This is a genomic window from Paenibacillus sp. FSL W8-0187 (assembly GCF_037969755.1).
GTDB lineage: Bacteria > Bacillota > Bacilli > Paenibacillales > Paenibacillaceae > Paenibacillus_AQ.
Window position 1 is genome coordinate 4315329 of record NZ_CP150206.1, and the last position, 57671, is coordinate 4372999.

At 50.6% G+C, this 57671-nt stretch carries 50 protein-coding genes, 1 pseudogene and 1 riboswitch (2 of these 52 cut by a window edge); of the genes and pseudogenes, 9 read left to right on the forward strand and 42 right to left on the reverse strand.

What is annotated here, in order from left to right:
* The 4 genes from MKY48_RS19220 to MKY48_RS19235 all read right to left on the reverse strand — a co-directional run.
* On the reverse strand, positions 1-233 hold the 5' end (the start) of the coding sequence (locus tag MKY48_RS19220; protein WP_339290382.1) for a nitroreductase family protein. Its footprint begins 403 nt before the window's first position; the window shows 233 of its 636 coding nt (coding positions 1-233); the start codon lies at positions 231-233; its stop codon lies beyond the left edge, outside the window.
* 124 nt (positions 234-357) lie between these two features.
* Positions 358-807 (reverse strand): Rrf2 family transcriptional regulator, encoded by a 450-nt coding sequence (locus MKY48_RS19225; protein ID WP_098746062.1) that lies wholly within the window; start codon positions 805-807, stop codon positions 358-360.
* 140 nt (positions 808-947) lie between these two features.
* Positions 948-2951 (reverse strand): Na+/H+ antiporter, encoded by a 2004-nt coding sequence (locus tag MKY48_RS19230; RefSeq protein ID WP_339290384.1) that lies wholly within the window; start codon positions 2949-2951, stop codon positions 948-950.
* 195 nt (positions 2952-3146) lie between these two features.
* A complete protein-coding gene (locus tag MKY48_RS19235; RefSeq protein ID WP_076321741.1) occupies positions 3147-3905 on the reverse strand; it encodes an SDR family oxidoreductase in 759 nt (252 codons plus the stop codon).
* 225 nt (positions 3906-4130) lie between these two features.
* Here MKY48_RS19235 and MKY48_RS19240 point away from each other — a divergent pair, with 225 nt between their 5' ends.
* The gene (locus tag MKY48_RS19240) at positions 4131-4739 is read left to right on the forward strand and encodes a TetR/AcrR family transcriptional regulator (RefSeq protein ID WP_339265552.1); all 609 of its coding nucleotides are present in this window, start codon (positions 4131-4133) and stop codon (positions 4737-4739) included.
* 159 nt (positions 4740-4898) lie between these two features.
* Here MKY48_RS19240 and MKY48_RS19245 read toward each other — a convergent pair whose 3' ends face one another.
* Positions 4899-5312 (reverse strand): Lrp/AsnC family transcriptional regulator, encoded by a 414-nt coding sequence (locus tag MKY48_RS19245; RefSeq protein ID WP_076321743.1) that lies wholly within the window; start codon positions 5310-5312, stop codon positions 4899-4901.
* Between the two features lie 170 nt (positions 5313-5482).
* Between MKY48_RS19245 and MKY48_RS19250 the strand changes: the two genes are divergently transcribed.
* Positions 5483-6463 (forward strand): NADH:flavin oxidoreductase, encoded by a 981-nt coding sequence (locus MKY48_RS19250; protein WP_339290387.1) that lies wholly within the window; start codon positions 5483-5485, stop codon positions 6461-6463.
* Positions 6464-6603: 140 nt separating this feature from the next.
* Here MKY48_RS19250 and MKY48_RS19255 read toward each other — a convergent pair whose 3' ends face one another.
* Positions 6604-7194 (reverse strand): TetR/AcrR family transcriptional regulator, encoded by a 591-nt coding sequence (locus tag MKY48_RS19255; protein ID WP_339290388.1) that lies wholly within the window; start codon positions 7192-7194, stop codon positions 6604-6606.
* 71 nt (positions 7195-7265) lie between these two features.
* Positions 7266-7544 (reverse strand): annotated as a pseudogene (locus MKY48_RS19260) (beta-glucuronidase); the annotation flags it as partial.
* Positions 7545-7611: 67 nt separating this feature from the next.
* Here MKY48_RS19260 and MKY48_RS19265 point away from each other — a divergent pair.
* On the forward strand, positions 7612-7881 hold the full coding sequence (locus tag MKY48_RS19265) for a helix-turn-helix transcriptional regulator (protein WP_339290390.1): 270 nt from the start codon (positions 7612-7614) through the stop codon (positions 7879-7881).
* Positions 7882-8090: 209 nt separating this feature from the next.
* Here MKY48_RS19265 and MKY48_RS19270 read toward each other — a convergent pair whose 3' ends face one another.
* The 11 genes from MKY48_RS19270 to MKY48_RS19320 form a co-directional block, all read right to left on the reverse strand.
* Positions 8091-9101: a LacI family DNA-binding transcriptional regulator gene (locus MKY48_RS19270; protein WP_339265559.1), complete on the reverse strand. Its 1011-nt coding sequence runs from the start codon at positions 9099-9101 to the stop codon at positions 8091-8093.
* Between the two features lie 150 nt (positions 9102-9251).
* Positions 9252-10052, reverse strand: coding sequence for a 5-deoxy-glucuronate isomerase (gene iolB, locus MKY48_RS19275; protein WP_339290392.1), 801 nt, complete (start codon positions 10050-10052; stop codon positions 9252-9254).
* A 213-nt stretch (positions 10053-10265) separates the two neighbouring features.
* Complete coding sequence (gene iolG, locus MKY48_RS19280; RefSeq protein WP_339290394.1) at positions 10266-11297, reverse strand: inositol 2-dehydrogenase; 1032 nt, start codon at positions 11295-11297, stop codon at positions 10266-10268.
* A 24-nt stretch (positions 11298-11321) separates the two neighbouring features.
* A complete protein-coding gene (locus MKY48_RS19285; RefSeq protein WP_339290396.1) occupies positions 11322-12767 on the reverse strand; it encodes a CoA-acylating methylmalonate-semialdehyde dehydrogenase in 1446 nt (481 codons plus the stop codon).
* Between the two features lie 251 nt (positions 12768-13018).
* Positions 13019-14032 carry a 5-dehydro-2-deoxygluconokinase gene (iolC, locus tag MKY48_RS19290; RefSeq protein ID WP_339290398.1) on the reverse strand — a complete coding sequence of 338 codons (1014 nt, stop codon included), beginning with the start codon at positions 14030-14032 and terminating at the stop codon, positions 13019-13021.
* 269 nt (positions 14033-14301) lie between these two features.
* Positions 14302-15198, reverse strand: coding sequence for a myo-inosose-2 dehydratase (gene iolE, locus MKY48_RS19295; RefSeq protein ID WP_339290400.1), 897 nt, complete (start codon positions 15196-15198; stop codon positions 14302-14304).
* 184 nt (positions 15199-15382) lie between these two features.
* Complete coding sequence (gene iolD, locus MKY48_RS19300; RefSeq protein WP_339290402.1) at positions 15383-17248, reverse strand: 3D-(3,5/4)-trihydroxycyclohexane-1,2-dione acylhydrolase (decyclizing); 1866 nt, start codon at positions 17246-17248, stop codon at positions 15383-15385.
* 164 nt (positions 17249-17412) lie between these two features.
* Complete coding sequence (locus tag MKY48_RS19305; protein ID WP_339293529.1) at positions 17413-17610, reverse strand: glycoside hydrolase family 88 protein; 198 nt, start codon at positions 17608-17610, stop codon at positions 17413-17415.
* Entirely contained in the window at positions 17558-17887 is a 330-nt protein-coding gene (locus tag MKY48_RS19310; protein ID WP_339290404.1) for a hypothetical protein, read from the reverse strand. Before MKY48_RS19310 ends, MKY48_RS19305 begins: the two co-directional genes overlap by 53 nt.
* Entirely contained in the window at positions 17881-18120 is a 240-nt protein-coding gene (locus tag MKY48_RS19315; RefSeq protein WP_339265575.1) for a hypothetical protein, read from the reverse strand. Before MKY48_RS19315 ends, MKY48_RS19310 begins: the two co-directional genes overlap by 7 nt.
* A 539-nt stretch (positions 18121-18659) precedes the next feature.
* Positions 18660-19700: a Gfo/Idh/MocA family oxidoreductase gene (locus MKY48_RS19320; protein ID WP_339290406.1), complete on the reverse strand. Its 1041-nt coding sequence runs from the start codon at positions 19698-19700 to the stop codon at positions 18660-18662.
* Between the two features lie 187 nt (positions 19701-19887).
* Here MKY48_RS19320 and MKY48_RS19325 point away from each other — a divergent pair, with 187 nt between their 5' ends.
* Positions 19888-20775, forward strand: a complete 888-nt coding sequence (locus MKY48_RS19325; protein WP_339290408.1) for an AraC family transcriptional regulator — start codon at positions 19888-19890, stop codon at positions 20773-20775.
* A gap of 172 nt (positions 20776-20947) precedes the next feature.
* Here the strand turns inward: MKY48_RS19325 and MKY48_RS19330 are convergent, their stop codons facing one another.
* From MKY48_RS19330 to MKY48_RS19370, 9 genes are all read right to left on the reverse strand, one after another.
* Positions 20948-23317 (reverse strand): DUF4962 domain-containing protein, encoded by a 2370-nt coding sequence (locus tag MKY48_RS19330; protein WP_339290410.1) that lies wholly within the window; start codon positions 23315-23317, stop codon positions 20948-20950.
* Complete coding sequence (locus tag MKY48_RS19335) at positions 23301-25544, reverse strand: heparinase II/III family protein (protein WP_339290412.1); 2244 nt, start codon at positions 25542-25544, stop codon at positions 23301-23303. The genes MKY48_RS19330 and MKY48_RS19335 overlap by 17 nt, the downstream gene beginning before the upstream one ends.
* Before the next feature lie 8 nt (positions 25545-25552).
* Positions 25553-26320: a 3-oxoacyl-ACP reductase family protein gene (locus MKY48_RS19340; RefSeq protein ID WP_339290413.1), complete on the reverse strand. Its 768-nt coding sequence runs from the start codon at positions 26318-26320 to the stop codon at positions 25553-25555.
* Between the two features lie 15 nt (positions 26321-26335).
* A complete protein-coding gene (locus tag MKY48_RS19345) occupies positions 26336-28207 on the reverse strand; it encodes a histidine kinase (protein WP_339265584.1) in 1872 nt (623 codons plus the stop codon).
* Positions 28204-29253 carry a response regulator gene (locus tag MKY48_RS19350; RefSeq protein ID WP_339290414.1) on the reverse strand — a complete coding sequence of 350 codons (1050 nt, stop codon included), beginning with the start codon at positions 29251-29253 and terminating at the stop codon, positions 28204-28206. Before MKY48_RS19350 ends, MKY48_RS19345 begins: the two co-directional genes overlap by 4 nt.
* 110 nt (positions 29254-29363) lie before the next feature.
* Entirely contained in the window at positions 29364-30941 is a 1578-nt protein-coding gene (locus MKY48_RS19355) for an extracellular solute-binding protein (RefSeq protein ID WP_339290415.1), read from the reverse strand.
* Between the two features lie 125 nt (positions 30942-31066).
* Entirely contained in the window at positions 31067-31939 is an 873-nt protein-coding gene (locus MKY48_RS19360) for a carbohydrate ABC transporter permease (protein ID WP_215162994.1), read from the reverse strand.
* A gap of 18 nt (positions 31940-31957) precedes the next feature.
* Entirely contained in the window at positions 31958-32920 is a 963-nt protein-coding gene (locus tag MKY48_RS19365) for an ABC transporter permease subunit (RefSeq protein WP_339290416.1), read from the reverse strand.
* 6 nt (positions 32921-32926) lie between these two features.
* Positions 32927-33109 (reverse strand): tautomerase family protein, encoded by a 183-nt coding sequence (locus MKY48_RS19370; RefSeq protein WP_076321763.1) that lies wholly within the window; start codon positions 33107-33109, stop codon positions 32927-32929.
* 261 nt (positions 33110-33370) lie between these two features.
* Here MKY48_RS19370 and MKY48_RS19375 point away from each other — a divergent pair, with 261 nt between their 5' ends.
* A complete protein-coding gene (locus MKY48_RS19375) occupies positions 33371-34564 on the forward strand; it encodes a glycoside hydrolase family 88 protein (RefSeq protein WP_339290418.1) in 1194 nt (397 codons plus the stop codon).
* Between the two features lie 25 nt (positions 34565-34589).
* Here the strand turns inward: MKY48_RS19375 and MKY48_RS19380 are convergent, their stop codons facing one another.
* The 13 genes from MKY48_RS19380 to MKY48_RS19440 form a co-directional block, all read right to left on the reverse strand.
* The gene (locus MKY48_RS19380) at positions 34590-35672 is read right to left on the reverse strand and encodes an ATP-binding protein (RefSeq protein WP_339290420.1); all 1083 of its coding nucleotides are present in this window, start codon (positions 35670-35672) and stop codon (positions 34590-34592) included.
* Positions 35669-36361 carry a response regulator transcription factor gene (locus MKY48_RS19385; protein WP_339290422.1) on the reverse strand — a complete coding sequence of 231 codons (693 nt, stop codon included), beginning with the start codon at positions 36359-36361 and terminating at the stop codon, positions 35669-35671. Before MKY48_RS19385 ends, MKY48_RS19380 begins: the two co-directional genes overlap by 4 nt.
* A 148-nt stretch (positions 36362-36509) precedes the next feature.
* Entirely contained in the window at positions 36510-37349 is an 840-nt protein-coding gene (locus tag MKY48_RS19390) for a sugar phosphate isomerase/epimerase (protein ID WP_339290424.1), read from the reverse strand.
* Positions 37350-37352: 3 nt separating this feature from the next.
* Complete coding sequence (locus MKY48_RS19395) at positions 37353-38426, reverse strand: Gfo/Idh/MocA family oxidoreductase (protein WP_339290426.1); 1074 nt, start codon at positions 38424-38426, stop codon at positions 37353-37355.
* A gap of 739 nt (positions 38427-39165) precedes the next feature.
* On the reverse strand, positions 39166-40185 hold the full coding sequence (mglC, locus tag MKY48_RS19400; protein WP_326094247.1) for a galactose/methyl galactoside ABC transporter permease MglC: 1020 nt from the start codon (positions 40183-40185) through the stop codon (positions 39166-39168).
* Complete coding sequence (locus MKY48_RS19405) at positions 40163-41719, reverse strand: sugar ABC transporter ATP-binding protein (protein ID WP_339290427.1); 1557 nt, start codon at positions 41717-41719, stop codon at positions 40163-40165. The genes mglC and MKY48_RS19405 overlap by 23 nt, the downstream gene beginning before the upstream one ends.
* 96 nt (positions 41720-41815) lie before the next feature.
* The gene (locus MKY48_RS19410) at positions 41816-42868 is read right to left on the reverse strand and encodes a galactose ABC transporter substrate-binding protein (protein ID WP_076321771.1); all 1053 of its coding nucleotides are present in this window, start codon (positions 42866-42868) and stop codon (positions 41816-41818) included.
* Positions 42869-43040: 172 nt separating this feature from the next.
* On the reverse strand, positions 43041-44042 hold the full coding sequence (locus tag MKY48_RS19415) for a substrate-binding domain-containing protein (RefSeq protein ID WP_339290429.1): 1002 nt from the start codon (positions 44040-44042) through the stop codon (positions 43041-43043).
* Positions 44035-45864, reverse strand: a complete 1830-nt coding sequence (locus tag MKY48_RS19420; protein WP_339290430.1) for a sensor histidine kinase — start codon at positions 45862-45864, stop codon at positions 44035-44037. Before MKY48_RS19420 ends, MKY48_RS19415 begins: the two co-directional genes overlap by 8 nt.
* Before the next feature lie 6 nt (positions 45865-45870).
* Positions 45871-47505, reverse strand: coding sequence for a response regulator (locus MKY48_RS19425; protein ID WP_339290431.1), 1635 nt, complete (start codon positions 47503-47505; stop codon positions 45871-45873).
* A gap of 199 nt (positions 47506-47704) precedes the next feature.
* Entirely contained in the window at positions 47705-49063 is a 1359-nt protein-coding gene (locus tag MKY48_RS19430) for an MATE family efflux transporter (protein WP_215163007.1), read from the reverse strand.
* Between the two features lie 320 nt (positions 49064-49383).
* Positions 49384-50544, reverse strand: coding sequence for a phosphoribosylglycinamide formyltransferase 2 (gene purT, locus MKY48_RS19435; RefSeq protein WP_215163008.1), 1161 nt, complete (start codon positions 50542-50544; stop codon positions 49384-49386).
* Positions 50545-50625: 81 nt separating this feature from the next.
* A riboswitch (ZMP/ZTP riboswitch) is annotated at positions 50626-50706 on the reverse strand.
* 63 nt (positions 50707-50769) lie between these two features.
* Complete coding sequence (locus MKY48_RS19440; protein WP_339265607.1) at positions 50770-51645, reverse strand: LysR family transcriptional regulator; 876 nt, start codon at positions 51643-51645, stop codon at positions 50770-50772.
* 111 nt (positions 51646-51756) lie between these two features.
* Here MKY48_RS19440 and dapA point away from each other — a divergent pair, with 111 nt between their 5' ends.
* The 3 genes from dapA (at position 51757) to MKY48_RS19455 (ending at position 54842) form a co-directional block, all read left to right on the forward strand.
* Positions 51757-52632 (forward strand): 4-hydroxy-tetrahydrodipicolinate synthase, encoded by an 876-nt coding sequence (dapA, locus tag MKY48_RS19445; RefSeq protein ID WP_339265609.1) that lies wholly within the window; start codon positions 51757-51759, stop codon positions 52630-52632.
* Positions 52633-52919: 287 nt separating this feature from the next.
* Positions 52920-54362 (forward strand): ATP-binding protein, encoded by a 1443-nt coding sequence (locus MKY48_RS19450; protein WP_339265610.1) that lies wholly within the window; start codon positions 52920-52922, stop codon positions 54360-54362.
* Positions 54363-54389: 27 nt separating this feature from the next.
* Entirely contained in the window at positions 54390-54842 is a 453-nt protein-coding gene (locus tag MKY48_RS19455) for a hypothetical protein (RefSeq protein WP_076321779.1), read from the forward strand.
* A 30-nt stretch (positions 54843-54872) separates the two neighbouring features.
* On the opposite strand, the gene MKY48_RS19460 is transcribed toward MKY48_RS19455, so the two are convergent.
* Together MKY48_RS19460 and MKY48_RS19465 are read right to left on the reverse strand one after the other, a co-directional pair.
* The gene (locus MKY48_RS19460) at positions 54873-55505 is read right to left on the reverse strand and encodes a YdcF family protein (RefSeq protein ID WP_339265612.1); all 633 of its coding nucleotides are present in this window, start codon (positions 55503-55505) and stop codon (positions 54873-54875) included.
* Between the two features lie 144 nt (positions 55506-55649).
* Positions 55650-56171 (reverse strand): GNAT family protein, encoded by a 522-nt coding sequence (locus MKY48_RS19465; protein WP_339265614.1) that lies wholly within the window; start codon positions 56169-56171, stop codon positions 55650-55652.
* 735 nt (positions 56172-56906) lie between these two features.
* Here MKY48_RS19465 and MKY48_RS19470 point away from each other — a divergent pair.
* On the forward strand, positions 56907-57671 hold the 5' portion of the coding sequence (locus MKY48_RS19470) for an ROK family transcriptional regulator (protein ID WP_215163014.1). 408 nt of this gene lie beyond the right edge of the window; only the first 765 of its 1173 coding nucleotides appear in the window; the start codon lies at positions 56907-56909; its stop codon lies beyond the right edge, outside the window.

Here is a 57671-nt window from a genome sequence, read left to right on the forward strand (position 1 = left end):
TGAAGAACATGCTCCTGATTGTTGGCAATCGGATGCAGCTTCTTCAAGAGCTCAGCATCATCGATCACCAGAAAGCGCCATGGCTGGAGGTTGCTTGAGGAAGGTGCCAGTGTAGCGTCCCTAAGGATGGCTTCCATCTCTTCTCTTGGAATCTTTACCGACGGGTCATATTGACGAACCGAGTGGCGTTCCCGAATCACGGTTTGAAAATCGGATTTTGTTATTGTTGACATGGTTTTTCCCCTCCAAAATTATATTGTGCATTTTTTTGCACAGTTTAAATCGCGAGTTAACTGTGTTGATTTATGCACAGTATATAGCAGAGTGAATTTCTTTGTCAACAACATTTTGAAAGGTTCACTGAGCGATGTCCGCAATCGTGCGCGATTCCAGTATTTTTAAGGTACTGTCCTCAATCTCGGATAAAATACCAACAAAGGATTCCTTGATTTCCTCAGCAAAACAATGACCGGAAGCTGCGTCCAGCATACTGTCGCTGATTGAGCTGTGGACCTGGAGAATCGAGTACACTTCAGCCAAAGTAATATCGCAGGCGTTCTTCTTCAGCCGGTATCCACCATCTCTTCCTTCACGCGATTCAATCATATCGGCTTGCGCGAGTGTTTTCAGTACGCGTCGAATCAAAGTCGATTCCGAATGCAGATACGATGCGATATCGCCGCTTGAGCATTTGCCGGAGTGACGTTCAAGCGTAACCAGCGCCTGTACGGCCAAACTGAAGGTTTTATAAGTGGACGGGCAGGCCATTGTCGATTTCTTGGAGGCCACTTCTTTATTTACGCTCATGTTCCTACCCCCTTTTTAAGAATGAGATTGCCTTTAAACCTTTAATAGGTGGTCTGCAGCAGAAGCAGATGTTCCCATCTTAGCTTTTCATTATTGTATCGTAAACCTGACACTCCATCAAGCACAACAAGGACCATCATCTAATGGCCCTCGTCTTCAACCAGTGCTTGGGACTCATACAAATTCGCCTCTCGGTAATTCACATCCATTCTCAGATGGCTCGCAAGTGCCCGGTCAATATCGCCATGTTCAAACATGCTTTGAATCTCGTTACGCTCTGACTGAATGGCTTTAAGTTCCAGTTCCCTGCGTTCACTGCTAAGCTTCTGCTTTCTTCGGCTCCATACACGATCATTCTGAAGAAAATGCTCCATTGCACGATAGTCTGCAATAACCGCTTGCAGGACTTCCTGCCTCTGCGCCGGCTTCACCGTTTGGATCTCATGGATTGCTGTACGAATGGCCTCCAGCTTCAATGCCTTATACATCTCCCAATCCGGGTGATCCGGAGACATGGGCATTTCTTTGGACTCGTTTTTTTTCAACAAGCGCTTTAAATTCCGCCATAAATTCTTCGTGAGCAGCCTGAACTTATATCGGCTGGTCAGCAGCATCTCAACTTTGTTAAGCGAGGACAGGAATTGCTCCGCGACCCTTGCAGAAGCTTTATGTTCCTTAAGCCATGTTTCTGTAACGTTCCGTTCCGCAGTAAGTCCGATTTTTCTAACGGTGATCGTGGCTTCCCAGAACTCTCGCATGTCGCTCTTATCCGTTATTTGAGATTGCTGAAGCCGTTTGGTATACGCATAAATAAGCTGAACCGCCTCCTCCCTGTTTTCATCCGTCATTTCTTCCCGCACGGTACGTATTCCCGCTTGCAGCATATGAAGCCGTGCTTCTTTCTCACGATCAATCACCGCGGCCGTATTCACAGGTTTCTCACGTGTCAGCAGCGGAAGCAGCACGCTCGCGATGACCAGAGTTAACAGGATGACACCCGCGCAGATGAATAACATTAAGCTTCGCTCTGGAAATGGACGATGGTCCGCAAGGGTGAGCGGGATGGAGAAAGCCGCAGCCAGCGTTAATGCCCCCCGTACGCCCGACAGTGCAGTCAGCAGGGAAGACTTGAACTGGCGGTTCGTTGAAGCCCACACCCATATGAACCGCAGCAATATCAGAACAGCCGTTATTAGGAATATATAACCGAGGACTTGTCCATTGTTATAGGCAGGATCACTCCATATTTGATTGACGACCCCCGGTATTTCATGCCCGAGCAGAATGAACACCAGCCCGTTTAACGTGAACAGGATTACAGACCAGGTGCTGTCCGATACAACTCTAAGTTTAATGGATGCTGATCGCATACGATCCCTCTCCACGGCGTGGGTGACACCCGCCGCAACGACAGCCAGAATCCCGGACAGATGAAATTCCTCGGCTATAAGGTAGATGATAAATGGCGTCAGAATGATGATCAGCATATGAAGCGTGACGTCCTCCATACCGAGCCGGCGCAGCAGCATTCTGAACCAAATCACAAGAAACCCTAGAAGCGCCCCGACAACGATGCCTCCAATTGCAATGACAAAAAAACTGCCGATGGCTTTCGTTAAAGAAAAATAACCCGTCACTGTAGCTGCAATCGCAAAATTAAACGCAACGAGACCGGACGCATCATTCATAAGCGCTTCGCCTTCAAGTAAATGCATGATTTTCCCCGGCAGCTTCACTCTGCCTGACAGGGAGCCCACCGCAACCGCATCGGTAGGCGAGAGTATCGCAGCCAACGCAAAGGCAGCTGATAACGGTATGGTCGGAATAAGCCAATGAATGAAAGGTCCCGCGATCAGAACGGTTGCAAATACGAGACCTAGCGCCAGCAGCAGAATATTGGACCTGAGCTTCCACAACTCGCTCCGTGGGGTCAGCTTCCCATCATTAAACAAGAGCGGTGCGATAAACAGGACCATGAACAATTCCGGATTCAGTGGCACGTGATGGAACCCGCGGATATAGGCGGCCCCGATCCCAAGCGCAATTTGAATCAACGGGACAGGAATGAATGGCAGAAATCGATTGATGATGTTGGAAATACCGATAAGAACCAGAAAAATAAGTACCATAAGAAATATTTCCACAGTGCATCTGCTCCTTCCTCGAGAAGAATAACTTATGTAACATGGGCATGTCTGTCAATAGACTGATTTAGGTTGTGTAGAATAGTAAAGGTTTATTTACGAGTTAGAAAAGTTTCAACCCTCATGTCGCAGCAAAAAAACAAGGCTTCCTAAAGGAGGTATCCTTTAGAAAGCCCTAGCGCTTGCAAATGCTTATTAATAGGCAGTCCATCCTGCATCAGCTGTAACAACAGTACCATTTACAAAGCTGGCTTCATCTGAAGCCAGGAACAATACCACTTTTGCGATCTCTTCCGGTTCCCCTGCCCGTGGGTTCAGGTTGATACCAGCCATAGCTCTTTCCATACCAAACGAATTCGGCGCGTTTAGAGTGGTTCCGATATTCGTGCTGACGCCGCCTGGAGCAACCGCATTGCACCGGATTCCCTGCGTTGCATATTGAAAACCGACATTTTTGGTTAATCCGACAACAGCATGCTTAGCGGCCGTATACGCTGCACCTGCTCTGGACCCCATAAGCCCTCCAGCAGAAGCAATGTTGACAATGACCCCGCTCTTTTTCTCCAGGAAGATTGGCAATGATTTACGAATAGTTCTCATCGGTCCTGTTGTATTGATGGCAAATACGCGATCCCACAACTCATCCGTTAGATCCGCAGCCGGTACGAAGTTGTCCATAATGCCGGCATTGTTGATCAAAATATCAAGCGTTCCATATGCATTAACAGTAGCATCAACCAACTGCTGCACATCTTCTTCCTTGGCCACATTCGCTACCAGTGCCAGGGCCGTGCCGCCTTTTGCTGTAATTTCGTCAACAACGGCTTGCGCCGCCTCAAGACGCAGGTCAGACACGACAACTTTTGCGCCTTCGGCAGCAAACAGTTCCGCTGTCGCTTTTCCCATACCGGAAGCAGCACCTGTAACAATCGCAACTTTACCAGATAATCTCAAGTTCCATACCCCCATAATTGGTTGTGATATCATTTTGGAAACCAGGGACAACAAATCAACAACTGTACAATACACGACATATGTCAACTCTAGTATAATCGTAGTATGATTTAGGTCACAATCATTAAAAAGCGTGGAAATGTACGATACCGAACAAAAATCATAAAATTGTATATATTTTAACTATTAAATTCGTTATATTTTTAACCGAAAGGAATCGAATCTATGCAAACAAGCAATAAAATGACCGATCGTCGCATCGTCCGCAGCAAAGAAGCTTTAAAGCAAGCGCTTCTATCACTCCTCTCGCAGAAGAGCTTTTCCAGCATTTCCATTACGGAAATCGTAGAGTTAGCCAATTACAATCGAGGAACCTTCTATACCCACTACGACAACAAAGAGGCTCTTCTCGATGATATCCTGACTCCTTTAATGGAGGAGCTGATCGCATCCTTCAGGGCTCCTTACGGGGAAGTCGACGTGTTTCATATCGATGAGCTGCCTGCCAATGCGGTAAAAATATTTGATTATATTCACCAAAATGCAGACGTATATACGGCCTTATTCAAAAGCGATGTTCTACCCCTTGTCCGGGATAAAATGTTCTCGGCATTAAAACAAATCGCCATGGAGGATTTGGACTACCCCAGGGGAGAACTCAACCATGAACTACTCATCATCTACAACATGCACGCCTTACTAGGCCTGGTATTCCACTGGATCGAGAACAATTTCCAATACCCCGTCCCTTATATGAGAGATCAACTGGTTCTCATGATCAACTGGAGGCCGAGAAGCGTAAGAACACAGATTAAGCGCACGGACCTTACTTGAAATCAATGAGCGGATAACGTAGAAAAACCATCAACCCGTTCAAAACGCAAATTGAACGGGTTGATGGTTTTGGTTGCTGAATTAACGGTTTTTCTTACAAAGCCCTCTGTCGCCGATCCGGTCCAGATCGTGAACCAGTCTTATCTCCCGCGGATATTCTTATTCTTGTTCCAGAGGAGTGGAGAGAACCGTCATGGTCGTTGTATGTCCATACTCGCTGCAATCATAGATGAAGGCTTCGAGAGACTTCATGGAAGCAGTTTCGATTTTCATAAGAAAATTGTATTGTCCGCTGACTTGATAAATCTGGGTGACCTCCTGCGACTGTTTGGCGAATGCCGTCAGCCGGTCACAATGACTGGCTTGAATCAGGATGAAGGCCGTTACGCCTTTCCCCATTTTGTCAGGAGATAGAACCGCACGATACCCCGTAATTACGCCCTTCTCCTCCAGACGCTTCACACGTTCGGATACCGCAGGCTGCGTCATATTGACCTTTCTCCCCAATTCGGAGAAGGAGATTCTTGCATTGTTTTTTAACAGCTCCAAGATTTGAAGATCAATCTGATCCATGATTACACTCCTCTGTCTTACCCAAATTCAATTTCAAAGTTGGATGTGCGAAACGCTTATAAATTCAAAGTAATACGGTAGGGATTCATTGGGTTTCATCTGTAACTATAGGGCTATGATTTATACAATAGAGCTAGGTTAACAAGCATTCATTCAAGGAGGAATATACAATGACAATCAACCTGCACGATCCTATACAAATCGGAACGGTACAATTGAAGAACCGAATGATCATGGCTCCTATGCAGCAAAATCAGGGAACGCCGGATTCTTATGCAACCGATCATCATGTGAAATTTTACAGTGAACGGGCAGAACATGTCAGTTTAATCATTATCGAATCTACCGTGGTGTCCGCAAATGGCCGTCTGTTCCCGGATGATATCGGGATATATACCGAACAGCATACGGCTCCATTACGTAGGATTGTCGATGAGGTCCATTCAAAAGGAACGCCCATCTTCATCCAATTGACCCACGCCGGCAGAAAAGCATGGCCCAGCGTCACCGAAAAAAGATTAGCCCCTAGTTCGATTGCCTACGACGATGAATATGGACTGCCACAAACGATGTCCCAAGCCGACATTAACGCAGTCATCGAACAGTTCCGGATGGCTGCTCATCGAAGCCTGCAGGCTGGCTTTGATGGAATCGAGCTTCATGCCGCCCACGGTCATCTTCTCCACCAGTTTCTCTCTCCGCTGTCAAATCAGCGAACAGACACATATGGAGGAAGCCTGGAGAACAGAGTCCGATTGATCCAAGAAGTTCTGGGGGCCATCCGAACCGAAGTAGGGATCAATTACCCGGTGCAATTGCGGGTTTCTGCATCCGACTTTGCCGATGGCGGCCTGACACCAGCAGAGGTTGCACTCGCCTTGACGTACCTGGAATCCGAACTGGATGCCGTGCACGTATCTTCGGGCGGGCTCATTCCTGCTGCACCTTTAGCCACACCGGAGGGCTACCAAACACCTTATGCTGCAGTGATCAAACAATATGTAAAAATACCGGTGATCGCGGTCGGCAATATCCGCACCCAAGCGTTCGCCAATTTCATTCTAGCAGATGAGATAGCAGATATGATAGCCATCGGCCGCCCATTGCTGGAGGATGCCAATTTCGGTGAAAAAATGCTGTCCTTAGCCTAATACTCCATCTCAAGTGACATATATTCGTTTATTTGCGCACTTCAATAAGAAAGCCAAAGGCCGCATCCACAAAGGTAGGTAGGTTTGAACCACCCTTGGATACGGCCTTTTCTTTAATACCGATCAATTTCATCTATAATCTAGAAAATAACGTCGAGTGTACTTTCGACGATTCGATCGGCCAGCTCGCGATTCATCGTAGCGGAGTTCATCACCCGCAGTCCATAGTAGCTGCTTAAGAATAAGCTAGCCAGCTGCTTCGCAGAGCGTTCAGCCGGAATTTCCCCCGATTGTATCGCCTCTTCCATCACGCTGATCAAGTCTTCCTCAAGATCATAAATATATTGCCCGAATATCTGTTCAACCATCGGGTCCCGCCCAGCCCGTTCCATACTGATATTAACCGCCATGCAGCCGCGGTGGTTCGGGTCCGAAAAATCCATGCCGATTGCCCATTCAAACAAGGCGCGCAGCCTATCCTTAACCGGGATGGACCGGCCCAGAATCTCTCTGGATATCTCCAGGCCTTCATCATTGTAACGTTGAAGCACCTGCTCGAATAACTCATTTTTGCTGCCGAACGCATTGTACAGGCTCCCTTTACCCAGCCCTGTCTTCTCGCACAGCTCTTGCGTGGAACTCGCTTCATAACCCTTGGACCAGAATACGTCCGTGGCAGCATCAATGACAGCTTCCTTCTTGAACTCACGCGGTCTTCCGTTCGTGGTCATTCCCCTCATCCCTTTTGAACATGATCTTTGTTACCTAAAAGTATAGGGTTTATGTACCACTCAGTCAAATATTACCCGGGTTCCCCCGAAAAGATTCGTCGAACGGTTTCATACGCCTGCTTCGGACGACGATATTCATCTACAATACCTTTGCTGTTCCGCGTGCATGAACGATTCAGCAGCCATCCAAGCCCTTCCGTCACTCGGCAATCGCTAAATTGCCATATAAACATCCCGGATATGTATTCGCGCTCCATGTATGCCTTCAGATTGCTCGCGATAATATCGGCCTGCCGTTCCTCAGAGCCTTTCTCCCGATTCGGACTGCGGAATCCGTAGAACCCGTCCCCTGAGGTTTATCAGCGGATTAAAACCGACATCGAGGACCATTACGCCGATCCGCTTCATATTGGAGCGTTGGCTAAGAAACATGCCATTTCGGAGTCGTATTTGCGAAAGCTGTTCATGAAGCATCTGCATGTTTCTCCCAAGGACTACCTGACCGACATCCGTATGCGCCATGCAGAGCGTTACTTGGCATACACGTCGTATACCCTGAGGTTTATCGCTAACGCATGCGGATTTCATGATGAATTTCATTTCAGTAAAGCATTTCACAAGTACAAAGGTATAGCACCCGCGGAGTTCCGCAAAACCTCAAAAGATGCGGATCATTCAGCCCTGTAACGGTTGCTAATTGGTGTCTCGGCGTGTACTTTCGAATCTAAGAAAACCTTATGTAATCGAAATAAAATTCTAAACCAAAAACGGACTTTAGAGACGTTATTTAGCAGATAGCAGCAAATCGACTGCCAATGCCCATTGATAACGACTCTGTTGTCCGTTTTAACTAGAAAATGATTCTTTTTTGTAACCTATTGTCTCCAGAAGATTTTTTATCCCGGTGGCGGGGCCGTGGATCGGCGAATGATCAACTCCGGGGGGAGCACAATGCGCTGTACAGGTTCTCCCTGGCTGGCCAGATTCCTGACCACAAGGTCCACCGCCAGGCGGCCCATCTGTTCCATCGGCTGGGCAATAACAGTGAGCGGCGGATCTGTTACTCGGGCCAGAATCGTATCGTCAAAGCTGACGACCGAACAGTCCTCAGGAACGCGCAGCCCGAGCTCGCGAATCGCCTGTAGGGCGCCGATCGCCAGCATGTCGTTGCAGCAAAACAGCGCAGTAGGCGGTTCCTCCAGCTCCAACATAACTTTGGCTCGTCTGAATCCGTCCTCGATCTTATGGTCACAGGCCGCAATATAGTCGGGGGAAAGCCCTAAACCGAACGAGGCGGCAGCTTCGACAAAACCCCTTACCCGCTCATTGCTGCTCGTCACCCGTTCATGCTCGGCAAGTACGGCCAGCCTGCGGTGACCGAGGCGAAGCAGATGCTCAGCAGCGAGACGGCCCCCTTCCAAGTCATGAACCCGAACGCTGCTGGCTCCAAGTGCCGGATTGTCCCGGGCGATAAGCGCTATAGCCAGCGAATGCTCCTGAAACGGCTTGAGCAGCTCACCATGGGATACGCCCGTACCGATAATAACGCCATCCACTTGCTTTTGCCTCAGCAGGCTGACATAGCGTTTTACCTTCTCTTCCTGGTTGTCCGTGCTGCAGATGATCACGCTGTATCCAAGCTGATGCCCGTGATCCTCGACCGAGCGTGCAATCTCGGCAAAAAAGGGGTTGGAGATGTCGGGGACGAGCAATCCCAGGGTATAGGTTTTTTTGCCGGCGAGGGCTGAGGCAATCGCGTTCGGCCGATAATTCAGGCGCTGCATGATATCCAGAATCTCCTCACGACGTTCGCGACTGATCTTGCCCTTGCCGTTCATGACATGAGAGACGGTAGCAATGGAAACGCCGGCTTCGCGCGCAACGTCATAAATAGTCGCTCTTATCATCCCTTGTGCTCCATTTGTTTAATTTTGGCTATTTCAATTTATTATGGGCTTTCATCTCGTTTAACGCAAGGCCGTTTTGTCGTTAATACTGCCTGCAGACATGCACACCTAGGATCCTGGTCCATAGCACGTTCCCTGACTTAGCTTGCTTTATCTCATAAGCCAATCATGATCCGGATCATTCCGGAATTTCCATATTCGCTTCGGCCCCGCCATGACGTTCAGATAGTACACATCATACCCGGGAGGCGCGGATACCGGATGGTAGCCCTCGGGCACCATTACGGCCTCGCCGTCTTTGACCGCCATCGTTTCGTCCAGCGAACGGTCATCGGTATAGACCCGCTGAACGGCAAAACCGCACTCCGGCTGAACCCGGTAGTAGTAGGTTTCCTCCAGCAGCGATTCCTCCGGCAGCTCATCGCGATCATGCTTGTGCGGTGGGTAGCTGGACCAGTTGCCCCCATCCGTAAACACCTCGACCACCAATAGGCTATCCGCCGGCTTTTGCTCCGGCAAAATATTATGCACTAGACGCGACATGCTCCCGCTCCCGCGGTTCTCCACGCCGACATCTTCCGGCGCGATGAGACGGGCCTGGTGAGTACCTTTCCCCGGGGCAAGACACACGGCCAGCTCCATTTCGGTTAATGCCGTGACCTCGAACTGTTTCTGTGATGGCACATAAACCGTATAGGGAGGCGTCTTCTCAAACACGCTCATGCGCTTGCCAATGTTGTCGCAGCTCTCTCCCCCTGCCTTCACGTCGGCTCGCCCGGTTAACAGAACAAGAGCCGCTTCTTGATCTCCCGTGGCTCGGCTCAGCGTCTGTCCTTCCCTTAAACGAAATACTTCAAAGCCCACATATGCCCAGCCTGCGCTTTCCGGCGTAATGGACAGCACGCGCCCGTCCAGGTCCGGCGTCGTTATGGGTACAATTAAGTTCGGCATGGTGTTCCTCCTCTTTTATGGATTTGGTCTGTTAATGATGTAGTTTCAATAGATACGCTCTCCCGTTTGAGCAAGATATTCCAGCGCTTTGGCAACAGCTTCTCATATACCGATTTCAAGCAGATACTTAGCGAATACAAACGGTTATATCTTCTTGTTCAGCCAGCTTAGGCATCTCCCTACATCATGCTGCCAATTACAGCCTCTCCAGATTTAGCCTGCCGAAATGCCGGTGGTGAGCTCGGCCAGCTTTACCGGGCGGCCCTGCTGCAGCGAACGCTTGGCCGCCAGGGCGATCAGCTCTGCTTGAAGGGCGTCATGGCCGCTGACCGGCACCGGGGTGCCGTTCTGCAAGCTTTCGATAAATTGCCGCGTCTCGTTCATGTACGCTTCCTTGTACCGCTCCAGAAAGAAATACAGCGGTTTGTCGCGGGTGACGCCGTCCGGACCGCTGATAACAGCGGTGCTTGGATAGTCGTTATCGGCGGATACGCTGCCTCCGGAGCCAAACACCTCGATCCGCTGATCATAACCGTAGACGGCCTTGCGGCTGTTGTCGATGACGCCAAGCGCTCCGCTTTCAAACCGCAGCGTTGTGAGGGCGGTGTCGATGTCGCCCAGCTCTCCGATGGCAGGGTCCACCAGTACCGCTCCCTGGGCGTACACTTCGATCACCTCGCTGCCCGATAGAAAACGGGCGATGTCGAAATCATGAATGGCCATATCCATAAACAGCCCGCCGGACACTTTAATGTAATCCGGATGGGGCGGGCTAGGATCGCGCGAAGTAATCTTAATCAGATGCGTTTCCCCGATTCTTCCCTCTGACACAATCTCCTGAACCCTGCTGAAGTTATGGTCAAACCGGCGGTTGAAGCCGATCTGCAGACTTACGCCGGCCGCTTCCACGGCCGCCAGCGCCTCGCGGGTCTGATCCACGCTCATGCTGACCGGTTTCTCACAGAAAATATGCTTGCCGTTCGCCGCAGCCTGCTTGATCAGCGGGACATGCGTATCCGTCGAGGAGCAGATCAACACGGCATCGATATCCGAATGTTCCATGATATCGTTACTATTAGTCGTAACCATAGGAATGCCGCGATCCGCGGCCCAGGCCCTCAGCTCGTCGTCGGCGAACAAATCGCTGATGGCCGCAATTTTCGCACCAGGCGTGCGCAGCAGATGATCCGCATGGATTTTGCCGATTCGTCCAACACCGATAATGCCGATATTAATAGTTTTCATATGAACGTCTCCTCTGCTTAAGGGCTACCAGCGCGCTGTTACCATTTTCTTGCGAGTATAGAACTCCACGCCGTCCGTTCCATTCGCATGCAGATCCCCATAGAAAGAATTTTTCCAACCGGAGAACGGAAAGAACGCCATCGGCGCTGGAACGCCGAGGTTGACTCCAAGCATGCCGGCATCGATATGCTCACGGAACTGGCGCACGTCGCTGCCATCCTGCGTGAACAGGCAGGCCCCGTTCGCGAAGTCCGAGCGGTTGGAGATTTCAATCGCTTCCTCCAGCGATTCCGCCCGCATGACGGACAGCACCGGGGCGAAAATTTCGTCTTTCCAAATCTTCATCTCGCTGGTCACTTCATCAAAAATCGTCGGTCCGACAAAATATCCGTCACCGCTCACGGCCTCGTCGCTTCGTCCATCGCGCACCAGCTTGGCACCTTCTTGCTCGCCCGCCTCGATATAACGGATCGTGCGCTCCTTGTGAGCTTGCCTGATAACCGGCCCAAGGAAAACGCCTTCGTTCGCTCCGTTGCCGATGGTAATCTCATCGGCCGTCTGCTTCAGCTTCTCCATCAGCGGTTCCGCCACGTCGCCCACGGCCACGACGACGGAGCAGGCCATACAGCGCTCTCCGGCAGAACCGAAGGCCGCGCTGACGATCTGGGTCACGGCCCCATCCAAATCGGCAGTCGGCATCACGATGCTGTGATTCTTCGCCCCCGCCAAAGCCTGCACGCGCTTGCCGTGGGAGGAAGCGGTTTTGTACACATATTCCGCCACCGGCTGGGAGCCCACGAAGGATACGGCGGCGATGCCGGGATGTTCCAGAATGCCGTTGACCACATCATGCGCGCCGTGAACGACGTTCAGGACGCCGTCCGGCAGACCGGCTTCGGCGAACAGCTCCGCCAGACGCTGTGCCAAGAGCGGCGTGCGCTCCGACGGCTTCAGCACGAACGCATTGCCGCAAGCGATGGCGAGCGGGAACATCCAGCACGGTACCATCATCGGGAAGTTGAACGGCGTGATTCCCGCCACTACGCCGATCGGATACCGGTACATGCCGGACTCCAGGTTGGTGGCGATGTCAGGAAGCTGCTTGCCCATCATCAGCGTAGGCGCACCGGCGGCAAACTCCACGCACTCGATGCCGCGCTGTACCTCGCCGTAGGCTTCGGCATAGCTTTTGCCGTTCTCCGCCGTAATCAGGCGCGCCAGCTCCTCCCAGTGCTCCACGAGCAGCTGTTGATACTTAAACAGAATGCGCGCGCGGCGAGGCACGGCCGTCTTTGCCCAGGTACGTCCCGCTTTGGCGGCCGCCTGTACGGCCTGATCCACTTCCTCTTTCGTGGATAGCGGGACGTAAGCAAGAATCTCTTCCGTTGCCGGATTGTATACGGGATCAGTTGTTTCGGATCGGGATGGAACGAATTGTCCGTCGATATAATTGCTCAGGGTTTGCGTCATGGCTGGTTTGCCCCTTTCGATTGGATCAGTAAAGATAGAAAAAATGAATGCTCTGCTCTACAAGAAATGAAGATTAGCAAAATCACAAGAAGGGGTGAGATTCCTAGAAAGAATACACTCTCAAGAACAGGAGTAATCTCACGAACAAGGGTAATCACAAAACAGGCCTTATCTCAAAAACACGAAATCTTATGAACGGGCGAAATCTCAGTATTGATAGATCTCAATAAAATCCTAACCATGGACTAAACTCAGGTATTGGCAGTAATCTCGCCTCGCTTGCAGCACTCGATATAATCGTGAACCGCCGTGCTCGTCGGCATCGCATCGGAGCAGCTGTGGCTAGAGATGACGATGCTAGCCGCCGCGCTGCCGAATTCCATGCAGCGCTCGATGGTCCAGCCCTGCATCAGGCCGTACAGAAAGCCGGCAGCGTATGAATCCCCCGCCCCGAACGTCTTGATGACTTTCGCCGGAAAGCTCCGAGCCGTATGGCTGGCACCGCCTGGGGTATATGCGATGGAGCCTTCCTTGCCGTGCTTGATAATCACGATCTTGGCGTTATAATCAAACCATTTGGCCGCCGTGATGCGATCGCTGCGCTCCGGATTGCCCCCGAACTGCTCCATCATGTCAAACTCTTCGCGCGTGCCGAGGATAATGTCGCATGATTCCGCCGCTAAATTGTAATAGGTTGCCGTCTCCTGCGGGGATTTCCATGTGTACGGACGGTAATCGAGGTCAAACGCGATCACGGCGCCGTGGCGCTTGGCATAGTCCAGAGCCAGAAACACGGCTTCCCGGGAAGGACTAGCCGCGAGCGCGGTTCCGGAGATCAGTACCATTTTGGCGGAGGCGATCAGCTCCTCGCTCACGTCCCCTGTTTCCAGCAGCAAATCCGCAGCGTTGTCGCGATACATTAGAATGCTGCAGTCGGTCGGGCTCTTGATCTCGGTAAAGGCCAGACCCGTTACGGCTCCCGTACGATCGATTGTCACGCCCTTCGTCGTAATCCGGTTATCTTCGAGGTACTTTGTAATAAAACGCCCCATCTGATCGTCCGCCACCTTGCCGATGAAGCCTGTATTCAGGCCCAGGCGGGCCATCCCGATACAGATATTGGCGGGTGATCCTCCGACATATTTGGTAAACGTGGTCGTTTCCTCCATCGGCCGGTTAATCTCATTGGCATTCAGGTCGATGCACAGCCTCCCTACAGCCACAAAATCCATCGGTTTTGCGTTATTGAACGTGATTTCACTCATGGATAAACCTCCTTGATCAGATCGGCCGCGGCTGAGCATTCATATGACTGCATGACTCCGTTCGCTAATGGCCGTAATCATTTGCAGCTCTCGTAATACTTACAGTTCAAAAATACTTCCAACCGGTAGACACTCCCAGATCGCTCCGCCCGCACTTGAATGAGTTTACTTTTGTCCGATAAGTATGTTACGATTCCACCCTCAAACTCAGTCGCATCGCCTTGAGCCTGGCTCGACCCTCGAGCCGTGGCTTCAGCCGTGCATCTTCGTCAGGTCTCCAGGCCGTCCAGGTATTCAATCGCCCGTTGAGCATACTCCTTGGCCGGATGAAGCACAGGATCCTGCTCACCCTCCAGCATCGCCCAGCCGTCATAGCCGCGTTCAACAAGCTCTCCGATAATCGGCGCAAAATCGATGCATCCGTCGCCAGGAACCGTAAACACGCCTCTGCGGATACAGCTTACGAAATCGCAGTTGTCCAGGCGCGCCTGTTCCAGCACATCAAGCTGGATATCCTTCAGATGGATATACGCGATCCGGTCATAATGCTTGCGGAGCAGCTCCAACGGGTCGTTTCCCCCGTAATAGGCATGACCGGTGTCGTACAGGAGAGACACCAGCGAAGGGTCAGTCATGGACATCAGCCGGTCGATCTCGTACGGCTGTTCCACAACCGTGCCGCCATGATGATGATAAGCCAGCTTCATGCCGTAGCTTGCCGCAATCTCTCCAGCCTGGTTCAGTCCTTCCGCCAGGCTTTCCCATCCGGTGTCATCCAGACGGAGAACGATGCTCTCATTCGGCGTCCGGCGGGGATCGAAGTGAAGTGATCCCCCTACCTCCGCCGTGCTGATCACCTTGCTGCCGAACCCGGCCAGAAACTCCGCGTGCCGTCGGTAATCCTCCAGCTCCTGCCTGCGATTGTCGGGATCGGAGAACAGCACCGACTTCCACTGGGAGACCAACTGAATGCCGCGCGCATCCAGCTCCCGTTTCAGCACTGCCCGATCCTTGGGGAATTTCCTTCCCATCTCCGTGCCTGTCAGACCCAAAGCCGCAATATCATCCACAATCATCTCAAACGTCGTGTCGTCTCCATGCTCCCTAACGTCCTCGCCGACCCAGTTAATGGGATGAATCCCTAGCTTGAACAGCCTGTCACTCATTACCATCGCTCCTTTGCTTTGTTTAGCAGGGGTTTGCTTCCTTGTCCAGATCCCTCAATCGAACCAGCTTCCTTGCTCGAGGCACTTGTATAGCCATTCCTTGCCCGCCTTGCCTCGAGCCGGCTTCATATTGCCCCCTACTCCGGTCGTTAGCAAGATCTTACTTGCTTTGCTGCTGCAGTCGTTAGTAGGGCCTTGCTTCCTTGCTTCGGACCGCCATCTGGCGCTGCGCTTCGGCCACCTTGCTTGAGGCCGACACCTCCGGCACCTCTACGCGCCACCAGGACTCATAACCGTCGGTGTTCGTTCCCGGAACGACCGGAATCTCGATCAGCGTTGTCACGTTTTCCTTCAGCGCCAGGAGCAGCGCTTCATGCAGCGCCTCCGGCGTGTTGGCCTTGTAGGCTTTAGCGCCGAGCGCACGCGCGTGCGCGGCAAAATCAATCGGGATGTACTCTCCGGTCAAGCGACCAGTCCCCTCTTCGCGGCGTCGGAACTCATTGCCGAACCCGTCGCTGCCGTTGCTCCGCTGCAGATTATGAATGCATTGGAAACCGTGGTTGTCGAACAGCAAAATCGTTATCTTCCGCCCTTCCTGCAAGCTGGTGACCAGCTCCGAATGCATCATCAGGTAACTGCCATCGCCGACCAGCGCATAGACTTCACGGTCCGGCTCCGCGAGGGCCGCACCCAAGGCGCCGCTCACCTCGTACCCCATGCAGGAGAAGCCATACTCCATGTGGTACGTCTTCGGTTCGGAAGGTCTCCATAACCGGTGCAAGTCTCCCGGCAGACTGCCTGCCGCACAGACGATGACGGAAGATGGGGAGATGACCTCATTGATGACGCCAAGGGCTCTCGTCTGCGGCAAGCCGTCCGGATGCTCGGCAGCGTACAGCCGGTCCACCTCGCTGTCCCACTCTGCTTTCAAACTGGCAAGCTCGTTTTCTTCGTAACCCGCTTGATAGCCGTCCCTAGACAGCATCTGATGCAGCGCTTTCAACCCTTCCTTCGCATCGGCAATCAGCGCTTCGCCGCCGAGCTTGGCGCCGTCCGCACTGTTGACATTCAGGTTCAGGAACGATACGTCCTCCCTTTGAAACGCCCATTTGGAGGACGTTGTAAAGTCAGAATACCGGGTGCCAATGCCGATAATCAGATCAGCCTTCGCGGCGATGCGATTCGCCGCCAGCGAGCCCGTTACGCCCATGGCGCCGAGGTTCAGGGGGTGTTTCCAGGAAAGCGCACTTTTGCCGGCCTGCGTTTCAGCGACCGGGATGCCGAAAGCTTCCGCAAATACAGCCAGGTCCTTGGCAGCATCGCTGTAGTGCACGCCTCCTCCTGCAATGATGAGCGGACGCTTGCTGGCTGCAATCCGTGCCGCCGCACGCTTCAGTCCTTCCGCCGACGGCGGGCGGCGGTCGATGACGTGTACCGTTTTCTCAAACAGCGAATCCGGATATTCGTACGCCTCTGCCTGCACGTCCTGAGGCAGCGCCAGCGTAACCGCCCCTGTCTCCGCCGGATCGGTCAGCACGCGGATCGCCTGCCGGGCGGCCGCGATAAGCTGCTCCGGCCGGGAAATCCGGTCCCAATACCGGCTCACTGGCTTGAATGCATCTGCGGCCGACACGGTGTAATCCGACGGGGCCTCAATCTGCTGCAGCACCGGATCAGGCTGGCGGCAGGCAAAGTTGTCACCAGGCAGCAGGAGTACCGGGATGCGGTTCACCGTTGCCGTAGCTGCGGCGGTGACCATATTGAGCGCACCGGGTCCGATGGACGAGGTGCAGGCCCATATCTGCCGCCGGTTTTTTTGCTTTGCGTATGCCGTGGCGGTATGCACCATGCCCTGTTCGTTTTTGCCCTGAACATAAACCAGTTCTCCCGAGCTTCGTTCCAAGGCCTCGCCAAGACCGGTTACATTCCCGTGTCCGAATATCCCCATCACCCCGTGCACGAATTTCGTCTCCACTCCATCAACAGAAATATACTGTGCATCCAAAAACTTCAGCAGTGCTTGTGCCGTCGTTAATCGTGTCGTCGTCAACCGGTTCATCTCCTTTTCAGCTTTTCATCGTCGTTGCATCCTATGGATAAAACTTAATGTGAATTAAGCGCTTAACCTGTTGGATCGAGGCGCTTAACCATCTAAGAGTTAAGCGCTTTACAGAAAGTGTATGCCTTACTGGCCGCCCAGCATGCCTTTCAATTTTATGATACCCCCGCCAGCATCATGATGCCGGTCCCGTAATTGTCATTCGCCACCATGAGCAGATCCTGCTTGTAATAATCCCCGGTAAAGGAATAACGGGACCCGCTGCATACCCCGTGCACGCTCCCGCGGCGATCGTTAGCTTTACCGGTCAGCCCCTGCCATGCCCGAATGGCGATATCGGCGAACGCTGGAATCCAGAATTTTCAAAAAGGAAACGCTGTCATTTATTATCAGATTAATCATCTGCTCCAACTGATACAATCTGACGTTTATCACCAGCAGACCCTGGCTTCCAAAGGGGAGCGGCAAATTTTTGTACATGGAGACGACCTGCTTCGGTTCGTTCTCCCCCAGACCCGTCATGGAGCGTACGGCCGACGAACCCCGATAATCGTGCTCCTTCGCGGCGTGCTCGATAAAAGAACGGTCCGGAAACGATGAGAGGGAACTCTGTCCGCTGGTGGTCAGCACTGATTGATCCGAATGACAGTACAAATAGACTGATCAATCAAGTCGCTGTCCGTTTGCAGCACGCGAAGTCGTTTCACCAGGGAGTACATCAGATTCTGGTCGGATGACGGGGTACTGAACAGATAGCTTGAATATAGGGAACTTGCCTCCACTTCGTTCAGCACGTTCATCTCAATCGCATGGATGGAGCGGTCAAGGTCTTCCATAATAAATCTGGTGGATATACCGTTCACCTTGGCCGCCTCTTCGCGTGAGGCCTTGTTAAACATAATAAAAGAAAGAAACACGATAAGCGTAATGGTGATAAGGAAAATGGGGAAATAGGAAAGCAGCTTGCGATACCAGTTTTTCCAGGTTAAGCGTTTTACTTATGCTTGTGCTATATTGTAGCACGGCTTTGTCCCTCAATGGAAGAGCGGTGACTCCAAAGGAAGGACTCCTGAAAGGCATCTTTTACCTTACACCATGGTCATTCTGATTCGAGAAACCAACTCAGACGATGTTATTAGAGCAAGATTTTACGAATACTGTCCTCTCCATCTCTAACACTTGAATGCAATCGGTTTCTTCCTGCTTCATGCATCATTCGCACCGAAAAAGCAGGTACAGTCTATCATCTTCTCAACACGGTACTTAAAACAAAAAAGCCGCGAATCCGCGGCTTCATTTACCCAATATGTTTTCGTCCCCAACAACACCTGCATGAGCAGGCTACCGTCCAGCCAAGGCCAAAGTTGTATCAAAATGTCCTAAGGCTACTCACTCGTTCCCTTCAACCCTTCATGAACTCCGATATCAAGACTTTCCGTCCCGTCTTGGCACTCTCCAAGGCAGCCAGCACCATCGCCATGCTGTAGACGTTATCGCTGCAATCCGTCTCCGGCTTGATGCCTGCTTCGAGAGCATGAAACATATTTTCCAGGCAGCCGTGATGTCCGGTCCTCTCCATTTCGGGCAGCGTCCCTTCAATCCGTTCATACTTCCGGATAAAGTTTCCTGATTGATCCCCTTCCGCCACGATCTCCGCATAAATATCATCATGGCCGTCCCAGATCGCCGTTCCTTTCTCTCCCGTTACGCGCCATGCGGCTTCCCAGGAGGTTTGGGCTCCTTCGGCGCACCAGGAACCGCGGTAATTGAACACGGAGCCGTCCGACATTTCATAGATGCATATCGCCATCGCGTTACCGGCATACCAGGAACCCGGCGGGTTAAACTCCTGACAGTACACGGATACCGGATCGGCTCCGCTGATCATTCGGGCCTGATCGAAGGTGTGAATGGCCATGTCAAGCAGCAGGGGACTGTCCATCAGGTCCCGAAACCCGCCAAAATGGGCGCCAAGGAAAAAATCCGCCCCTATGAACCCGGGCTTTCCAATCACTCCACCTTCAATCAAATCCTTGTATGCCCGAATTCGCGGATCAAATCGGCGGTTTTGCATGACGGCATGGGTTCTGCCTGCCGACTCTGCGAGCCTCACGATATCCAGGCATTCCGTCATCGATTCCGCTAACGGTTTTTCGCTGAATACATGACACCCGTGCTTAAGCGCTGCTGTGCTAATCCCATAGTGGCTGGCGGGAATGGTCACATCAAATACGATATTCGCTTCGCTTGAAGTAAGGGCCTCCGTAATATTGGTGTATAGGGGACAAGAAAGTCCATGCCGATCGGCAAATGCCTTTGCAAATTTCTCCTGGATATCCACGAGGCCCACGATTTCAACGTCCTCTCGCCCTTTCGCATATTCCGCCCATGTATTCGCCATACTGCCGCATCCTGCTATCACAACTTTAAATGTCGTGGTCATGCTAACTCCCCCTGAATACGTCATAATGTTGTAAACCGCTTACAATTTCACATCCTAACCCGTTGTCATCATTCCAATATTGGCTTAATGTAAATGAAGCAACTTCATTATAATGGCGAAACTCAACAATTTCTCTATACAACCTTGTGCATTACCACTCTTATCTTGCGGTCCGAGGTGAATTCACATGTCCAATCCAAAAGAGCTTCATGAAAATACGAGACTAGACTATAAAGCCTATCCTGTGCAGGTATTTAATAACTTCTGCTCCCATGCCAAAACGAAAGACTGTATCCTGTATCTCCACTGGCATGAACACTTTGAGATTATTAGCATGCGCCAAGGGCACGCGGTATTCCATATTGATACAACTCCGTATGACGTAAAGGCTGGAGAAATAATCATCATTCCCGGCGGCAGCCTGCACGTGGGATATGCCCTTGAAGATGGCCACGTGCGATTTGATTGTGTCGTGGTGAATGCATCCCTCTTTAACGATTTCCTCCATGATCCGATTCATGTGCGTTATGTCGCTCCCTATATGGAAGGCCAGCTCCGTTTCCCAGTCAAGCCTGCCGAGAACCACCCTGCTGGCGCAGACTGCTATCCGCTGCTGGATGAAATCATTGAAGAGCTTGTTGCCCGCCGTCCGGCCTATGAGCTCATTGCCAAATCCAAGCTGTACACACTGTTCGTTCTGCTGGCACGTACATTCATGCCCTTACAGTTCACGGAGAAGTCGGCCGAGCCGTATTTTGCGAATCGGGATCGTTATAAAAAACTCATTCAGCACATCGAGAGCAACATCGGTGAGAAATTGTCGGTAGAGACCGCTGCTGCAGAGGTCGGTTTGAATCCGTTTCATTTTTGCAAAATGTTCAAGCGTTTAACAGGGCGCACATTCGTCGATTACGTCAACCTGACCCGGATGAATGAAGCGGAGAAGCTGCTTCGTGAACGGACGTTAACCATCACGGAGATTGCCGGCATCGTCGGCTGCAGCAACCCGAATTATTTTACTAAGCTGTACAAACAGTACAAGAGCATGACGCCTTCTCAGGCTAGGCAGTTATAGATCCGGGTTCCAGAACACTCCTTAACGAACGATCTGCGGCCATGACCTGTACGAAACGCCAGCTGAATCATAAGTATGGTGACGAATATGCAAAAAAAGACTCCACATGCAGCAGCTTTCGCTGAAGCAGAGTCTTTTTGTGAATTTTGGATCAAATCAGCGCCTCTAAGACCTAATATGCCTTAGGCACTTCCACCTTTCTGGTGTTCCCATCCTCATTCGTGAAATAGATATGAACCCCATGGTCCTGATCGTCCAGAAAATACGAGACGTATTTACTCTCTTGTGCCCTCATGGGAACCAGGAGGGTCGCGATGCGATGGCTTGCGGCTGATTTCGTTTCAGCATGCAGATGCCACTGATTATCCAGTCCATCGATTTCTTCGGGGTCGACATCGGTGAACTGATTATGCTGATTCAGCGACAAGTCGCCGGATGAGCAGTACACGAATCGCCCTTCCATTTCCGCTTTGCTGCCCATCACCCGAAACGTCTGCCCGGACAGCTTCATCCGGTTCAGGGTATGAAACAGCCACTCGATGCTGGCTGGCTTGGCAAGATCCACCGTATCCACGATGACAAAATAAGATTCGTCAAAAAAATAGATCTCGCGCACATACCGCTCCAGATAAGGGACATTCTCCCGATAGGCCTGCGTAGCGTTCATACGGGCGTACCCATAACCCGATGACGCATCAACTTGCTCGACCTTTCCGCTGGCTTCGATGCAAAGCACCTTATCTTTTCCCGCATACTGACCATGGCCATCAATGAGAATATTGTTCGTGGAACGCGTCTGCCTCCGCCAGTTCATATGCATCGTGCTTCCAAAAGCGATGTAATATCCACTTTCAATTGCGAGAGGTTCGCCATACGCGTGCAGCAAGAATCCGTTCTGGTCACCGTGACTGTGGCTCATGGAACCGTAACGGCTGCTCTTTGCAAGCAGCATAATATGCTCATCCGGATCATCCATGCGGTGATGCATCGCCACCCAGTCAATATCGCGGAACCATTTGACGGCTTGGATGGTTCCATCCTTCGCTTCCGAGACGTTATCTATAGAAAACGGAACGGTAACAGAAGGAGAAACAGCTTCCACCTGAGGGTAATCATGCCGATACAGCATATCGTCAAAGCGGAAATCCCACCAGCCGTAATTGTAAAACTTGGAGTCGGCGTCCGTATCCGCCTTAACTACTTGTTCATAATACCACTGATATAATCCATTCCCTGTAATGCCTGCAAACTGGCGAATATTGAAAGCCGTCTTCAGACTGACGGGTTCGCCGAGATAGGACTGGTCCCCGAAGCTGGCCCGGATCGTATCCGGACTGCTGCAGTAGAGTGGGAAATCGCCCGTGCGCCCAAAGAACGGCCGTTGATAGAAATCGATGGATACGTAGTTGCGAATGAGATTGAGCGCATCGATCACAAATGCCATGCCCGTTGTCCAATAGAGCGGCCCCTCGGCCCAGCCTCCATCTTCTCCGCCCCAAGGCGAATAGAGGCAGGCGTAGTATTCCAGCGTGTAATCCAGCCATGTCTGTGCCTCAGCCTCTTCATGAAGCATGGCAATACAGGCCGGGACAAGCACGGAGGACAACGAACGAACAGCATGGCTGTCATAAGGGACATGATGGATTTTCGAGCGCTCCATCACATGGAAGGCCACCTGCTTCGTACGTCGCAGAAGAGCTCCCCTGACGAGATCAATCTCCTCTGCGCTGAGGTAATCGTGGAGCCAGTCGTATCCCCATGCAAGTGCACCAACCATCCGAAACGCGGCTTCATCGTTATAATCTCTGGATGTTGTTCCCTCCGTATCCCACCGGGCCGCGTGGAGCAGCCAAGTCTTCGCTTTGGCTATTAAAACATCATCCTGCAAAATGACCCCTGCCACGCTTAAGTGCCGGATAACATACAACGTTTCTTGGCAATCCATGTACATTTTTCTCCACAGCTTGGCGACACGCTTATTGCCGGGATAACGTTCCGGTTCCGGAATTAACGGCTTATCCAGCCACGGAAGGACCGATTTCTCGTAAAAAGCGCGCCAGCCGCAGTAATTTTCATCCTTTCGGAGACCTTCCCGGAACGCCTCAATCCCCTGTTCGTCCAGCCACAACCGCGGATGACCGGTATGCGTGCGTTCGTACCTTTCCTCTCTGCCAGGCAGGGGAGTCTCGGGCAGCCCCTCCGGGACATGAAACATTCGGGATTGGCTCCAAGAAGAACGGTCATGGTCCAAGTCTGCCGTATCCTCCACTTGCTCCCCGGTCAGCAAGGCATATCGCCAATAATAAGTACCCGGCTCCAGAGGTTGCTCCGGCGTGTATAAGTTATAGGGAATCGGCGATATCGTTGTTGTCGCTTCAGTTTCATACGAGGGCGAGGTCGAAATTTGCAGCATATAACGGTCGTTATCCAGCTGTCCCGGCATCCAGGTGAAACGAGGAGGATTCTCAAGCAGCTTACTCTCTTCATCCGGTTGATATGGCACGGACAACAATCCGCTTTTCGGTTCAAACAAGGTTTTCATCGAGTACCCTCTCCTTCAACCCGTTGTTGGTCATCGTGAAGCTTCTCGCGGTCCTTCCATCGGACAGGCTGAGCCAATCCCCATCTCCCGACCGGTTCCATTCCAATGTGAGCGGCTCGGTGCCGGTACGGTAAACGGCAATGAAGCGGGCTTTCGAATCTAATCGGTGAAGCCGGATTCCTTCCATGAGGCGGCCGGGATCGTCAGCAAGCCCAGGTGACTCCACCTGTGAGCATTCCATACCCTCGAAGGCGATAAATGAGATTACCGCCAGTGGCCCTGATGCATTGGCAATGTGGAGATTGAATTGCAAGCCATCCTGGGACAAGACGCGGGTGCACCTCTCTTTTACATATGCGTATCCATCTTCGTTTCCAAGATCCGTTTTAACGCGGCCCTGATCAGCATTTTGAAGTCCGCTCAGCTGTCCCATGCCAACGTAATGGAACCACCAATCCACGACTGCCGGTTCATCCAATTCCACTTCAAACCAATCCAGCAGCCACTCTTCCGTCAATATCAAATGTCGGTCCAGAATGGCTTGATCGTAGGCCTCATCGGCCCGCACCCAAATATAGGAACGGTTTGAAGCGGATTCATACCGTATGCATTTGCCTTCTGCCGGATTCTGGGAACGGCCTCCTACCGAGACGGTATTGTGGCAGGCTGTATGGGGATACCAATCCTTCTTCAGGATCGAACCGTACGGTACGGTTCCACGGTCTGGTGAAAGAGGCTGGTTCCCGACATGAATCATCAGATTCAGTTTATCGAAGTGACCATGTGATCCTCCATGAGGGCCAAAATCGACTAACGCCTGAAGCCCATTCGAATGGTACGACTTCAACAGGGCGAGTCCACTGTGAGGAAGAAAGACGGTAGGAGTACACAGATCGGACAAGTCATTCTCGTTTCTGCCTTCGATGTCCCATGCTTCATTACCTTCAAGTTCATTACCTGCTTGGTTTGGATGTTCTGCATCGCCTGCTTCTTGGACTTCTCGTGTAACTCGTACTTCGATGATGTCCCCTACTTCCCATACTCCTCCCGCTGTCTCCCTATGAGAACCCTTCGTCTCAGAAGAAGCCACTCCGGATCTTCCATCCCAATGGCCCGTTCCGTATAACAGAGCTTCCAGCATGCCAACCCGGCCGGCTTCTCCATTCAGTTCACGATACACATTGTCTAGCAGTCGTTGATAGCTCTTGTCTCCAAATACGGATAAACCGATTTCCGCAATCTCGGCAATTTCTCGCGCATAAGGAGCCCTGCAATAAGGACCGTCGTGAAGTGCTGGCAGGAAGCCGTTTGGGTCTGCCAATCGAACCAGTACCGTCAGCATGCCCTGCATGGATTGGCCTTGCTCTCCTCTCAGGGAAAATAGCTCTTCACCAACCCGGCTCCCCATTTCCGCAGCAATCAGATAAGCACGGAGTACGAATACGTGGTAATAAATGCTGCCTTCGAATTCAAGCTGATCCGGCCTGACGGCAATGCTTAGATGATGCCGCAGGCCGCCTTCCTTCACGACCAGCTGCCGCAGCTTCTCCGTTTCGCCTTGTACCGCATAGATACTGAACAGCGCGGCAATCAGCCAGGCGGTATAGTTGTTCTCGGGATTTCCGCGCTCCCGGGTCAAAATATGATGATACTCTGTCATGCTGCTGTCGAGCATGTGCAAGAACCGGTTAATCTTCCGGCGATCAGCCTCGTCGAACGACACTTGCGCATCCTCCAGCAGCAGGTAGCCGCGAAGCAATGTCGTGGCCCAGATGGCCTCGGTCAAAGCCTGATGGAATGCCCGCCCTTTCAGCATCCAGGGCTGGGCATCAGGATGTACCGGGTATAGCGGAAATTGCTCCGCATAGCGGACAATCAACTTTTTTCCAAGATCGGCGTAAGCTTTCTCTCCGGTACCGGCATAGACGGCGGCAGATTGCAGGACGTATCGGGCCATGGCCTGATGCTTGAATACCAGCCACGCCCCCCTGTACGGTTCTCCTTCCACTTCGCAGCCATACGGACAACGAAAGGTGCTGCAGTCCGCCTCCAGCGGATCAAACACCAGTTCCGTGTGATGTTCGGGACACACGTATTGGTGCCACCAGCCGCCTGGATCAACGGGAACATCCAGCCTCCGGTCGATGACTTGATCGAGCTCGGCCTTCAGGATATCGATCGTTTGCACGCTCCAAGGATAGAATTTCGACTTCGCGTTGACCTTCATCCAATCCCTCATCGCATGAACATACCGCCGTTAATTTCGATCGTCTCCCCCGTTATATAAGAAGACAGCTCCGAGACGAGGAACAGCACAGAGCCGGCGACATCGTCCGGGATGCCCTCTCGGCCTAGCGGGATACCCTTGATCGTTGCTTTTCGCGCATCATCCGGGGTAAACGTCGCATGAAACGCCGTTTGCCCGATAAAGCCGGGGGATACGGCATTCACATTAATTCCGCTTGAAGCGAGCTCCTTCGCCAAGCCTTTGGTAAAGCTCAGGACGGCAGCCTTGCTCGCTGCATAAATGCTTGCGCCCGGTCCACCGCCATTGTGCGCCGCAACGGAAGTCATGTTCACGATACGGCCTTGACCGGCCGCTTTCATCCCCGAAATGACGGCTTTGCTCACGAATACCGTGCTTTTCATATTTACATCCATGACCTTGTCGTAGAGCTCCTCGGTCATTTCCGCATTCGCCAGACGCTCAACCAAATGCCCTGCATTATTAACCAGAATCGTAACCGGGCCGCCGAATGCCTTCTCTACTTCAGCTACGAGCGCCTCTGCCTGCTCCACATGCGTAACGTCTGCTTGAAATGCATGAGCCTCACCGCCAAAACCTCGAATCTCCGCTACGGCTTCTTCAGCGGCATCCTTGCTGCTCAGATAGTTTAGGGCTACCTTAGCCCCACTTCTTGCCAGCTTCAACGCAACTGCACGACCAATCCCTCCACTCGAACCTGTGACTAATGCGATGTTACCCGATAAGTTAATATGCATATTGATCCCTCCTGATTAGGTTTGCAGCTGTTTCAGTCTGCTTTCTTGTTCACGCACTCTTTCCATTCGCGGCATCGTCATGACGATGCTTGTGCCTTGATCCGGCGAACTATGAACCGTTATCCCGTACTCTTCGCCGTAAACCATCTGAATTCGCCGATGGACATTCACGATACCGATGCCACCCCTGCGCCGGGCATGCATCCCCTCTTCATCATCGACCAAGCGGTTTTCCTCGAGCCTTTTGCGCAGTTTATGAAGCTTATGGTCAGCTATGCCTGCCCCATTGTCCTCGACGATAACCAGCAAGTTGTCCTGTTCGATTCTCGTGTCGATCCGAATGTAATGCCATGCTTCGATCCCTTCCGGAAAAGCATGCTGAAAAATATTCTCGACAATCGGTTGTAAGGAGAGCCTGACCATCTTCTCCAATAGGAGCTCGGGCGGCGTCGCCACCTCGATCTCGAAATCGCGCCCGATCCGATGCTGTAAGATCATCATGTAATGCCGCACATGATTCAGCTCGTTGGCAATGGTGATTTCCTCTAGGTTGGTCTGAATGGAGTATCGAAGCATGAAAGCCATGGCCTCTACCATGTCTGAGATCTCGTCGGAATCCTGAACGATCGCGTAACAATTGATCGTTTCCAGCGTGTTGTACAGAAAATGCGGATTGATCTGTAATTGGAGCGCCTGGAACTCTGCCCGCTGGCGCTCCAGTTGGATGTCCTGCAGCTCCAGCTGCGTTTTCTGATTGTGGAGCTCCGTGTCGTATACCTGCTCGATCATATCTGACAAGCGGCTAACCATGAGATTGTAGCTATGGATCAATCCGCCGATCTCGTCCTCCCGCGGCTTCACATCGGTGATATGCGTCCAGTTTCCCTTCTCCGTCTGCCTCATCCCGTTCTTCAGATTGCGGATCGGGTTCACGATCGATTTGCCGAATCTGTAAGCCAGAACGAGCGCAATGATCAAAGTGACAACGCCTACGATAATGGTGGTGGAGCGAATGCCCGAAATCGGCGCCCGAAGCTCATCCAGCGGCATCATAATGACGAGGCTCCAGCCTGAATACTCGGATTGGCGCGAGATGATCATCGCTTTCTCGCCTAGCACCGGTTCAATGAAGCGATGATCACCCTTAGCGATAATGCGCTTCGGCAGGTCCGTGGTCGTGATTCCCTCCATATCCACGTGATCTGGGGCATAGACGACCTCGCCTTCGCGATCCAGGATGAAGAAGAAACCCTGCTCTCCGAGATCGACGCCATTCCATAAACCCGACAACTGATCTTCATTGAACTCCACCGCGAGCACGCCTTTAACGTCGTAGGAATCCATTCCCCGGATTTTGCGGGCAACCGTAATGACGTTGTCGCGATCCTGTTCCAGCAGGCTGGTCTTCAAGATGACGATCTCCCCGTTCCCCGGCGTCTTCTCCGTCAATTCACGAAGTCGGTCCGACGGATCGATCGACATGGCGGAGAAATTCTGATTCTGATCGAAAATCGACCGGCCATGGAACCCCAGTATGTACATCATATGGGTCTGGGTGGGGTATTGAATGAAGATCTTCTGAAAGACATCCTTTCGAATAAGATGGGTGAACCGGTAATGCTCGTAGCTGTCGCTGGGGTCCATATCCAAAAATCGCTTCACCGAATCCTGCAGCAAAATCGTATTGCTGATCCGCTCGAACATCTTCAGCTGATTATCCGTTTGCCTTGCGGCGTTCGTGATGACGGTGGTCATATACTTCTCGACCTGCTCGTCAATCGCTTCGGATGATTTCATATAGAAGAAAACGCCCACCGTCGTAAGCGAGAACATCACGACGATGAAAAAGTACAGGAAGATTTGACGGGATAGGCTCCTCCGCATCATTGTATCCCCAGCATCTCCCGGTATTCGGAAGGGGTGTATCCGGTGACCTTCTTAAAGGTTTTCGTAAAATGGGGATGATCCGCATACCCCACTTCGAACGAAATGTCCGTAATTTTATAATGCGGAATGGCAAGGAGTTTCTTCGCCTTCTCCATTCGTTTCTTGATCCGGTAATGGACAAAGGTCTCGTCCGTCATCTGTTTGAACAGCTGGCTGAAATACGACGGATTGAGTCCGAGCATATCGGCAACCTCATCCAGCGAGAGATCGCGGGACAAATTGCGCTCAATGTAGGCTTTTGCTTCCTCGACAGGCTCCTTGGCATTTCCTTTTCGCTTCTCGCGTATGAGCTTTACCGTCTGATCCACGGCTTGACGAAATCTCTCGAAATAATGATGGTTTCCTCCGGGTTCCGGCCCCGAAATGCCTGTCATACGCTCAAATGAATACACATCCCGACCGTTTAACTGCTTGATCAGTTTCGCATACAATTCATCCAGCAATTCCTGAAGCTGAATCGATTCGAGCCTGCGCTCGTTGCAGTAATCCTCGATTTCTTGCAGCTTGTTCTGGATATCGTTCATTTGTAAATGCCATACGGCCAGTTCCAGCTGCTCGAGCCAATCCTCCAGCTTGGAGAGCGGAAAATAAAACCGCTGCTTCTCCTGCATGGACTTTCGATCCGCCATCAATTTATTCATGGTGTTATGTACCACCGATTTGGTCACGGGCTTGAGCAGATATTCTTTAACCCCATACGACATGCATTTCTGGGCGTATTCGAAATCGCCGTAACCGGAAATGACGACCACCGTGATATCGCCGTATTTTTCATAAAGCTGCTTGCTTAGCTCCAAGCCGTCCATCTTTGGCATTTTAATATCTGTAAAGATGAAATCCGGTCGTGTCGTCTGGATCGCTTCCAATGCTTCCATGCCGTTTCCGGCCGTTGCCGCTTGAATCATGGCCGGATCCGTCTGCGTGATCAGTTTCGCCAAGCCCATCCTTATCATAGGTTCATCATCAACGACCAGAATGCGGTACATCACCCATTCCCCTTTCAAAACAGCGAGAGTAGTTTAGCTTTAGCAAGATACTCCTCTGCTTAGACAAGCAGAGGAGTCATTCTTCAACACTATACTAAAACATGCTCTGCTTATTCGAAAGCGTTTTCTTTTTCGTTATATCGTTTCGTGGCTTCCTCAATAATCTCGCTGCCGCCTTTGGACAGATATTCCTCGAGCACCTTGCCATAGTTATCGATAGGCTCCCTGCCGTATACCATGCGGAGCACATGCTCTAGAATCAGCGGCGGCAGTTCATCCGATTTCGGATTCAGCTCCGGATATTTCACCATCGCCTCCAGACGCGGATCGAATTCAATGCCGCGGCGGCCCTCTTTCGTAAGCATATTATCAAAAGCATTAATCAGCTCTTTGCCGGAATCTGACAACTCGGATACGCGTTTGTTGTAGGTCGTGTCCTGCACCAGCCACAGCCAGTAGTTCAAATAACGCATTTTATCCGCTCCTGCCGTGTCCGTTGGAACCTCGAAGACCGGCTTGCCGTCGGTTACCTTATAATCCTCGCCTTCAAGGCCGAAGCTGAAGAACAATTCCGCATCTTCACTGACCATCCAGTTGAAGAACTTCACGATATCCTCCGCTTTATCCTTTGCCTTCGCGTTGATGAAGAAGGAACGCGTTACCGGATTGTAATGGGCATATCCCCCTTTACCGTCAGGTCCTACAGGCGAAGGAATCAGCGCCACTTTCGCGTCCGGCACATTCTCCTTCAACTGGGTGCCCCAGATCGGGAGCTCATTGGCATTCATGGACCACATGCCCGCTTTGCCGCTCGTGACGATGGATTTGAAATCCGCGCTTTCAATGGTCGCGAATTCCTTGCTGATCAATCCTTCCTCGTGCATCGTCTTATATATCTGAATCGCCTGCTTCATATTTTCTTCGTCAAAGAAGGTTGGCTTTACCTTCCCGTCCGGGAACACCTTGAATTGGTTCAGGTAACCCAGCACGTCATACGCACCGAAGAAGGTGTCCGCATATTTGAAATTCTGACGTCCGGCATAAGGCTGCTCCACCCCGGCTTCCTTGAACGCGCGCAGCACATCCATCGTCTCTTCCACCGTTGTCGGGATCTCCTTGCCTACCTTCTCCAGCAGGTCGGTCCGAATCCATGTGGCCCGTCTCGACGGATTGGACAAGATTTCGGGAATTCCGTAAATATTGCCCGTCTTGGAATCCGTCATCCGCTTCCAGGCTTCCTCCGGGATAAACTTGAGCAGGTCCTGCCCATGCTCCTGCAGGAGATCGTTCAGCGGGAGAAAGACTCCGTTCTCCACGGCACCCGCCAGCTCGGGACCGCTGATTCCGCCAGTGCCCTGCACCACATCCGGAATGTCATTCGTTGCGAACATCTGCACCATTTTATCCTGATATTCGTTATGCGGAATCAGACGGATATCCAGGTCCGTATTTGTCATTTTCTCTAGCTCCAGCACGTACTTATCCTTGTTGATATCCGGATTCTTCTCAACGTAGGATACGTTAAGCGTCCGCATCGAAATGGAAAATTTCGTGGCTCCCGCTTCATTCCCGCCTTGGTCGTCTCCGCCGGCATTGGCTCCCCCGCCTCCGCCATTGTTGCCCGAACAGCCAACGAGCATGGCCAGTACGAGACCTGACGTAAGCGCACGTGTCCAGCTTTTTCTCATGAATACCCCTCTTTTCAAGCTAATATAGTCGCTTATAATAGCGCTTTCAAACTTAATATCAGTATAGAGAGCCGTCTGGGCGGGAACAAGGAATGTCTTTGGCTCGGTTTGTCGTTTTTTTAGGGTTATTCTTTGATCGACCCGATCATCATCCCGTGAATGAAGAAGCGCTGCAGAAACGGATACAACAGAATGATGGGCAAGGTGGCTACCAGAATTACCGCCATCTGAATGCCCTGCACGGACTGGGAGCTTGCTTCGAATGCCATATTGCCCGTATCGGTCAGGCCCTCGTTCACCAGAAGCTCCCTCAATTTTACCTGGAGCGGATACTTGGCGCGATCATTGATGTAGTAGAGGGCGTCCATGTATTTGTTCCAATTGGTTACGGAGTAGAATATCCCTACCGTCGCCAGCGCCGGTTTCGATAACGGAAGCACGATGCTCCACAGGGTACGGACCTCGCTGCATCCGTCGATTCGGGACGAATCGATCAGTTCGCTTGGAATTTGGGTGAAGAAGGTTCGAAGCACAAACAGATTGAATGCGCTGATCGCCGATGGCAGCATCAAAGACCACAGCGTGTTGACGAGATTCAGCTCGCGCATCAGAATGAATTGCGGAATCAGCGGTGCCGTGAATATCATGGTCATCAGGATGATAATCATGATTGTTTTTCTGCCGACGTATTCGGGCCTGGAGAGCGGATACGCCAGCGAAGCGGTTGCTGCCAGATTGATGAAGGTTCCGAATAGCGTAATATAGACGCTGATCCCGAATGCCCTCCAGATGGAAATATCGTTGAATACATGCTTATAGTAGGCAAAGGTAAATTCCACCGGCCAGAACATCACTTCTCCGCGATCGATAGCGCCTGGGCTGCTGAACGACTGGGCAATGACGTTGAGAAAAGGGAGCAGCATGGTGAGTGCAAGAAAGGTAAGGATGATATAGTTCAATACAAGAAACAGTTTTCTGCCCGCACTGTCATATTTCACGTTGGTGGTCACTCCCCTCTAATACAGCGACTCGCCGGTCGCTTTCTTGCTGATGGTGTTTGCAATGGAAATCAGGAACAAGCCAACAACGGATTTGAACACCCCGATGGCGGTGGCATAGCTGTACTGCAGCTGCTGCAAGCCCGCTTTGTAAATGTACGTGTCCAAAATTTCGCTGGACTGGATGTTGAGCGGGTTCTGAAACACGAATACGCGTTCAAACCCGTAATCCATGAAGTCCCCGATCTTGAGCAGGAACAGGATCGTGATCACGGGAAGCAGCGCTGGCAGGGTAATGCTGAGGGTCTGGCGCCATCTTCCCGCTCCATCAATTTCGGAGGCTTCGTAGAGATCCGGATTTATGCCTGCGAGCGCCGCCAGATAAATGATGGTCCCCCATCCGACATCTCTCCATAATCCGGAGCCCACCAATACCGTTCGAATGTAGGAATCTTCACCAAGGAAATAAATCGGCTCTATGCCGAACCAGCCGAGTATCACGTTCACGATCCCCGATGATGGGGACAGGATACCCACAAAGATACCGCTTACAATAACCCATGACAGAAAATGTGGCGCATAGAATATTGTCTGGACAATTTTCTTGTACACGACCTGACGAACCTCATTGAGCAATAAAGCCAGAACAATGGGGGCGGTAAAAGCAAACAGAATGTCATATGTACCCAGCAGAAGCGTATTACGCAGAATTTTCAAAAAATCATAGTGCTGGAACATGCGCCCAAAGTGCTCAAGACCCACCCAGGGACTTCCCGTTACGCCCGCAAACAAATTGTAGTTCTGGAATGCGATCACGGAGCCCATTAACGGAACATATTTGAATAATCCGAAGAACAGCAGTCCCGGCAGCGATATGAAGTACAGCGCCCTGTATTTCCACATGAAGCCAAGTAATCTTCTCCCTTTATCGAGCTTTCCCACCAGATTCGGGCTTACCGCTGCTTTGCTTGGCTCGGCCATCTGTCATCACCTCTTGTTTCTCAAATTGGCCGGTGCGTTGTCATCTATCGGAATTTCGTCAAACCGGATGCTGATAAATTCAGGCTCCCGGTCAATGATCCGCGACAGCTCCTTTGTAAAAACATCAACGATTTCGTTTTTCTGCTCATCCGTGCGTCCTTCGTACATTTTAATCGTAATTTGCGGCATCGGCTTATCGCCTCCTTAGGTAATGGATATGATGAATATCCTTATCCTATAAGTTTTCATGACCGGGCAGCAATGGAGGAAGATCGGTTCCTTTGTGTTTTTTTTAGGTGGTTCGAAAGGCTTGTGTTTTTTTAAGATCGGCTTGTTATTTCAATAGTTCTTAAGCGGTTGGTATAGAATTCCGAAGCGTTCTGTGGAACAATGGTTCAAAGCAGATGCCAACTCGGGCCGCTCGATGCCATCAGTTATGGGAGGTTAGCGATGAACGGACAAGTTAAGGAAGAGGTAACAACCTATGGGTCGTTATGGGGGAAACTGGAAAAGAAAGTAATGCGTATGACGGGACAGCTACAAGACAAAGTTCCCCATGCGACAAAGAACGGGATCTATGATTCCACCCGGATCGATTGGTGGACCTCCGGTTTTTGGCCGGGAATGCTCTGGATCATGTATGATATGACCAAGGAGCCGCAGTATAAGGAATGGGCTTGGGAATGGGATGTTCGACTTGAACAAGCGCTGATCGGGGACAGTAATTTTCATCACGATGTCGGCTTTCAATTTCTGCCGACAGCCGTCATCAAATATAAACTGACCGGCGATCCGGATGCCCGGCGGAGAGGATTGTTGGCCGCTACATTGCTGGCTGGGAGGTATAACCCGGTCGGGAAATTCATACGTGCTTGGAATCAGGTGAAACCAACCTCATGGAATCATGGGAATGAAGGCTGGTCCATTATCGACTCCACCATGAACCTCTCCCTTCTATTCTGGGCTTCCGAGGAGAGTGGCGACCCGAGATTCGCTCATATCGCCAGAGAGCAAGCCAATACGGTTGCCGAGTTTTTCATAAGACCGGACGGCTCCGTTCGGCACATCTGCCGATTTGATCCGTTGACGGGAGAATATCTGGAGTCGCTGGGAGGACAAGGCTATGGACCGGAATCTGCATGGAGCCGTGGAGCGGCATGGGCATTGCATGGCATGGCTAATACCTATCGTTATACCCGCGATATACGGTATCTTGAAGCCGCCAAGCGGGTTGCCCATTTCTTCATAGCTTCCCTTGAGGAGGATTCCATACCCCGCTGGGATTTCCGTGCGGAGCGCAAGGAGATGGGACCATCCGATCGTGAAGAGACGGAATCGACCCCGATGACTTCCGAACCACGGGATACGTCAGCAGCATCCTGCGCTGCTTCCGGTCTACTTGAAATCGCGGACTTGGTGCCTTTAACCGAAAGCGCTCTGTACCGCCAAAGTGCCCTGCGTATCATCGACTCCTTGACGGCCCATTACGCCGAATGGGATGACCCCGCGTATGAAGGCATCCTGAAGGAAGCCACGGGACATCTGCCTGCAGGACAAAATATAAATGTCTCGCTTATCTATGGCGATTACTATTATGTTGAGAGCGCAGCCAAGTTAATGGGATGGAAAAACCGGATCTTCTGATCCGGTTTTTTGCATGTCCATTCATCTATTCTTCTTTCGGAATCCGGATATAGAAGCAGCTCCCGCCGGCAATCTCATCTCCGCTTTCGGCCCACACTTGACCGCCATGAGCGGAAACCAGCTGCTTGACGATAGCCAGCCCCATCCCGCTTCCGCCGCTTAACCGATTCCTTGACTTATCGCCCCGATACAGCCTTTCGAAAATATACGGCAGATCGGAGGAAGAAATCCCCTGACCTGAATCTCTGATTCGAATCAGGGCATTTGCCCCTTCGTCCACGAGCTCGGCTTGTACCGTTCCGCCAGCTGGCGTGTAGTGTAAGGCATTACTTAACATATTGATTAGAACCTGGAGCATCCGGTCGGCATCCACCTCGGCTAGGATCGGCGAACCGCTGACATATTGCAGGTCCACCTTTTTTTCTTGATACATTGCTGCCGCCAAGGTGATGGCCCTCTCCATAATTTGACCAAGCTCCTGCTTGGATCGGGATAGTTGAAACTCCGGCGATTCCATATCGTGCAAATCCTCGAGCTCCGTGACAAGCTGAATCAATCGATCAATCTCTTTCAGGCACGTTTGAAACCGATCTGCGGTCGGCTCCCATATGCCATCCTCAAGTGCACGGGTGTGACTCTTTAATGTGGTTAACGGCGTTCGCAGTTCATGTGCGATATCTTGGGTCATATTCCTGCGAAGCAACTCCTGCTTCTGTAACTGCACAGCCAGCTCGTTCAGCGAAGAGCCAAGTCCCGCGATTTCATCGTACCCTTTGGTTGTCACACGGATGTCCCACTTCCCCCGCGTCATCATTTCAGCCGCTCGCTTCATCTGGACGAGGGGGGCCGATATTCTCCTTGCAACATATATGCCTATTACGGAAGCAATCGCAATGGATAAGAGACATGTCAAAATGATGGATTGCATCTGCGCCTGCTCCAAATGATAATTCAGCTCAGCCATTCCATCATGCACGGATGATTGCTGCTGGAACATGGCTATATGATAATGGTTGGTCACAATATTGATCACGGTAAACATGATCAGAATCCCTGCCGTGATACTGATGATGATGGCGGCAAGCCTCAGGTCCAGCCGATGCTTCAAGCCCCATCACCTCCAAAGCGGTATCCGAATCCGTAAACGGTAATGATATACTTGGGCTGCTTAGGATCGGATTCAATCTTTTGCCTCAGATTCTTGATATGCTGATCAATAATGCGGATGTCGCCGATAAAGTCATAGCCTAACACGCGATCAACCAATTCTTCGCGCGAGAAATTGCGCTGGGGGTACTTGGCCAACAGAAGCAGCAGTTTGTATTCGCTTGGCGTCAAGTTTACGACCTGTCCATGGCAGGTAACTTCGTGTTTCATCGAATGAATGGCCAGCGCGCCTTGGTGATATACAATAACGTCCGCCAGCAGCTTGCTGTCATCTCCCCGTCTCAAGACGGCCTTGACTCTTGCCACAACTTCCCGAGGATCGAACGGCTTCACGATATAATCATCGGCCCCGATGGCAAACCCGCCAATCCGGCTGCTCTGGGCCACCTTAGCCGTTAACATGATAATGGGTACCGAGCTGAACGTACGAATTTCCTGACATATCCGCTCACCATCCATATCCGGAAGCATGAGGTCCAGTATGACAAGATCGACGGATTGCTCTCGCAGGAAATCGAACGCTTCGGCACCGTTGGCCGCTTCCAGCGTCAGATAATGTTCTTTGTTCAGGTAAGATACAAGAACTTCTCGAATATTCGGTTCATCATCCACGATTAATATGGTCTTCATCTGGTTTCTCCTTATTGAATCCTTCGTCAGTACAAATCAACTTTAACATAAGACCTCATTGTAACTGAAACTTGTGAAGATTCAATGAGGATGAACCAAGAAGCCCATAACATTCATGGGTGTTGCTGTTATTGCGTTGAAGTTCGTGTCATAACATGGCCGCTGTGATTTGGGTCTTCAGATAAGAGACGCTTTGCGGCACCTGACGTTCATGCAGGCCATGAAGAATAAGCGGACCCCTGACATGATAAGCGTGCAGCAATTTCATGTAAGCTTTATAATCCAGTTCACCGGTTCCTGCAGCCGTATAATGGAGTCCGTTTACGGTCGAATAATCCTTGGCATGTGCAATAATGACATGTTCGCTGAGCAGTGACAGCGCTTGATCGATAACTTCTGCCAGGGGTCTCCTCTCCGTCGGACTGAACAAGTTCGCTGCATCCAGAACGACCTTTAACCGGGGAGAATCCATCGTATCCAGCAGCCGTCTGGCTTTGACCGCATCGCTGATCACATTGGCCGGCTCAGGTTCAATAGCCAGTTCCAGCTCGAACTCCTCTGCCATATTCACTAATTCACGCAGGGTCGTTAGCAGGTCATCCCATGCTTCCGATGATTCGTTGTCCGGATGTGCCCTCCACATATTGTCCTTATCCCTTGTGCCTGTGCACAGGGTAATGACGGACGTCCCCATTGAATGGCACATCGCTGCCAAATGGCGAAACCGGCGAATGTCATGCTGGCGTAACCCCTGATCCGGGTGAATCATATTGAAAGTTCCGGATACTGCGGCTATATGTAGATGCCGTTTCTCACATTCTTCTCTTATATGCACCGCGGTTTCCAGATCGATCTCGTCCGGCAGTGATGGGAGACCCGCGCAGGTAAGATTGAATTGAATCACACTCAGTCCGTTTGCTTTCACTGCGTCCAAATTCCCCTCCAATGTAGGTCGTTCAAACGTCTTGGAGAAGATGCCCAGCCTCATGCCTCATACACCTCCCGTTACATCAGCCAGCTTCACCGTATTCCCGCTCTCCACCGATCGTGCAATTGCCGCCATGGCACGCATGGCTGCCACTCCATCCTCTAGATTGGCCCCTCGCATGGGTGCCTGCTCCATAATCGTATCCGCAAAGGCTTCAACCTGCAGCTTGAAGAAATGCGCATCTTCCCCGAGCGGACGATGATAACAACCGTCGCGTGAGGAGAATACCTCGACGTCGCTGGACTTAAAAAGCCAAGGATTATAGGTCTTGCCAATAACGCTTCCGTGTTCGCCGTAGATCTGAAAGCCCTCATGCCAGTCCATCCGCACGGCAACCGTTAGATCCAGATGTCCTACAGCGCCCGAGGCATACTGCACCGTGACAAACCAGTTATACGCTCCGAACTTTTGCGTGTTCCAGGCTGTAACGCTATTCATCTCTCCACCTAAAAATCGAGCCGTATCCACCAGATGGCTGCCATGTGTTAGCATGAAGTAACGCAGCTTATCCAGCTTGGGATTGCCTTCCGGCCTTAAGGCATTCGGACTAAGCTGCACCATGGGCTTCACGTTCTCGGTGACCGTATACCGGTAGGTTGAGTCGCAGTACCATGCTTTCAACGCCAGCATCTCACCCATTTCTTGATCAATAAACTGCTTGGCATAAGCAATGCCCGGGTCAAAGCGCTTCATATTGCCGATTTGGACAATACATCCAGAATGCCGCGCCTTCCGCTGCAATTCCTCACACTCTTCTACGGTGACGCCAAGAGGCTTCTCCACTAGAACATGTTTTCCTGCTTCGATGGCTTTAAGAGCGGCTTGCACGTGAAATTGATCCGCGATGCCAATGATGACAGCCTCCACCCCAGGATCGGCGAGCATTTTATCATAATCATTGTAGATCTTGGTTGGCTGGTGGATTTCGGCCATGCGGTTGAGCAGATCCTCAGCGACATCGCATATCACGTATAGCCTGGCATTGCGCGCTCTCCGGCAAGCCTCGAAATGTCCGTACTGCGATATGGGGCCGCAGCCCAGCACGCCGATATTTAAAACCTTCTTATCCATGATCATAACAGCACCTCCTGTAATGGATGATTATAAGAAAAACGTCTATCGACGTACTTTCTCGGAAGACAGACCGCGGTTAGAGGAAGTTTTTCTTGCGATATCGGAAGGCCCAAGCCTCGAAGTTTATACTTCCTGATATCTAAAGAAAAACGTCTATCGACGTACTTTCTCGGAAGACAGACCGCAGTTAGAGGAAGTTTTTCTTGCGATATCAGGAAGGCCCAAGCCTCGAAGTTTATACTTCCTGATATCTAAAGAAAAACGTCTATCGACGTACTTTCTCGGAAGACAGACCGCGGTTAGAGGAAGTTTTTCTTGCGATATCAGGAAAGCCCAAGCCTCGAAGTTTATACTTCCTGATATCTAAAGAAAAACGTCTATCGACGTACTTTCTCGGAAGACAGACCGCGGTTAGAGGAAGTTTTTCTTGCGATATCAGGAAGGCCCGTGCTTCGGAGTTTATACTTTTGATATCTAAAGAAAAACGTCTATCGACGTACTTTCTCGGAAGACAGACCGCGGTTAGAGGAAGTTTTTCTTGCGATATCAGGAAGGCCCGTGCTTCGAAGTTTATACTTCCTGATATCTAAAGAAAAACGTCTATCGACGTACTTTCTCAGAAGACAGACCGCGGGTATAGGATGTTTTTCTTGCGATATCAGGAAGGCCCAAGCCTCGAAGTTTATACTTCCTGATATCTGTACAAAAGCCGCGGGATATATTCCAGCGGCTTCTTTTCCTTTTATTTTTTGGCCATATATTTGCGAATATCAAATGCGACCGCTGCCACAATAATAAGCCCTTTAATGATCAATTGCCAGTATGGGCTGACACCGATAAAGGTTAATCCGTAATTGATGACGCCGAAGATAAGAACCCCGGCCATCACACCTGGCACCGTACCGATGCCTCCCGCAGTGGATACCCCGCCAACCACGCATGCGGCAATCGCATCCAGTTCATACATGTTGCCGTAGTTATTCGTCGCACCGCCGGTTCTCGCAGCCTCCAGCACACCGGCGATGCCGTACAACGCACCTGAAATAGCGTAGATCGCTATGAGATTACGAGCTACATTAATCCCCGATACATGCGCCGCTTGCACGTTGCCGCCGATCGCATACATATTTTTGCCGAGCCGGGTTTTGTTGAATATCACCCAGCAGACGAATGCAACAAAGACGGCGATAATGACGATGTAGGGGAGAGAATATCCGCCGCCGAAATCGATGTAGCCGCTGCCCCACACGGTAAAGTCCGGTCTCAAGCCGCCAATCGGCTGGGATTGGTTCGGCTCCATATCAAAATAGATGGAATTGACGCCGTAAATGCCGACCATCGTACCGAGCGTCGCTATGAATGGCGGCACATGCAGTTTAGCCACAATGAAACCATTGATTAAACCAACGATAAGCCCCGCCAATATACCGATAAGGATCGGCAATACAACCGATACTTGGGGCAGGTCCGGGAAGAAGCGGTTTGCGTATACATCCGTTTGCAGCATGGAAGCCGATACGACCGCCGTTAAACCGACAACGCGTCCTGCGGAGAGATCAACCCCGCCGGTGATCAGAATAAATGCCGCGCCAAGCGCGATAATTAATCGGGTGGAGGATTGCTGCAAAATATCCCGCAGCGTGGAGAAGGCCAGAAAGTTTGGATCTGCGACGGCAATCCCGATAACAAGCAATATCAATACAACGAATATGGCGCGCTGCGCCAAATAATCTTTCACCTTACCGATGGTTTGCGTATTCATCGACTTCCCCTCCCGAATCAGCTGACCGCTGCTGTGCGGCAAGCCGCATGATTTCCTCTTCGCTTGCTTCCTGCCCTGCGAGTATTCCCGTCAGCCGCCCTTCGCTCATCACCATGATTCGGTCGGACATTCCGAGCAGCTCGGGCATTTCGGAGGAAATCATAATAATGCTCTTTCCTTGCTTGGCTAACTCTGTAATGATCGAATAAATCTCGAACTTGGCGCCGACATCGATTCCACGGGTCGGTTCATCCAGCAGAAGGATTTCAGGCTCGGTCAGAAGCCATCTCGCCAGCAGCACCTTCTGCTGGTTGCCGCCCGACAGGTTCCGAATCTGGGTATGGACTGAGGGAGTTTTGGTTCTCAGCTGCTCCACGTTCGTTCGCGCATCCTCGATTCCTCTGCGTTCATTTAACAGGAACGCCCAATTCTGATACCTTTGAAGATTGGCAATGACGGTATTCTCATAGACCGAGAGAACCGGAAATATGCCGGTAACTCTGCGCTCTTCCGTCAGCAGCGCCATATTATTTTTCTTGGCATCCGAGGGTGATTTGATCTTTACTGGCTTCCCGTTTATCGATATGGTTCCGGAAGCTACTGGACGAAGCCCGAATATAGCTTCAACCAATTCCGTTCGCTGTGCGCCGACAAGGCCGCCAACGCCCAGAATCTCTCCCCGTCTTAGCTCGAAGGACACATTCTGAAACGATTTCGGATTCGTGGAGCTTAATTGGTGGACCTGCATTCGGGTTTCGCCGGGAACGTTGGTCCGTTCCGGATAGCGCTCCGTCAGGTCCCGCCCCACCATGCGGGTGATAATCAAATCGGTTGTCAGCTCGCCGGCTTGCCAGGTGCCCACATACTTCCCATCGCGCATGATCGTCACGTCATCGGATATGCGCAAAATCTCTTCCATTTTGTGCGAGATGTAGACGATGGACACGCCTTGAGAACGCAGCCTGTTCATCATGCTGAACAGATGCTCCACTTCATTGCCTGTCAGCGAGGAGGTCGGTTCGTCCATGACAATGACCTTGGAGCGATAGGATACCGCTTTGACGATTTCCAGCGATTGGATTTTGGATACGGAGAGCGCACCTGTTCTTGCCCTGGGATCCATATCGATATCGAGCTCGCGGAACAGACGGAGCGTATCTTCTGCCATCTGTTTCTCATTCACGAATTTCAAAGGCCAGAAGCCCGTCACCGGAAATCTTCCCAGCCATATATTCTCCATCACGTTGCGGTGCGGCACGGGATGAAGTTCCTGATGGATCATGGAAATTCCGTGATTCAGTGCATCCTTGGAGCTGTTGATGGTTACCTTGCTGCCGTTCAAATAAATATCGCCTTCATCAGGCTTGTATATGCCGAACAAACATTTCATCAACGTTGATTTACCTGCCCCGTTCTCGCCCATAAGAGCATGCACGGTGCCTGGTCTCACCTTGAATGTTACGTCGTTTAGCGCCTGAACGCCGGGAAACGCCTTCGATATATTCCGCATCTCCAGCACATACGGTTCCGTCACCTTCGGGATACCTCCTTCGCTAGCCGGGATCGAAAAAAGCCGAATATAAAGGGACAACGCTTCGATTAGCCGCTGCCCCTTCCTATAACCCTGCTATTATTTCGCGTCGGCGATATTGTCCTTCGTTATTTTTTTGTAAGCGATCCATACGTATTTGCCGTCGGTAATATCAAATCCGGTGTTGTCCTTGTTCGGCGTTTCCCCTTTGGATAGTGCTGCGGCAATCGCAACAGATGCTTTGCCCTGGCTCTTGGCATCATTAAGCACGGTGCCGAGAAGCGTGCCATCTTCCAGCGCCTGAATAGCCGGAGCTGTCGCATCTACGCCTACGACCGGCATATATTTGTCGCCGCTGAAGTAACCTGCTGCTTTCAATGCCTCAATAGCGCCGAGCGCCATATCGTCATTGTTGGCCAGAACCGCTTCAATCTTGTCGCCATGGGATGCAAGGAAGGCTTGCATCTTTTCCTGTCCTTTCACGCGGTCCCACATGGCGGTATCCACCGCTAGCGCTTCGACTTCTATCCCCGCATCTTGAATCGCCTGTACGGAGAATTTGGTCCTCAGCTCGGCATCCTGATGACCCGGCTCACCCTGCAGCAAGACATACTGCAGCTTACCATCCCCGTTCTTGTCCGCCTTCGGATTGGCCTTCCAATAATCGACAATAAGCTGACCCGAAATCGTTCCGGATTCCTCCGCTTTTGCCCCTACGTAATACACCTTATCCCATTTGTTCATGTCTTCCGCGATCGGCTCCCGATTCAAGAAGACCACTGGTGTATTCGCAGTTTTAGCCTTATCGATAATGACACCGGCCGCCGTCCGATCCACCGGGTTGATAATCATGGAGCTGTATTTCTTTGAAATAAACAGATCGATTTTCTCATTTTGAGTTGGCTGCGCATTTTGGCTATCCACGATATCCAGTTTGGCTACGCCATTCGCTGCATCGGACATCGCATTCCGAACGCCTGTCATGAACGTGTCGTCAAACTTATAAATCGCCACCCCGACTTGAGGGGTGCTGCCACCCGCCGCTTCACTTCCCTTGCTATCGCTGCCGGTTGAACTGCTCCCGCCGTTATTGCATGCCGCCGTGGTCAGCATCATGCCAGCCATAAGGATTATCAGCCATTTCTTCTTCACCTGGGTTGACCTCCCTTTTTTCATTCGAATTTTCAGTGACGGGTACGGCATTTATATGCCATATCTCACTGTCTACCGCCATTATGCCGCAATGCTCCTGACATTCGAATTCAAAATCCTCCTGCTTTCTAGCAAAATTCTCATCACTTTACTTCTAAGCATCGCATCTTCTTTACTTCACAAATGGAAATAGCACCTTCTGATTATCCATCCAGAACATGTTGTCGGCATCAATTACCTTGGTCTCAAGCACAATCGGCTTGTCATATTTCGAACCATCTAAGACCTTCACGGCCTGTTCTACTCCCAGATAACCCGTGCTGAACCCGTTCTGCACAACGAGCTTATGAAGGATGCCATCCTGCAGAAGCTGAAGCTGCTCCAGATCACTTCCGAAGGTGACAATCTTGATCTTCCCCTGAACTTTCCTTCTCGCGACTTCTTTGGCCGCTCCCAAGGAAGCCTGAATATCAAGTGCCAGAATCCCGTCGACCGATTCCCGGTCCAGCAGCTGCTTGGCTGCCTGCCAGCATGCATCTTCACGTTTGCCGCACGCAGCTCCGTCCGCGATTTGAATCCCGCTCATTTCCGACAGTACACTTTTGGCGCCCTCTTCGCGGGCCATTAGGTCGGGATCCTCCCTGTCGGATCGAAGTATGGCGATAACACCCCGACCTTCAAGTAAGTCAGCCAACTGCTCACCCGCCTTGCGTCCGGCGACCTCATTATTGATTGCAATGGCGGACAGGACACCTGTGGTCATTCGCTCATCATTCAAAGCAATGACGGGGACATCAGCCGCTGATGCCTGATCCCCTAATTTCTGCAGTACGGCTTCGGATGCCGGATCAATCAAAATCGCGGAGGAGCCTTTCTCCAGCACCTTCAATGCAGCTTGCAGTTGCTCCGCTTCATCGTCACTTGGCTCCAGCGGGATATAATCGAGCACCAATCCGTTTTCCTTGGCAGCCGCCTCGGCGCCTAATCGGATGGCATCCCCCTGCTCTTCGGCGTGTATGGGAGCCACGAGGGCAATATGCCGGAGTTCGGTTTCATTCTCATCCATGGTTGCGCCTGATGCACACGATGTTAATAGGAACGAGGTTAGGATAAGCACTACGAGACAGCCCTTAGGTACAACCGGTATCCGTACCACATGATGAATTCTAATCATTCTCCCGCCCCTCCCCCTTGTCGTGAATGACCGGAATCCGTATGCGAACGGTAGTGCCCACTTCGAGCTCGCTCTCAAATTCCAGACCGTAACGATGCCCATAATACAATTGGATGCGGTCATGAACATTTCGAACGGCCACACCAGAGCCTGCCGTATTGATAAATGGAGCCGGATTTTGACGTAGCGCTTCAACCTCTAATATCCTTTCAACCATCTCGGGAGACATCCCGACTCCATTGTCCTTCACCGTCATCTCCAATAGGTCGCCTTTGATAGCTGCCGTTATGTGAATATGTCCATGATCCACCATATACTCGATGCCATGTACGATGGCATTCTCAATTAAGGGCTGAAGCACCAGCTTTAGCGTGTAATAAGACTGCGCTGCTTCATCCGCTTCGATCTTAAAATCGAATTTCTGTTTATATCTCATCTGCTGGATGGTCAAATAATGCCTTGCATGTTCCAGTTCCTCACGGACGCTTATCGATGTCTTCCCTTTACTCAAGCTCAAACGAAACAGCCTCGACAAGGAAGTAATCATCGTAATGACCTCCTCCTTCTTGCTCATGCCGACCATGCGGACCACCGAATTCAAGGTGTTATATAAAAAATGCGGGTTGATCTGAGCCTGCAAAGCTTCCAGCTCGTATCTACGCTTCGATTCCTGCTCCTTCACAATCTGCTTCATGAGCTGCCTGATCTTATCCAGCATTAGATTGAAGCGGCTGGACAACTGTACCACTTCCAGCGGCCCCTGCAGCGGGAGCTCCACGTTGAAATCGCCCCGTTCCACTGCCTTCATCGTTCTGCCCATCCGGCGGATCGGGCGGGTCAGCATAGCCGAGAGAATTAGGGAGACCACGATGGCAAGCACCAGAACAATCGCCACAACCTGAACCAGATAGCGATTGACCTCTTCCCTTGTTGTCATGATTTCATCCAAATAGGAAACCCCAACGATTTTCCATCCGATATTAACGACCGACTTCACCGTATTCAGCCGCTTGACTCCATCCGATTCATCAATGTAACTGTCCGAAGAAGTAAGTGCCCGTTCTACGCTCTCATTCCGAAGCCCCATGTAAATTAACTGCTGCTGGGGATGATACACAATGTTTCCCGCTCCTTCATCGATGATGTACGCATACCCCCGCTTACCCAGGCTAATGCGGCTGCTCAGCTCATCGATTTTCTTGAAGTTGATATCCACCAGCAGAATGACATACGTCGGCTCTCCGTTATGAACAACCGTAATTCCTTTGCTCATCGTGACCACCCATTTAAATGTATGGTCGTACAAATTCTGCACATGCGGCAGCGAGAAGCTCAGATGGTCGGAGACTCTCATGGCCGAGTGAAACCAGCTCTGCTCCGTCACCCGGGCGCTGGGCTTAACCGGCATGGCCGGGTGGTTCCTCAGCATATCGCCCTGTTCATTAAATAAAGCGATGGAGACAATGTCATCCCGACTTCGCATGATGGTGTTCAGCTGTTGAGTCACCTGCTCATCATCCCATTGCCCGTCCGCGAGCATATTTTCCTCAATGGCCCGATACAGCTGTGCCATCCCGTCCACATAATCCTCGAGATTATAGCTGACCTGATCCACGATTTGCTGGGCATTCAAAAACACGCTTTGCTCCGCCGAACGTGAGAATTTATTGAACAACAGAACGGCTACCACGATCACGATAAGCAGAATAAATGCCGAGAAGGACCACATGATGATCGATTGAATGCTGTGTGCGCGAAATCGCCTAACCCATCGCTGAATGGTTGGTTTAAACGAGTCCCGCTTAGCATACGTGATTTTCACCGAGTTCTACCCCCTCGCTTGTGTCCGGTATTCCTTGGGTGAGATGCCGACCTGCTTCTTGAAGCAGAAGCTGAAATAATTCGGATCTGCAAATCCGACACGCTCCGCGATTTCGAACGCTTTAAGTTCCGATGATCGAAGAAGCTCTTTGGCCGTTTCCATCCGAAGCTGCATCAAATACTGCACGTAGGTCATTTTGACTTCTCTTTTGAACACAGCGCTAAAATAGCCTGTACTGATATGAAGCTGCACGCACAGCTTCTGCAGCGATAGCTCCGAGTCACCGTAATGCTCCCGGGTATATTGGAGTGCCTTCTCCACGATGTCTTTGTACGCATGCTGCCTGGAGCTGGCGATATGCTTGCGTATAGTCAAACAGACGTCCTGAAGCCAGGCTTTAGCCTCCTGCAATCCGGAAAACTTGAAGATCTCCGCATGCAGTTGAGACCCTGCGCCGAACAACGCCTCGATCTCAATCCCGGATTCTTGAGCCGATCTCAATATAGCCGTTACAACCTCCAAAAGGTATACCTGAACGTCCTGAATGGTACAGGAGGCACCCATGAGTTCATCAAATATGTGCGAGATTGCTTCAGTTAATTCCTCTTCCGTTCCGAGTTTTAGACTGCGGATCAGCGCTTGCTCCTTTAATTCATCCAGACGAACTCCCTCCGGTCTCGGGCGCTCAACATCATCAATGAAGATGACTTTCTCGGCACCAAGAATCAACCGGTAGTCGAGCGCCAGCAGCGCATCCTGATAGGAATACTTAAGGTCGGACAGATTCCGCACCATAGAGCCCACTCCAATCGTAACCGGGAGCTTCAAATAATGAAGAATGCTTTTTAACAAGCGGTCAAGTGTCACCTGCAGCTCGCTAAACCACACTTCGTCTTCGCTCTCGTCATTCATAATCAACAGCACAATGCTGTCCTGATATATGAATACGCTTCCAAAAAATTCGGGATCCAGAAGCTCCTTAGCAATGTTCAGCATGGCATGCAGCATTAAATCCAAGTCTCCCGAATGGCGAAGGGAAGTTGAGGACGTATGCTCCTTATCTACAGAAGCGGGATATAATGCCATAACGGCAGCCAGGTAACTCCCCCCATTCAAAGACAAACCGTAATTTCGAGTCTTCTCCTCAATGATCGAGCGGGGCAATTTCCGGGTGAGCAGAGACGCAAGAAACGATTCCCGAAGCAAAGGCAGGCTCGTGCGGTAATGCTCCTTCAACTGGCGCACATCCTCACGCTCCGTAACCTCCATATCGATCTTGTCTTTGATCTTCCCCAATAGCTCCGTGAAGCTTTCGGCAGAGAATGGCTTCAGCAAATACTCGTCCACGCTGAGCGTAATCGCTTGACGGGCATAATCAAATTCATCGTATCCGGTTAAGATCACGATTTTGCACAGCGGCTGAAACTCTCTGAGCCACGAGGCCAGCTGGAGCCCATCCTGAAACGGCATACTGATATCGGTAATGACGACATCCGGCTCCAATCGCTCCGCAAGCTCCATGGCCTCTCTCCCGTTCTCCGCCGTTCCCTCGATCGTAAATCCACAGGCTCCCCACTGGATTTCCTGCACGAGTCCCTCCCTAACATCGGCTTCATCGTCCACTAACAGCACTTTATACAAGGCAACCTCTCCTGTTCTAATCTGTCAAATTAGTTAAAAGAATCTAATGTGATCTTACCCCGGCGCATCCAAATTTGGAATGCATCTTTTTTCAAGCTTGATGAAGCAAAAAAAAGAACGAATGCATGGCTCTTGAACAACAGAATGATTTCTGTTCATTAAGTCATGATTCGTTCTGATTTCAATTGTGTAAAAATCCTTACGCCTGAACAGGTACGGAGACGGGTTTAGCAGGCGCGCTTAATCTTTTAATGCTCAGGTAATAGGCAATGCCGAGCGGGATGACGGCTCCGAGCCAAGCCAGCGGATTTGCCAGACTTGCGCCGAGGAACCCGATCTGCGCGGTCAGGAAGATGGCTGCCAATACCCGCATAATCAGTTCCATAATGCCGGCTACGGTTGGGATAAAGCTCTGCCCCAGTCCCTGCAGCGTGAAGCGGTAGATGAACAACAGCGACAGCAGCAAATAGGTGCTGCCGTTCGATAAGAAGTACAGCCTGCTAAGGGACAGCAATTCTTCCTCTCCTTGACCGACAAAGAGGCTGACGGCTGCAGGACCCGCAAATATAACCAGCAAGCCCACGGCGAGGCTGAAGGATCCCGAGACCCATATGCATTGTTTAACTCCAAGCTTGATTCGGTCTATGCGATTCGCTCCGAAGTTCTGGGCAGCAAAAGTCGCCATCGTAATGCCAAAGGAACTCATGGGTTGCGTAGCAAGCATGTCAATCTTCTGAGCTGCCGTATATGCGGCTACGGCCGTTGCCCCAAGACCGTTAAGCGTAATCTGTAGAATGATGGCTCCGATCGCAATGATGGAGGCTTGGAAGCCCATCGGGAAACCGACCCACATATGCTTGCGTATAAATGTCCAATCGATGGACCAATCGGCATTCTTGAACTGCAGAAGCGGAACCTTTTTGTGAATGTATAATAAGCAGAGCAGGCAGGAGAACAGCTGCGATACCACCGTGGCAAGACCTGCTCCGGCTACTCCCATCTTGAATACAAGAATAAACAACAGATCGAGTACGATGTTCAGAATGCTTGCGACCACCAAGAAGAGAAGCGGCGTCCGGCTGTCCCCAAGTGCTCTGAGCAGGTTAGCCAGCAAGTTGAACAGAACGGCTGCGCCAACACCCCAGTTAATAACGATTAAATACGAATAAGCATCATCCAAAATTTCTGCCGGCGTGTTCATCATGACGAGGACGGGCCTCGTGAATATGACACTCACAATGGTGAGGAAAACCGTGAATACAAGACTAATCCATATACTTGTTCCCACGCTTTTGCGGACGCCCGCGATATCCTTGGCGCCAAAGCGCTGCGCCGTTATGATGGACAAACCGGCCGTCAAGCCTTGGGCAAAGCCAATAACAAAAAACAATATACTGCCTGTCGAGCCCACAGCCGCAAGTGCGTTCACACCAATGGTACGACCCACGATCAGGGTATCCGCCATATTATAAAATTGTTGAAAAATATTTCCGATCAAAAGCGGGATCGTAAACATGATAATCAGCTTGATCGGACTTCCTTGCGTCATGTCTCTCATGTAGATTCTCCTATGCCGTCTTAAACGTTCCTCTTTATATTTATTTATATTATGACGTTACAAGCCTTGCCTATATAGCATCGCCTTGAAAACATTATAATGGGTGAGGGTCGTTTGTATTCTTGTGTATCTTATCATGAAAGAACATAAATTTCTGCATATTTATCATCAAAACCAAAACAAGAACAGGTTATCAGCATTTGAACCGTGCGTAGCCGATTTTGATCCATGATCTTTCCATAACAGAAGAGGCCAACCGGTTATTCCAGTTGACCTTTTCAACATAATATAATGAGCTATATCAATGGAATCCCGATGATTTATGCTTCTTCAACAGCAAGCTTATCCAAAGCCAGCTTCGCACGCGAACGGGCTTCCTCCACTGTGCCGGCGGTTGACAACGCAACTGCGATCCGTCTTCCGATCTTGGTCACCGGTTTCCCAAAAATGCGCAGCTGCGTATTCGGAACAGCCAGTGCTTGCTCGGCGCCGGTAACTGTATAATTCTCCAGCTCTCTCGCCGCTTTTAGCGGACGGCTGGCTCCCGGCGTTATCAATTCGATCTCCGGGATCGGAAAGCCAAGAATGGCACGGACGTGAAGCGCGAATTCAGATAAATTTTGCGTGACCAGTGTAACCAACCCGGTATCATGCGGTCGCGGAGACACCTCGCTAAAATACACTTTATCCTCAGTCAGGAACAATTCAACCCCGAACAATCCATAACCGCCAAGCTCATCGGTAATCTTCCTTGCAATATATTTAGCTTCCTCGATTTGCTCTTCCGACATATTGTGTGGCTGCCAGGATTCGATATAGTCCCCGCTCTCCTGAATATGTCCGATTGGCGCACAGAAGCTTGTTCCATTGACGGAACGAACGGTCAGAAGCGTGATCTCCGACTGGAATATAATGAATTCCTCAATGATCACTCTTCCGTTCTGCACACGGCCGCCCTCCATGGCGATGTTCCAGCAGGACTCGATATCTCCTTCGCAGCGGCATACGCTCTGGCCTTTACCTGAGGAGCTCATCAGAGGTTTAATTACACATGGAAACCCCATGTCCAGAACAGCCTGTTTAAACTCCTCATAAGTATCGGCAAATCGATAGCCCGCAGTAGGCAGCCCTAACTCCTCTGAAGCTAACCGGCGAATCCCTTCTCGGTCCATCGTAAGCTTCGCAGCTCTGGCAGTAGGAATAACCCGGTACCCCTCTTCCTCCAGCTTAACCAGTTCCGAGGTAGCCAGCGCCTCGATCTCAGGTACGATCAGGTCCGGCTTCTCCTGCTCAATGATTGCGCGCAGTTTCTCCCCATCCAGCATATCGATGACATGGCTATGATCGGCAACATGCATGGCAGGAGCGTCGGCATAACGATCGACGGCTATGGTTTCCACACCCAGTCTCTGTGCTTCAATCACGACTTCTTTTCCCAGTTCTCCCGAACCTAGCAGCAGTATTTTCTTCGTTTTTAACATCGTTGTTTTATCCCCTTTTCGTAGTTTCAGAGACTTATAGAATCAGAAAATAATAAAGAGGTAAGGGAAATAAGCTTCCCCTACCTCTGCCCAGGCGTACGGCCGTCGTCATCTATGTGCTCCCTCATGGTCCCCCATGCTGCGCCAGTCACACATAAACCTATACATTGTTATTTAAATCATACTGAATCTTCCCGTTAATTGCAATATCACCATAAGGCGACATTAGGATTTAGACTTCAGCATATCGATCGCATCCTTCAGCGATTGAGAAAACCACTTCTTGGGGTGAATAACCAACTGAATGTCCAGTCGAATGTCGGAATGCGCAAAGGGAAGAATCGCAAGCTCACCACGTTTGATTTCCTCCTCTGCTACCATCTTCGGCAATAATGAGATGCCCGTACCGGACATCACATATCTCTTGATTGCCTCCGGATTGCCCAATTCCAGGCCTATTCGCATTGGAACTCCGCTAGCACGCAGCACCTTTTCCAACATCATGCGGTAATTACAACTATCCTCGGGCATAATCCATTCGGCATCAGCCAGGTGTTCTAGCTCTATAACAGGTTTAACAAGAAGCGGATGATTCGGATGGGCAATCAGCAGAAGGGGCTCTTCCCGAATGGCGATCCAATTCAAGGAGGAGTCCTCTGGTTTTCTATCCAAAATAAGACCGAGATCATACTCGCCCTCTCTCACCTTACTGATAATGCTATCTTCACGATCCGGTTGTAAGCGGATGACAAGATCTTCATGCCTTTGTTTCAGCTGGTGAATGACGGACGGAAGAAAATAAGCGGCCAGCGAGTCTATCGTTCCGATCGATAAGGTGCCTCCGCCTTGCTTGGTCAGCTTTTCCTTCGACTGCTGGAACAGATCCAGCATTTGAACGGCATACTCAAACAGCTCCTCGCCGGACTTCGTCAGGCGCAAGCCTCTGCCATAACGTTCAAACAGCTTGACGCCATATTCCTTCTCCAGCTTCTGAATCTGGGTGGTTACGCTGGATTGAGCATAACCCAACTCATTCGCGGCTTTCGTAAAACTCTGGCGAATCGCAACCTCCCTGAAGGTTTGCAGGTAGATGAGTTCCATCGCTATCTCCTTATCAATAATACTGATAGTAATTATCTATTATTATAGTTAACTCCGATCTTAATTCCCATGTTAAAGTATAGCCATCACTCATGAATTGGAGGAAAGGTTATGTTGAGTCAGCAAGAACTGCATGGCATTTTTATTCCTGTGATCACTCCCTTTTTACAGGATTACGAACTGGATCTTCCTTCTTATCATCATTATTTGAAGAGTTTGTTATCCTACGATATTCAGGGATTGGTCATCAACGGAACGACCGGTGAAGCGCCGACCGTAGCTTGGGAGGAAGTCGTGCAGGTTGTGGAGCAAACGCGGGGGAGTTTGGGCGGACGGCTATTACCGCTCATCATTGGTACAGGTACCAACGATACGGTATCCAGCATAAAGCGAACGGAACTGGCAGGCCATATCGGTGCTGATGCGGTATTGGTCGTCACGCCGTATTACAGTCACCCTTCGATCGATGGCATTCTGCAGCATTTTCGAAGGGTGGCCGAGGTCGGGATCCCGGTAATTCTGTACGAAGTTCCATCGCGTACTGGAATCCGGTTACCGGTTGATGTCATAAGAAGAATCATGGAGATCCCCGGCGTGATCGGGATGAAAGACAGCACTGAAAGTACGGAGCTCATGAGAAGCTTATCCCATTACGATACGAAGCCCGTTCTATGTGGCAACGATGTCCTCTTTCATGAAATGCTGGTTCATGGAGCCTCTGGTGGAATATTGGCGTCGGCCAATGTGAATACCGAGGTTTTCATTCGGGTGTTTCAATTAGCTGCCCAAGGAGATTATTCACGATCCGAAATGGAATTCGAAGACCTGCTTCCCTACATTCGTAAGCTGTTTGAAGAATCCAATCCCGCTCCGCTAAAATGGTTGCTTGCCAAGCAGGGTATCATCTCATCGGACACCCTTCGACTGCCTATGGGACCCATTACGGATGAGCTTAAGCTCTCATTAGATCATGCAATGAAAATCTGATACAACCGGCTCGTTAATGTCATCGATTTCTCCTTGGAATGGCAAGGCATTCTCACTGCCTTGTCATTCTTGCTGCCTTGTCATTCTTGAACTGCGTACGTCATCTTCCTCTAAAAGCCCCGCTCTATTTCTTTCACGTCTATGACATGTGATAGATTTCACTGATTTTTCGCCAAAACAAGATGTTTCCGTTAAAATCTATCGCTTTAAAGGATTGATGAATGACAGGGTCCAACATATAATATGGGTACATTCAATCCTCCCAGAATTTTGAAAGGAGATTTGCAGTGCTGCCCTATTCCAGCCCTAATCATGATTTTGCCTTTGAACAATCTGTAATCGGAATGGCAATGGTATCGCTTGATGGAACGATTCTCAAGGTCAATTCGGCACTATGTGATCTATTGGGATATTCGCAGCAGGAGTTAACTGCCGGGGCGCCGCAAGAAGAAAACAGCTTCCGCGAATTACTGAATCGAGTGGTTCAGAACGCAAAAGCTGCACATGGGCTTCAGCAATCCCTAATCCCGTTTGAATATGCTTATTGCCATCCGTCCGGTCGCGAGTTATACCTTAATGCACGTTGCTCTGTTGAGCAGGATCCGGAGCAGGGTCCCAAGGGATATTTGGTACAATTTGAGGATCGAACGCTGCTGAGACAGCTCATGAAACAGCTGGAGCAGATGGAACAGAAGCTCAACGAGAAGGAACATTCGTTTCTGCAGCTGCTGGAAGGACTTCCCCTCTCCGTACTCATCACAAAAAAAGGCATTGTCCACTATGTTAATCCTGCCGCGCTCAGACTTGTTAACGCTGCGCATCCCCGTGACGTCCTTGGAATTTCAACCGACGTGATCGTCGACGCATCGTACCATAACGCATTGATGAAACGCAGGGCAAAATATGCGGAGAACGGAGAGCTCGGAAGCTTCAATTATCTGATACGCTGTCTGGACGGACAAAAGAAGATGGTCACCGGGTTCACGTTAATCATCAATTATGAAGGCGAGAAGGCCGCTGTCGGCATCTTTAAAGACATCACAGAGCAGCGGGCAGAAGAGGATCGCGTGATGCAATCCGAGAAGCTGACCACCGCCGGCCAGTTGGCCGCTGGCATTGCCCATGAAATTCGAAATCCATTAACTTCGATTAATGGATTCGTGAAGTTGCTGCGATCCGCGGAGCGCAGCAACGAGCTTTATTTTGAAATCATTGAATCGGAGCTCAAACGCATCGAGCTCATTGTCAATGAACTCCTGGTGCTCTCGAAACCGCAGGGCGTTCACATCAGCGGACCCATCGACGTGTTTGCCATTATGGAACAGATCATTACGCTGATGAAGGTTCAAGCTGCCCTCAAAAACATCGAGATCATCCCTCATTATCCGAGGGTTCCGGTCTTCGTTCAGGGTGAAGTAAACCAGCTCAAGCAAGTATTCATCAATCTGCTAAAAAATGCCATGGAAGCGATGAATCAAGGTGGTACCATTACCTTAGACATTTTGCACAATTCTCAAGAGGTTCAAATTATCGTGCAGGATGAAGGGGTTGGAATGACACAGGAGCAAATCCAATCCCTGGGACAGCCTTTTGTTACAACCAAAGACACCGGGACGGGACTCGGAATGATGATTACCAAGAACATTATTCATAATCATGGCGGAACGATGAACGTAGAGAGCATACCTGATCACGGGACAACCTTTACGATCCATTTACCGGCTTTATAACGCATACATATTATCGGAGGAAAAGGCATGGACAATCAGGAACCAAAAACACATAAACAATTTGCGATGGACTGCTTCAATCAGGTATGGGATATCTTGGAGAACAAACAACGTACACCGGAAGACGAAGAAAACATGATTCACATATGTCACAGCTCGTTTTGGCACTGGACACGGGTTGAAGATCATACACAGCGCAACCTTTCCATTGGATATTGGCAGCTCTCCAGAGTGTATGCGGTAGCGGGTCAAGGCGAACAAGCACTGCGTTATGCCAAGCGCTGCATCATTGTCGGATCATCGGCAAGCCTCGAACCATTCTATATAGGTTACGGGTATGAAGCGGAAGCCCGAGCCTATCTGGTCCTGGGAAACAAGGAGCAAGCTATGGCGTCCAAAGAAAACGCGACAAGGTATCTCGATAGGGTAACCGACAAGGAGAGCCATCAGATGCTTGCGAACGATCTCAAGAATCTGTAATCGGACACGGCCTTCCTCTGAGCAGACCCCTTATCGGAATGGTGCAGCCAGTTGATAACCGATATGATAAAAGACTTCTCTGATTAAAAAAGGGACTTTGCTTCTCAGGCTCTGATACGCACTCCGGGATGCGGGTGAAGGATTGGCTTCCAGGCCCATATCTTCTGCCATCATCATCGCCCGCTTCATATGCAGCGGGTCACTTACAATAAGGTAGGAGGACAGCCCTGCTGAATCTCCTACCTTATTGGCATAATGCAGATTTTGCTCGGTGATCCTCGAAGCCGTTTCGATAAGGATATCGCTCTCTGGAACACCGTGCTTGATGGCATACTGCCTGGCGACTTCCGATTCAGCAAGTTCATCCTCCGAACTACGTCCACCTGTAAATATCAGCTTGTTTACGAACTGACGGTCATACAGCCAAAGTGCATGATCAATGCGTCCCTGAAAAACAGGCGAAGGCTCTCCTTCCCATACTGCAGCCCCCAGCACTATTGCTGCATCAGCCGGGATATTCACTATTCTTTGTGCGTAGTTCCAAATCGTGCTGCCCACATATATCGTATAAATCAGCAGGATTCCCATTAGTCCCAGCAAAACTCGAATCACGATACGCTTTCTTCTGCCCCCCGCTTCCCTTGCCGGCATATTTCGCATCATGTTGCACCTCCAAGCCCAATCTTAATCTAGCTAAGGCATCCGTTCTAAGCAAGCCGCCCTTATTCACAGATTTCAGAAAAAATAAGCCCAATGCACCTCATTGTTATGAGAGATACATTGGGCACGCATGTTACAACAACAGAACTATGAAATAGTACGCCATTCAGACTTTAGCATAGCATAGGAATACTCATCCCACCAAATATCGCCACGAGGGATACACTGTTGAAAATAGCCTTCTCTCCTCATGCCCAGCTTCTCCATCACCCGGTACGAAGGTGTATTCTCGGGCTGGCATGTCGCAATGATTCGATGCAACCCCAATACCTCGAAGCCGTGCTGAAGCAAAGCTCTGGCGGCTTCCGTGGCAAACCCCCTACGATGATAGGTCGAATTAAACACCCAGCCGATTTCATACGTATGTTCGCCGAACCATGGATGAAACACCATGTGACCAATCACATGCTGATCTTCCTGCAGCATAACCGCATAATGATGAGCTTTTTCACCCTTGTTCTGCTCCAAAAATTGCTTCACCGTTTCTTCCGTATGCACCGGCTCAGGCATGTAATGCATCACCACCGGATCGGATGTATACTGCAGAACATCCTGCCAATCATCTGGTTCAAACTCGCGAATCACTAATCTTTCGGTAACGATATCCATTTGCCTAACTCCTCTTCAAGTTGTATTTAAGTGTCCTCATTCCTCACACTTCAATACAGAGGCAAATGCGATTCGCCGTATATGCAGATCTTTCTTGATAACGCCGGGTCACCCTCTTTCACTGTACAGACTACTCCGAATATATTCGCCCTAAATTATGAGACTCCTTCATAATATGTCAAATTCCCGGTTATTTTGGCTGAGAATCGATTTCATTTTATCAAAATGCATGCCTTCATGATATAAGCAAAAGCTTAAGAATTCTTCTACCCTGGTTAACTTTAAACCTTTGGAGGTTGTATAGGGAGATAAAACCGTTCAAATGGACAGCCCTTCTCCCTATAGATATTCTTAACTATAGTCTGTAATCCGTGACGGAAAATCAGCAGCAATAAAGATAGAATGTTTATTGCTGATTCAACTCGTCCAATAGCTGAAGCAGCGTTTCTTCCTTCACTGCGCTACCCCCTCGTCTTTTTCATCAATAACATGATCCTCCAACAATATGGTATCAGATATGCGACGACTTGAACGGGATCCAGTCGGCAACCATTTATTGTTTAATGAATTTCCATTGACACCGGTTTCATTAAGGATATATTATAAACTTAAATAGAGTTTTTCAATATTAATTCTTCATAAACATTTTGATAATCCCACATTCACGTCCTTTTAAGTTTATTTATTAAACTTAAAGGGCAGAGTGTTTAAAGAGGAAGGTAGTGATCGCACACAATGGAAGTACATTTGCCCAGCACGATTCGCAGGATGAACAAAGAGATTGTGCTCAACACCATTAAGGATATGGGACCTATAGCCCGGACCGACATTGCCAAAGAGACCGGGATAACCAAGGCAACCGTGTCCGATATCGTCAAGACACTCATTGAGGAGAAGTTAATTTTTGACGAGAAGGATGACGCCGATTTAAGCAAACGCGGCACAAGACTTCATTTTGCCAAGAACGCCGCCTTCGGTATCGCCGTTGATCTTGGGGGGACTACCCTCCATTTCGGACAATTCAATCTGGCCGGCGAATGCATCGCTAAGCATACCGTTGCTACTTATAAGCATCAGTCAAGCCGGGAATTTCTAGACCATATGGCAACCGACATCAAAGATTTCATTGAATCTACCAGACAGCCGGCCAACCGCCTCGCATTCATAAGTATTGCCACTCCCGGAATCGTTGATCCATCCTGCGGCATGGTCCTTGAAGGATCTCCCAACTTGCCGGAATGGAAGAACATTGATCTAAGGCAGTACTTTAGCAACGTATTTCAGGTACCCGTTACCGTTGAGAACGACGTGCGAGCTGCGCTTGTCGGCGAGATGTATGCCGGCGCGCTCCAGAATTTAAACTCTGCCGTGCTCATTGGCATTGGAACCGGGCTGGGTTCCGCTATTCTGATTGACGGCAAATTGATACGAGGTGCAAGAAACGCAGCAGGTGAAATTGGTTACATGCTGTTTCAGCAGCATCATTTGTATACCCCATCG

Excerpts from the sequence above, each read along its gene's own strand:
- MKY48_RS19250 (WP_339290387.1), top strand. The coding sequence starts at position 5,483 with ATGACAATCAACCTGCACGATCCTATACAAATCGGAACGGTACAATTG.
- MKY48_RS19440 (WP_339265607.1), bottom strand. The coding sequence starts at position 51,645 with ATGGAACTCATCTACCTGCAAACCTTCAGGGAGGTTGCGATTCGCCAG.
- MKY48_RS19270 (WP_339265559.1), bottom strand. The coding sequence starts at position 9,101 with ATGATAAGAGCGACTATTTATGACGTTGCGCGCGAAGCCGGCGTTTCC.
- purT (WP_215163008.1), bottom strand. The coding sequence starts at position 50,544 with ATGTTAAAAACGAAGAAAATACTGCTGCTAGGTTCGGGAGAACTGGGA.
- iolG (WP_339290394.1), bottom strand. The coding sequence starts at position 11,297 with ATGAAAACTATTAATATCGGCATTATCGGTGTTGGACGAATCGGCAAA.
- MKY48_RS19335 (WP_339290412.1), bottom strand. The coding sequence starts at position 25,544 with ATGAAGGTCAACGCGAAGTCGAAATTCTATCCTTGGAGCGTGCAAACG.
- MKY48_RS19285 (WP_339290396.1), bottom strand. The coding sequence starts at position 12,767 with ATGACGCAAACCCTGAGCAATTATATCGACGGACAATTCGTTCCATCC.
- MKY48_RS19245 (WP_076321743.1), bottom strand. The coding sequence starts at position 5,312 with ATGGATCAGATTGATCTTCAAATCTTGGAGCTGTTAAAAAACAATGCA.
- dapA (WP_339265609.1), top strand. The coding sequence starts at position 51,757 with ATGTTGAGTCAGCAAGAACTGCATGGCATTTTTATTCCTGTGATCACT.
- MKY48_RS19240 (WP_339265552.1), top strand. The coding sequence starts at position 4,131 with ATGCAAACAAGCAATAAAATGACCGATCGTCGCATCGTCCGCAGCAAA.
- mglC (WP_326094247.1), bottom strand. The coding sequence starts at position 40,185 with ATGAATACGCAAACCATCGGTAAGGTGAAAGATTATTTGGCGCAGCGC.
- iolB (WP_339290392.1), bottom strand. The coding sequence starts at position 10,052 with ATGCCGAACTTAATTGTACCCATAACGACGCCGGACCTGGACGGGCGC.
- MKY48_RS19460 (WP_339265612.1), bottom strand. The coding sequence starts at position 55,505 with ATGATGCGAAATATGCCGGCAAGGGAAGCGGGGGGCAGAAGAAAGCGT.
- MKY48_RS19455 (WP_076321779.1), top strand. The coding sequence starts at position 54,390 with ATGGACAATCAGGAACCAAAAACACATAAACAATTTGCGATGGACTGC.
- MKY48_RS19430 (WP_215163007.1), bottom strand. The coding sequence starts at position 49,063 with ATGAGAGACATGACGCAAGGAAGTCCGATCAAGCTGATTATCATGTTT.
- MKY48_RS19465 (WP_339265614.1), bottom strand. The coding sequence starts at position 56,171 with ATGGATATCGTTACCGAAAGATTAGTGATTCGCGAGTTTGAACCAGAT.
- MKY48_RS19350 (WP_339290414.1), bottom strand. The coding sequence starts at position 29,253 with ATGTACCGCATTCTGGTCGTTGATGATGAACCTATGATAAGGATGGGC.
- MKY48_RS19325 (WP_339290408.1), top strand. The coding sequence starts at position 19,888 with ATGTCCAATCCAAAAGAGCTTCATGAAAATACGAGACTAGACTATAAA.
- MKY48_RS19355 (WP_339290415.1), bottom strand. The coding sequence starts at position 30,941 with ATGAGAAAAAGCTGGACACGTGCGCTTACGTCAGGTCTCGTACTGGCC.
- iolC (WP_339290398.1), bottom strand. The coding sequence starts at position 14,032 with ATGAGTGAAATCACGTTCAATAACGCAAAACCGATGGATTTTGTGGCT.
- MKY48_RS19365 (WP_339290416.1), bottom strand. The coding sequence starts at position 32,920 with ATGGCCGAGCCAAGCAAAGCAGCGGTAAGCCCGAATCTGGTGGGAAAG.
- MKY48_RS19340 (WP_339290413.1), bottom strand. The coding sequence starts at position 26,320 with ATGCATATTAACTTATCGGGTAACATCGCATTAGTCACAGGTTCGAGT.
- MKY48_RS19375 (WP_339290418.1), top strand. The coding sequence starts at position 33,371 with ATGAACGGACAAGTTAAGGAAGAGGTAACAACCTATGGGTCGTTATGG.
- MKY48_RS19320 (WP_339290406.1), bottom strand. The coding sequence starts at position 19,700 with ATGACCACGACATTTAAAGTTGTGATAGCAGGATGCGGCAGTATGGCG.
- MKY48_RS19345 (WP_339265584.1), bottom strand. The coding sequence starts at position 28,207 with ATGATGCGGAGGAGCCTATCCCGTCAAATCTTCCTGTACTTTTTCATC.
- MKY48_RS19225 (WP_098746062.1), bottom strand. The coding sequence starts at position 807 with ATGAGCGTAAATAAAGAAGTGGCCTCCAAGAAATCGACAATGGCCTGC.
- MKY48_RS19390 (WP_339290424.1), bottom strand. The coding sequence starts at position 37,349 with ATGAGGCTGGGCATCTTCTCCAAGACGTTTGAACGACCTACATTGGAG.
- iolE (WP_339290400.1), bottom strand. The coding sequence starts at position 15,198 with ATGAGTGACAGGCTGTTCAAGCTAGGGATTCATCCCATTAACTGGGTC.
- MKY48_RS19415 (WP_339290429.1), bottom strand. The coding sequence starts at position 44,042 with ATGATTAGAATTCATCATGTGGTACGGATACCGGTTGTACCTAAGGGC.
- MKY48_RS19370 (WP_076321763.1), bottom strand. The coding sequence starts at position 33,109 with ATGCCGCAAATTACGATTAAAATGTACGAAGGACGCACGGATGAGCAG.
- MKY48_RS19395 (WP_339290426.1), bottom strand. The coding sequence starts at position 38,426 with ATGATCATGGATAAGAAGGTTTTAAATATCGGCGTGCTGGGCTGCGGC.
- MKY48_RS19385 (WP_339290422.1), bottom strand. The coding sequence starts at position 36,361 with ATGAAGACCATATTAATCGTGGATGATGAACCGAATATTCGAGAAGTT.
- MKY48_RS19330 (WP_339290410.1), bottom strand. The coding sequence starts at position 23,317 with ATGAAAACCTTGTTTGAACCGAAAAGCGGATTGTTGTCCGTGCCATAT.
- MKY48_RS19255 (WP_339290388.1), bottom strand. The coding sequence starts at position 7,194 with ATGACCACGAACGGAAGACCGCGTGAGTTCAAGAAGGAAGCTGTCATT.